The organism is Bacteroides sp. AR20, from assembly GCF_964250605.1.
Lineage (GTDB): Bacteria > Bacteroidota > Bacteroidia > Bacteroidales > Bacteroidaceae > Bacteroides > Bacteroides uniformis.
This window is the reverse complement of sequence record NZ_CAXUGK010000008.1, coordinates 57,672-115,342: the sequence shown is the minus strand read 5'-3', so window position 1 is coordinate 115,342 and position 57,671 is coordinate 57,672. Positions and strand designations below refer to the sequence as shown.

The following is a 57,671-nucleotide window of genomic DNA, read 5'->3' as shown; positions in this document are numbered from 1 at the left end:
TTCAACAAGGCAAGTCCGTGGACAATGGCAAGGAACTCGCCGATATTGTTGGTTCCGTACATCGGCCCGAAGTGGAAGATTTCCTGACGGCTGGCGACGTGTACTCCCCGGTACTCCATGGCACCGGGGTTTCCGCTGCAAGCCGCGTCTACGGCAAGGCTGTTTTCCGCGACGGCGGTGGGGAGGGGAGCGCCGGTGCCGGGAGTAGTCTTGGCAGGAGAGGGAGCCGACCGTTTGATGTACGCGTACGGCGAAGAGGCAAAGGCTTTTTCCGCTTCCTCGCGTGATTCGAACGACTTGTATTTCGCTCCTTCGTAACCTTTGGTCTGTAGTTGGCAGTCTGTCCAGGAAGTGTAGATACCCGGGCTGACTCCCGCCCATACGACGTAATATTTTTCTTTCTTCATAACTGCGGACAAAGGTAAAAAAGAAAATCCGAACAACTTAACTCTTTTATTTGTTTCTTTGTATGGCGGATATAAAATAAATAAGAGAAAACTCAATAAAAAAAGAAAGGACAAAAAATGAAGAGAACATTTGCAGAAGCCATGGCGCATCGCCGTAGTTATTACTCTATCGGCAGCGATTCGTCGGTGCTGGATGAAGAAATAGTACACATTATTCGTGAAGCCGTAAAGAATGTGCCGTCAGCTTTCAATTCACAGTCTACAAGAATTGTATTGCTGCTGGGCGACGAACATAAGAAATTGTGGAACATTGTGAAGGAAACCCTGAAAGCACGCATCTCTGCCGAGGCTTTTGCCAAGACGGAAGCCAAGATTGACGGCTGTTTTGCTAGCGGACACGGTACTGTGCTCTATTTTGAAGACACTTCTGTAGTCAAGAAGCTGCAGGAAGCATTCCCTTCCTATAAGGATAATTTCCCCACTTGGTCACAGCATACCTCCGCTATGCACCAGTTTGCCATCTGGACTATGCTGGAAGATATGGGGTTGGGCGCCTCCCTGCAACATTATAACCCCTTGATTGACGACGAGGTACGTCGCACCTGGAACCTGCCCGACGACTGGATGATGATTGCACAGATGCCCTTCGGTACACCCACCGGTGAACCGGGAGAAAAGGAATTCGAAGATTTAAGCAAGCGTATCAAAATTTTTCTCTGATACAGAGGCGTTTTCAGCTTGGAATTGCTACCTTTGCAGGAAACCTGTAACTCGTAGCAGATATGATACGTATTTTCTTGACCGGCTACATGGGAGCCGGTAAAACTACTTTAGGAAAGGCTTTTGCCCGCGAAATGAATGTGCCGTTCATTGATTTGGACTGGTACATCGAAGAACGTTTTCACAAATCAATCCGTGAATTGTTCACCGAGCGGGGAGAAGCCTCTTTTCGTGAATTGGAGCGGAACATGCTGCATGAAGTAGGGGAATTTGAGGATGTCGTGGTCTCTACCGGCGGTGGTACTCCTTGTTTTTTTGACAATATGGAGTACATGAACGGTTGCGGGCAGACGGTGTTCCTGGATGTACACCCCGATATTCTGTTCCGCCGGCTCCGGGTGGCGAAGCAGCAGCGCCCCATCCTGCAAGGCAAGACGGACGAGGATTTGCGCACCTTCATTGTGGAGGCGCTGGCCAAGCGTGCGCCTTTCTACTCGCAGGCCCGTTATCGTTTTGATGCCGGTTATCTGGAAAGCCGTAGCCAGATTAGCGAATCCGTGCAACGGTTACGCCAACTTTTAGGACTTTAATCCCTTGTAAATGTGTATTTTTCAGTCCGAGGAGCTGGATATATTAGATTTATGTGTATTTTTGTCGCCCCCTTTAATAAGACACACTATAGTGGGAAAATAGTAAATTGTAAATAGTCTAATAGTAAATGTACTGATGAGAAAATGGCGTATTGAAGATTCAGAAGAGCTGTACAACGTAACTGGTTGGGGCACTTCGTACTTTGGTATCAATGACAAAGGTCATGTTGTGGTGACACCGCGTAAGGATGGGGTTGCCGTCGATTTAAAAGAGTTGGTGGACGAGTTGCAGTTGCGCGATGTAGCGGCTCCGGTATTGGTGCGTTTTCCCGATATTCTGGACAACCGCATCGAGAAGGTGTCCTGCTGCTTCAGACAGGCAGCCGACGAGTACGGGTATAAAGGAGAGAACTTTATTATCTATCCCATTAAAGTGAATCAGATGCGTCCCGTGGTAGAAGAGATGATTAACCATGGGAAGAAGTTCAATCTGGGGCTGGAAGCGGGTTCAAAGCCGGAGTTGCATGCTGTGATAGGGGTCAATACAGACCCGGGTTCCCTCGTGGTTTGTAACGGATATAAGGACGAGAGCTTCATTGAACTGGCACTGTTGGCACAGAAAATGGGCAAACGCATTTTTCTTGTTGTAGAGAAACTTAATGAGTTGAATCTTATTGCCAAGATGGCGAAGCAATTGAAGGTGAAACCTAATATCGGCATTCGCATTAAATTGGCTTCCAGTGGAAGTGGCAAATGGGAAGAAAGCGGAGGAGATGCCAGCAAGTTCGGACTGACATCCAGTGAACTGCTCGAAGCGCTGGACTTCTTGGAGAAAAAAGATATGAAGGACTGTCTGAAGCTGATACATTTCCATATCGGCAGTCAGATAACCAAGATACGCCGCATCAAGAATGCTTTGCGTGAAGCTTCGCAATTCTTTGTGCAGCTGAACAAGATGGGCTTCAACATCGAATTCGTGGATACTGGTGGCGGTATGGGAGTTGATTATGACGGTACACGCTCTTCAAGTAGCGAAAGCTCCGTCAACTATTCCATCCAGGAATATGTCAACGATGTGGTGTCGACTTTCGTTGATGTTGCCGACAAACACGGGTTCCCTCATCCCAATATCATTACCGAGACGGGACGCAGCCTGACTGCCCATCACTCCGTGCTTATCTTCGAAGTGCTGGAAACGGCTTCCCTGCCCGAAATGGACGACGACTGGGAACCGGGAGAGGATGCTCACGAACTGGTGAAGGAACTGTATGACATCTGGGATAATCTGAGCCAGCGCAGTATGCTGGAACCTTGGCACGATGCGCAGCAGATACGCGAAGAGGCACTCGACCTTTTCAGCCATGGCATCGTCGACCTGAATACGCGTGCACAAATAGAGAAACTCTACTGGAGTATCTGCCGCGAAATCAACTCCATTGCCAGCGGCATGAAGCACTGCCCCGAGGAATTCCGCAAGTTGAGCAAGCTGCTTGCCGACAAGTATTTCTGTAACTTCTCGCTGTTCCAGTCATTGCCCGATTCCTGGGCTATCGACCAGATGTTCCCCATCATGCCCATACAACGGCTGGATGAAAGACCCGACCGCGAGGCTACCTTGCAGGATATGACTTGCGACTCGGACGGCAAAATTGCCAATTTCGTCAGCTCGCGTGCCGATACGACCACCCTGCCGCTGCACTCGTTGCGCGACAAGGAACACTACTATCTGGCGGTTTTTCTGGTCGGAGCTTATCAAGAGATTCTGGGAGATATGCACAATCTGTTTGGTGATACGAATGCCGTGCATGTGTCTGTCAATTCCAAAGGCTACACCATCGACCAACTGATTGACGGCGAGACGGTGGCTGAGGTGTTGGACTACGTGCAATATAATCCTAAAAAACTGGTACGTACGCTGGAAACTTGGGTGACGCAGTCCGTCAAGGAAGGGCGTATCTCTGTGGAAGAAGGGAAGGAATTCTTGTCTAATTACCGTTCCGGACTGTACGGATATACTTATTTGGAATAAAATGGAGAAACTGACTGTAATAAAGGTGGGTGGCAAGATTGTAGAAGAGGAAGCCACCCTCTATAAGTTATTGGATGACTTTGCAGCCATCGAAGGCTACAAGGTCTTGGTACACGGAGGCGGACGCTCGGCCACGAAGCTCGCTGCCCAACTGGGTATTGAAAGTAAAATGGTGAATGGCCGCCGCATCACTGATGCCGAAACGCTGAAGGTGGTGACCATGGTGTATGGCGGACTGGTGAATAAGAATATCGTTGCCGGCTTGCAGGCGCGTGGTGTCAATGCACTGGGCTTGACGGGAGCCGATATGGATGTAATCCGTTCGGTAAAGCGTCCCGTGAAGGAGGTGGATTATGGGTTTGTGGGCGATGTGAAGCAGGTGAATGATGCTTTCTTGGCAGACCTCATTCATAAGGGTGTGGTTCCCGTGATGGCTCCGTTGACACACGATGGAGACGGGCACATGCTGAATACGAATGCCGACACTATTGCCGGAGAGACCGCCAAGGCTTTGGCAGGTTTGTTCGATGTAACTTTGGTGTTCTGCTTTGAAAAGAAGGGTGTGCTGCGCAGCGAAGACGATGATGACAGCGTGATTCCACAGATAACGCCGGAGGAATTCAAGCAATATGTAGCCGATGGAGTGATTCAAGGTGGCATGATTCCAAAATTGGAGAACTCTTTCGAGGCGTTGAATGCGGGTGTGTCCGAAGTCGTAATCACTTTAGCATCAGCCATCAACGGGAACAGTGGAACCCGTATCCGAAAATAATTCAAAAAAAAACGGCAGTAGACTGTAACTTTCTGAATACTTAACCGTCAATTTATTAGAGATGCAAGAACTCAGCTTTCGCAATGACATTCTCCCGCTGAAGGACAAGCTCTTTCGGTTAGCCCTGAGAATTACGTTCGATAGGGCAGAGGCAGAGGATGTCGTGCAGGAAACGCTGATAAGGGTCTGGAACAAGCGTGACGAGTGGTCGCAATTCGGCTCTATCGAAGCCTATTGCCTGACAGTGGCAAGAAATCTGGCGATAGACCGTAGCGAGCGAAAAGACTCCCGTACCGTGGAGCTGACCCCCGAAATGGAGCAGGCCTCCGATGCATCGGGCCCTTACGAGAAGCTGGTGAACAAGGAACGGATGGCGTTGATACACCGGCTGATGAACAGACTTCCCGAAAAGCAGCGGCTGATTATGCAGCTTAGGGATGTGGAAGGTAAAAGCTATAAAGAAATAGCAGCAGTCCTGAACTTGACCGAGGAGCAGGTAAAAGTGAACCTCTTCAGGGCGCGGCAAAAAGTGAAACAAACGTTTATTGATATAGAAGGTTATGGACTCTAAATATATAGAACAACTCTTGGAGCGCTACTGGCAGTGCGAAACTTCTTTGGAAGATGAGGCTGAATTGCGTGCTTTCTTTAGCGGAAGCGATGTGCCCAAGCACTTGCTTCGCTACAAGGACTTGTTCGTATATCAGCAGCTTCAGCAGGAAGTGCATTTGGGTGAGGATTTTGATGCCCGGGTGCTTGCCGAAGTGGAAGTTCCGGTGGTCAAGGCAAAGCGCATGACATTGACCGCACGTTTCATGCCGTTGTTCAAAGCCGCTGCAGTAGTGGCAGTGGTCCTTTCTATGGGGAATGTGATGCAACATTCATTTTTCTCGGATGTAGAGGAGGTGGCCGCAGCCGATACTATCGGTAAACAGATTTCCGCACCGTCGGTAGCTCTTTCGGGAGATGTGCCCGTGTCTCATGAAAAGCAGGTAATGGATAGCCTGCGTCGGGTGGACAAGGGTCTGGAAATCAGTGAATAGATATTTTCATTTGCTTTTAAAATAACATTTTCATTTGCTTTAAACATAATAGTTAGTGTGCTTTATTAAAACAACTTGAGGCTGTGAAGTTTCAATTCTCTCAAAATCTTATAAAAACTAACTAAAATAGAAGGGACGCCGCGTGATGCAGTGTCCCTTTATTGTTCTTATGCGTTTGATAGGATGGAGATGGAAGGACATCCGTTCAATAAAAGGACGAAGAGCTTCCTCTCGGAAGCCCTTCACCATTTCGTTAATATATATTTCAGAGAGAATTCGGTTTAGGCTCAATTAATCTTAAAACCTATATTTCCTATTTAATCTATGTTTTCTATGTTAGAGTTTATACAGTCCTTTCTTGGGATAGTCCAGTTCCGGATTACCCTTGTAGCCTACACTGCCGCTTCCGCTGGTGCGTACTTTCAGGAAATCTGTGGCATGGCACTTGATGTCGCCTGAACCGGCAACACTGGCAGATGCTTTCTTGGCAACGAAATCGGAAGCAAGCAAATCACCCGAACCTGCCACGCTGTATTCAGCTTCTTGGGTACTGCCGCTCAGGATGGCGGTACCCGAACCGGCAACGGATGCTCTGGTGAAGTTGGCGGTTACGTTATTCAGCTTCATGTCACCTGAACCTGCAACGGATACTTGGAGGTCATTGCAAGTGATGTCGCTGCTATTGATGTCTCCCGAGCCTGCGATGGAAATATCGAGGTCTGTGCAGGAGATGTTGTTTCCACTGATGTCACCCGAACCAGCCACAGAGATTTTGAGGTCATCCGTCTTCAGTCCGTTTTTCAGTTCCACGTCTCCCGAACCTGCCACGGTAATGCCGTTCAGCTTTTCTGCGGACACACGTACTTCCAGTTTATTATAGGATACGCTGACGTTCTTCTTGAAGCCGATGTAGAGGGTATTGTCCTTGACACGGATATCCAGTAAGTCTACAATGTTGTCCGAGGTGTATACTTCCACTGTCGGTTTGCCGGACTTCTGCGTGTAGGTCACGTCGGGGCTGCCGGCTACACTCAGCTTGGTGAAGTTGTCCACTTTTATGTCTTTGGTTACATAATTCTTGCTTGCCTTGACCGTCTTGCTGCCGAAGCCTCCGGAACGGTATGTGTGTTGTTGTGAACAAGCGGTTGTACTGAATGCCAATAAGGCGATTGCGATAAATGTTGTTAGAGCTTTCATATTCTTTTGTTTTTTGTGATTCAGTATTTATTAGTTAGACGTGATCTACCTTGAAAAAGTTGCATATAAAAATGCTTTTTTCAAAGGACGCTCGGTCATCATACTTTAATCAATTATTGTGCCATAAGTGTAAAATGTTGATTATTAAAGGATAGTCGCTTTTGTGTAGTGTTCATTATCGGACACTCCGTCCGCTTTTGTCAGGTATTTGCTTGCGTTTTTGGACGATTCTTTGTTCATTTGCAAAGCCTCTTCCCGCCCCTTTCCTATGGGAGAGGCTTTGATTTATGACAGTAAACCGCATTATAGAAGATAAAGAGCTTGGTCCTTTGTTTGTCCGGGTCAATGCCCGGGCACGGCGTCTTACTTTCCGTACAAAGGAAGATGGAATTTACGTGACTGTGCCTCCCCGGACTTCTCTTGCCGAGGTAGAGAGTGCCATCGAGCAGCTTCGTCCGCGTCTGAAAGCTGCCAGACAGAAGCTGGTCAGAAAGCTGATTGATTTGGATTACCGCATTGATACGGAGTTCTTTAAACTGACGTTGGTCAGCGGACAACGGGAACGGTTCTTGTCCCGTTCGGAATTGGGGGAAATGCAGATAATCTGTCCTCCTGATGCCGATTTCTCGGATGAGAAGTTGCAGGCTTGGCTGCGCAAGGTAATTGAGGAAGCTTTACGGCGAAATGCGAAGATTATTCTTCCGCCCCGTCTGTATATGCTTTCCATGCAGCACAACCTTCCTTACAAGAGTGTGAAGATAAATTCCAGCAGCGGGCGTTGGGGAAGCTGTTCGGCACAAGGCAATATCAACCTTTCCTATTATCTGGTACTTCTTCCCAAGCATCTGATAGACTACGTGCTACTGCACGAACTGGCACATACCCGCGAGATGAATCACGGGGAGCGTTTCTGGGATTTGCTCGACCGGATGACTGATGGAAAGGCACAAGCATTGAGAGCGGAGCTTCGGAAATATCAAACGAAAATAAATGGTTAGAGATTAGTATGGGTGTATCACGGTAAGTAGTTCCTTGTTTTACAGACAGTGATACTGCAAAACTACTGCATACCTCTTGCACTGTCACTGCACTCCTTTTGCAGTGCTGCTGCAATACCTTTGCAGTGACACTGCAACTGTTTTGCAGTAACGCTGCAAAAGGTATGCAGTATCGCTGCAGTGTCACTGCAGGAGTTGTGTAATGTCTTTGCAGTAGCACTGCAAAAGTTATGTGATGTCTTTGTAGTGGCTGTTGGTAAGCCAGGAAAAAGCTTGTTGACTCCGAAATATGAGAGCAAAATGCTTCACAACTTTTTATCCCTAATTTTTTGCCAGCTGCTTCACCTCTTCCCCTTCCTTCTCGAACCGGTATTCGCCCCCTTTTTCGCTTAGCTCAAATAAGGAAAGCTTTTCAGTTGCATTGTTTACAATCATGAGTGCGTTTTGCTCGGCAAAACGTTTCACTTCAATGGTGAAAGGTTCTTCTGCAATGGTGCGGTTCACCAGCAGGCTGTCGTTGATGAATATGGAAGTGGAATCTCCGGCAAATCCTTTCGTCAGTGTGATGGTGTATGTCTCGATGAAGTTGCGTTCTCCTTCTTTCCGTTGTTGCAGCCTCATGCTCATGTAGACAAAGATGACAACTACAAAAATCACGGCGAAAGCAAGGATGCCGTTGCCTATCATAAACTGCTTGTTGGTATTCAGTCGGTGTGCCATGGATAAAAAGGTTTTTTAAGAATGGTACAAATGTAATGAATAAATTTGAACCGACCGGCTTTTTACTTGCTGTATTCGCTCGGCGTCGTCCCGAATTGTTTCTTGAAGCTGGTCGAGAAATGGGACAGTGTACTGAATCCCGTCATGTCCGCTATCTCTGAGATGGTATATTTCCCTTCCTTTATCAATTTGGCGGCACGGTTCAGCTTGTAGGTCTTGAAGAATACGCTGGGGTTCTCACCCGTCAGCCCCTTTACCTTGTAATAGAATTTGGTGCGGGAGATTTTCAGCAGCTCGGTCATGCGCGCCACGTCCAGTTCCGGATTGGAGAGTTCGTTTTCCATCAGGTGGTAAAGTTCGGTCATGAAGGTGTTGTCTTGCGGGGAGAGCACGTTCTCCTCAATCTCATCCGTTTGGGTGGAACGGCTCAGGAGACTGCGCACTTTCTCACGGTTCTTCAACTGGGATTTGATAAGCGCCAGCAGGTAGTTGGGCTCGAAAGGTTTCGTTACGTAGGCATCTGCACCGGTATTCAGACCTTCCACCTGGTTCTCTACAGTAGCTTTGGCTGTTACCAGTATCACGGGGATGTGGCATAGTTGCAAGTCTTCCTTTATCTGTCGGCAGAGGTCGTAACCGTTTCTTCCGGGCATCACTACATCGCTCAGTACGAGGTCGGGAGCTTCTTCGCTCATGGCTTTGAAGGCGCTGTCGGCATCGAAGCGGCAGACAACTTTGTAGACGGGAGAAAGCAGGGCCTTCAGGTAGTGGGCCACTTCCGTATCATCGTCTACCACCAGCAGGGTTTGCTTTTGTTGCCGGATGCTCTCTGTGTTTTCCAGTTGATACTGTTCTTCCGTTTGTATCGGAAACGCCTTGTTCTGTTCTTCTTCGGGGAGGGTACATTCTTCGGGGGTATAGGAGAGGTCATTCACCGGCAGCAGCAGGGTGAAGACGGCTCCGCTTCCTTCGGTACGGTTACCGGCTTTCAGATAGCCGTGATGCAGCAGCGCCAGGCTGCGGGCATAGTACAAGCCGATGCCGGTTCCCCAGTTATAGGTGCCTTTGGATTGATTGTCCAGTTGGTAGTAGCGTTCGAATACCTTCTCCAACTGTTCCTCGGGGATTCCGTTCCCGCTGTCGGCCACGGCAACTTTGACGTATTGCGTGTCGATGTCTTTGTCGGTCAGCGTAAAGAGACGCGCAGCCTCTTCGCGGGTAATGACGTCGAAGCACAGTTCCACTTTCCCACCGTTCGGAGTGAACTTCAAGGCGTTTGAAAGCAGGTTTCCTACAATCTTGTCCAGCTTGTCCACGTCCAGCCACATGAGGAAAGTATCCTCCAGGCCATAAGTGTTCAGTGCGATGCCTTTCTCGTTGGCGTTGATGCGGAAAATATCTACAAAGCGTTGCAGTTGCGAGATGATGTCAGTCCGTTTCACTCGCAGCTTCAGGGTGTCATTCTCCAGTTTGTTGAAGTCCATCAGCTGGTTCACCAGACGGAGCATGCGCCCCACACTGCGTTGTACGATGTAAAGCAGTTGTTTGTTTTCTCCCTCTATTTTGGGACTTTCGCAAAGTTGTGTTACCGGACCCGAAATCATGGTGAGTGGGGTGCGGAACTCGTGCGAGATGTTGGCAAAGAAACTCATGTTCATGCGGTTCACCCGTTGTTCCTGCTCCTTCTCCTGTTTGGCGCGTCGGGCGGTTTCTTTTTCCTGCTTAATGCGTAGCCAGGCACGGATGAAGATACCGATGATGGCGGCGGCAATAAGCAGATAGATACACCATGCCCACCACGTTTGCCAAGGGGCGGGCTTTACGATGACGCGTATGGAATTCTCCCTTTCTACAATGCTCTTGTCGTTATTGGTTATTTTAACTTTGAAGGTGTAGGTACCGGCAGGCAGATTGGCATAGTAGGCCTCGCGGTTGTTGCGGGCATCAATCCAATATTTGTCGAAACCGTCCATCTTGTAATAATAATGTACGCGTTCATATTCGCAGTAGTCCAGTGCGGCAAAGGAGATGCTGAAACCATTCTGATTGTGGTCCAGGCAGATGTCCGGTCGGTAGGAGAGGTGCTTGTCTATACTTTCGCTGTCTTGTGGGCGTGCCAACCGGTTGTGTATCTTCAAATCCTCGAAGAGCAGTGGAATTTCCCGTTTGGTACTTACGTCCATAGGGTTGAAGAAAGTCAGCCCGTGCGTACCGCCAAAAACAAGTGTCCCGTCGGGCAGGCGGCATGAAGAACGGTCGTAAAACTGATTGCCGCCTATGCCGTCGGCGGCATAGTAGTTGGTAAATTTCCCTACGGTGCGGTCATATTTGCCCAGCCCGTATTGTGTGCCTGCCCATATATTGCCTTGTGCATCTTCCTCAATGCAAGAGATGTCCCGGCAGGGTGTACCCTCTATGGTCTCGATTTTTCCGGTGGCGGCAGAATAGTGCAGCAGTCCGTTGCTGACGGTCCCAATCCATACATCTCCACGACTGTCTTCGAAGATGTCGGTAGGGATGAATACTGAACGTTGGATACAAGCTTGCCAGTCGGTGTTCTCGAATGGTACTTCAGCGCTTTCCCAATTGTCGGGATTGATTTGCATGACTGGGTTCATGAAGGCAGTGGTCCACATCTTTCCGTTGTTGCGTGGAAGGAGTCCGGGTATGAAGGTTCCCGTCCAGGAAAATACTTTTGTTTGGACAAATTCTTTTTCTTTACGCTTTTTGGCATAAAGTTTAGGGCTGTATGTACCCACCCAAATTGTTCCACAACGATCTTGTGCAAACGACAGTGGTAGGAAGATGTCATGAATAGACTCTGTCTTCAGTATGCCGTTTTTATAGCTGCATTTCATCACCTTGCTCGCATAGAGGGCCGCCAGCCAGATGTAGCCCTCATCATCTACGAATACGCGTGTGATGTCCGGTTTGTCGGTAGCGCTTTTTCCCGGAAGTCCAGCCGAGTCCACTTCTTTCACTTCGTGGCTGTCCATGTTGTAAACGTACAGCCCGTCTATCATGGTGGCCATCCAGAGATTTCGCTCCTTGTCCACTGCCACGGACAGCACTGACTTTCGGTTCAGGTATGAGCTGAGATGATTATTGGTGTTGAAACGTTCTTTATAGTTGTAACGCACGACATAGCCTTGGTCTACAGAGCCTATCCACAGGTTTTTCTGTGAGTCGGTAAACATGGTGCTTATCTTGAAGTGAGGCACTTCGAAGGGAAAACCGTTTTCGCTCTGATGTATCACGTATCCTTCCACGTAGTTGTAGAGAAACATTCCTTGTTGGTCGGTATTCAGCAGCAGGCTGTTGCTGCCGTAAGGGTGGATGTAGTTGACGTTGGCATGCAGCAGCAACGGATGGCTCCGAAGGGCTTGGGGTGTTTCCTTGAATTTGTGCGTATGTGTGTCGAACAATGTTATCTGGCGGTTTCCCGCCAGCCATAGGATTCCGTTGGTGTGCATGAAGAAGTGGGTGGGAAAAATGCCTTGCATTGGAATGGAGTCTTCCAGCGCTAGTGTGGAGGAGTTGTAGCGGCGCAGAGACAGTGGGGTCACTGCCCACAGTTTGTTGCTCTGGTCTATGAAGCAGCGGTTGTTGAAGGTATAGTTTGGGTCAAATATCTTGATGGGTACGTCAAATTTGTGTGTTTGTGGATTATATACGGCAAGGTTGTGCATCATGTTCAGAAAAATCTTTCCGTCTTTGTTCTCGAGTATTTGGATGCCGTTTTTATTGGGGAAGTCCAGTGGGATATTTTGGAAATTATCTTTGTCTGTGTATAGGCTGGTTCCATTTACGGTGACTACCCACAACCGGCCTTGTGAATCACGGAAGAGGTCGTTGATTTGATTGTCGGGTATATCCAGCGAGTCATCCGTACAGTAATACTGATGATATTCGTGTACATTATATTTGTTTACCCCTCGTGAAGTTCCTATCCAAATGTGTCCTTGTGCATCTTCGGCAAAGGCGGTGACCTTCTGATTGGAGAGGTCATTGGTGATGACGGGGCTTTCGATGCTGCCTTCCGGTGCGGGCTTTGTGTCCGACGGGTTGCATGCGGTGATTAAACACAATAGAAGTAAGTATTTAATGTATTTCATAATATATAGTGTAGACTAAAAGCATTGGCATGTCATCCATTTGTTTTGTTCAACGAATCTCTGCATTACGATGCGAAAATACTCATAAAAATTGAGAGAGAGACTGCCGGAGAGCATGTTTTGAACAAATCTGCAAACATTTGAACATTGGAGAAAGCTGTTTTGAACATCGGGGAAAGCCGTTTGGATAACGTAGAAAATCCTTCTGGGGAGAATGTGCTAATATTGCAATCATAAAAACATAAAACTAATACATAATATGAAAAAGCAATTCTTGTCAGTGTTAGCATTCTCCGCCATCCTACTTTCCTCGTGCGGAGGGACAGCTAAAATAGAGAAAGCATCTGCTTGTGGGCAGGAGGGGGAGATTACGGCTTCTTCGGCAACCGCCATTGCCGAGACTGAATCAGGAAAAGTAGCCGGATATGTGGAAAATGGTATCTATATATATAAAGGTATCCCATATGCCAAAGCCGAACGTTTTATGCCGCCCGTGGCCGCTGATAAATGGGAAGGCGTCCGCAGCAGCCGTGCCTACGGCCCTACTTGTCCGCAAGGCAAGCGCATGGGATGGTACAGCGACGAGCAGGCGTTTGCCTTCAACTGGGATGACGGTTATCCTGACGAGAATTGTCTGCGGGTGAATATCTGGACACCGGGACTGAAAGACGGGAAGAAACGCCCCGTCATGGTGTGGCTGCATGGTGGAGGTTATTCCGCCGGCAGTGGTCAGGAGCTTCCCTCGTATGACGGAACAAATCTGGCAAAGAAAGGGGATGCAGTGGTTGTGACGCTGAATCATCGTCTCAACGTCCTGGGTTTTCTCGACCTTTCCGCCTATGGCGATAAATATGCAAAATCGGGCAATGCCGGACTGCTTGATCTGGTGGCGGCACTGCAATGGGTGAATAAGAATATAGAATCCTTCGGTGGAGATGCTCGGAATGTTACCATTTTCGGTCAATCCGGTGGAGGAGGCAAGGTCTCTACGCTACTTGCCACGCCATCGGCGAGAGGCTTGTTCCATAAAGCCATTGTACAAAGCGGATCTATGCTTCGCACGATGGAGCAAAAGTATTCTCGTCGCATTGGCAGTGCCGTGATGGAAGAACTTGGTCTGAAGGCTTCGCAGATAGACGAACTCTGCAAGATGCCGTATGACAAGGTGCTTGCCGCCGGTGACAAGGCGATAGCCAAAGTGCGTGCAGAGGCAGAGAAGGAGGGGGTGTCTTCCTTCATTTTTGGCTGGGCGCCTACGGTGGACGGCGATGTACTGCCCGTACAGCCTTTCGACCCTCAAGCTCCAGCACAAAGCAAGGGCATTCCGGTGATGATTGGCACTACTCTGCACGAATTTACCATGAGTACTTATGTCCCCGCTTTTCGTACCATTACCAAAGAAAAAGCGGTGGAATTCCTGCAAAAGAAATACGGCGAACGTACGGACGAGTTCCTTACCGCTTTCGAGAAAGCCTACCCCGGCTATCAGCCTAAAGATTTGGTGGATGTGGACTTCGTGTTCCGTCCCGGTGCTGTGGAGCAGGCTAAACTGAAAGCTGCGCAGCAGGGTGCTCCGGTCTATATGTACATGTTCGCGTGGGAATCGCCCGTACTTGACGGCATGTTTCGCAGCACGCACTGCATGGACATTCCCTTTGCCTTCAACAATGTAGTGCGCCACGCTTCCATGACCGGGGGTGGCGCTGAAGCACAAGCTTTGGGCGAAAAGATGAGCAGCGCGTGGTTGAACTTTGCCCGTACGGGCAATCCCAATGCCGAAGGGTTACCCGAGTGGGAACCTTATACCGCAGAAAAGGGAGCAACGATGATTTTCAATAACGATTGCCAAGTGAAGTATAACCATGACAAGGAACTGCTGGAGGTAGTGATGGCATTTCCTACACGTGGGTTCTGACACTTTCTTAAGAAACCTTTTATTATTAACATAAATCTAATTTAATCAAATGAAACAAAATCTGAAGCAAACAGCTCGGAAGAGACTTGCAGCTATGGCACTCTTCCTATTGATCTGTCTTCCTTTCAGTCTGGCACAAGCCCAGACTATAAAGGTGAACGGTAGGGTTACTGACGACCTGAATGAACCGATGATTGGCGTGAGTATCTTTGAGAAAGGCACTACCAACGGTGTCATTACGGATATGGACGGCAACTACTCTTTGTCTGTGAAAGAAGGAGCGACGATTGTCTATTCCTACATCGGCTACCTGACACAAGAAAAGAAAGCAGTGGCAGGAGTAATGAATGTGATATTGAAAGAAGACACTAAAACGCTGGATGAAGTGGTGGTGGTAGGTTACGGCGTGCAGAAGAAAAGTTCACTGACCGGTGCCGTATCTTCGGTAAAATCAGAAGATATGGAAGCACGTACCATTACCCGTGCTGAGCAGGCATTGCAGGGTAAGACTGCCGGTGTGCAGGTGCTCAGTGCATCGGCCAAACCGGGTGCTTCTCCGCAGGTACGTATCCGTGGAATAAGCTCTAACGGTTCTTGTGACCCGTTGTATGTAGTGGATGGACGTATTGCCAGCGATATTGGTGGTATCGACCCTAATGACATTGAGTCTATGGAAGTTTTGAAGGATGGTGCTTCTGCAGCTATCTATGGCGCTGCTGCCGGTAACGGTGTAGTATTGATTACTACGAAGAAAGGAAAAGGAAACGGTAAAATCACATACGATTTTCAATATACTTCACAGAGTTTGGGTAAAGTACCCGAAGTAATGAATGCTGCGCAGTACAAGGAATTCTTCTTGGAAAACAAGAAGCTTACCCAGAGTGCTTTTGATACCTATTGGGATGGAAAAACCGATACGGATTGGGTCGATGAGGCTTTTGAAAACAGTTCGATGGTACGTCATAATGTGACTTTCCAAGGTGGTAGCGACAGAGGTTCTTTCTATCTGTCATTGTCCCACCTTGATAACGACGGTATGATTGTCGGCAATGCCGATACTTATGAACGACTCACGGGAATGGTAAATGCCAGCTGGAAAATCAAACCTTGGCTGGAGGTAGGTACCAATAATCAGATTGAGCACTACAAAACTCAGTCCGTAGCCGAGGGCAATGAGTATGGTAGCATGATGCTTTCTGTATTACAATTAGACCCTCTGACCAAGCCTCTTTATCCTATTGATGACTTGCCGTTGAATATGGCTACCATCTATAAGGATCATAAGAATATGTTGGGCGATGGAAACGGCAACCTTTATGGTGTATCAGCTTTCACTGGCAATGCCGAAGCTATCAATCCTTTTGCCATGCGTGACAACTCTTATACCAAGAACAGAGGCTTTAATATCAATGGTTCTACTTATTTGAATTTTATGCCTATCAAGGGGCTTACCGTTACTTCTCGTCTTTCTTATCGTTTGGCTTCAACTTCCTCTTATGGCGTGGGGCAATCTTATTACTATACTGACAAGGCTAAACGTGATTGGGTGGAGGTTTCGGCTTCGGATTATAGCCCAACCTATTATCAGTGGGAGAACTTTTTGAACTACACCCGTTCTTTTGGCAAACACAACGCAACATTGATGTTGGGAACTTCTTATAGTCAGAGCCGTTCTTATGGCGTTAGCGGAAGTAAGAAGGGATATAATGAAGATACTACAGATATGTGGGGAAATGTGATTAACAGAGTTTCGCATTTGGGTTTCTTGCAGAATGATCCTAATTTCTTCTACTTTGCCTATGCTACATCTGATGCTGTAAAGGATGTAAGTGGTGGTGAGCCTACCTATACTCGTAAATTATCTTACTTCGGACGTTTGAATTATGACTATGCCGGAAAGTACATGGCTCAGTTCTCACTGCGTGCCGATGCTGCTGACCTCTCTGTGTTGCCAAAGAACAAACGTTGGGGCTATTTCCCGGCAGTTTCTTTGGGTTGGGTTCTTTCGGAGGAAAATTTTATGAAAGGAACTGAAGACTGGCTGTCACAATTAAAGCTCCGTGCCAGTTGGGGACAGAATGGTTCTACTGCATCATTGGGCGGTTATAAATGGAATGTATCAATTGGTGCTACCGGGCATTTGGCTGTAGGTGATAATAATAATTTCTCTTACATCAATGGTTATGCTCCCTCTGCTACCGGTAATGACGGACTTAAATGGGAAACTTCTGAACAAACCAATATAGGTATTGATGCCCGTTTCTTGAATAGCCGTTTGACTGTTACAGCCGATTATTTCCATAAAAAGACAAAAGACCTGATTGTTTCGGGCATTAAGGCTTCAACTGTAGTAGGTAACAGTTTCTCGCCAGTTAATGCCGGTAATATTACGAACAAGGGGTTTGAATTGGAACTGGGATGGCAAGATCGTATTGGTGACTTTGCTTATGGTGTCCGTGCCAACGTTGCTACATTGAAGAATAAAGTGACCAAGATGCATGAGTCTTTATCAAGTATTGATGGGGCTACTTATGTGACTTATGGAGCCATTACTCGTTTTGAGGTAGGTAAGCCCGCGTGGTATTTTTATGGTTATGATTTCATGGGTGTGGATTCAAAAACCGGTGAGCCAATCTTTAGAGATATTGATGGTGTAGAAGGTATTACGGATAATGATAAGACAGAAATTGGTAAGGGAATTGCCGACTATACTTATGGTATTACCTTGAATGCAGCTTGGAAGGGATTTGATTTTATCTTGTTTGGTACGGGTTCTCAAGGTAACGATGTGTTCTGTGGCTTGAACCGTGTGGATTACAATTTGAATCAGCTGACTTATTTTACAAAAAACCGCTGGACAGAAAGCAATCGCAATGGGAAGACTCCTGCATCAGGCGCTACAGATTATACCAAGTATCTGACTTCTTCCGGTTGTGTATTTGACGGTTCTTATTTTAAAATTAAACAGATTCAGTTAGGTTATTCTTTCCCGAAGCAACTGATTAAGAAGGTAGCAATTGAAAATCTACGTATATATGGCTCACTTGAGGACTTCTTTACTTTTACAGACTATCCTGGTTTTGACCCTGAAGTTACCGGTGTCGGAAATTCATTAGGTGTGGATAAAGGTAGTTATCCTAATTCAAAGAAGGTTGTTCTTGGTTTGAGTGTGACATTCTGATTTTTATGAACTTATTAAAATGAAAAACATATGAAATTAAGATATTCTTTAATGCTCGGAGCGCTCCTTATATTGGCTGGCACTTCGTGTGAAGACAAATTGGATATACCTCAAAAAGGTGTATTGGACTTTTCCACTTATTATAAAACTGACGAACAAGCTCAAGCAGCGGCTGATGCGCTTTATATACAACTCAAGGGTACATACTATAACTATACGATGATGAAGAATGCCCTTTCGGACGATGTTTGGGCAGGTGGTGGTGGTCGTAATGACAATGCAGAGCTGGAAGGCTGTAATGAATATTCATTTGGCTCAGACCAAAGTTTTATCGGAGGCGTATGGGAAAGCTACTATCAGCTTATTTATAAGGCGAATGTGATTCTGGGACGTGTTGAGCCTGATACTGATTTGAAGAAGAAGGCTTGTGCTGAAGCCAAGTTCTTCCGTGCTTTTGCTTATTTTGATTTAGTTTCTATGTGGGGTGATGTACCATTGGTAGACCATGAACTTGATAAATCCGAATATCAGTTGGCTCGTTCGCCTAAGGCTGATATTTGGGCGTTGATAGAGCGGGACCTGACTGAAGCTATCAATTCAGGACTCTTGGAGGAAAAGAAGAGTGTAGATGATAAAACGACATGGCGTGTTACCAAGCAGTTGGCACAAGCTATATTGGGTAAAGCTTATTTATGGCAAGAAAAATTCCATGAAGCTGCTGTTGTCTTGAATGAAGTTAGAGCTAGTGGTAAGTATAAACTTTATGATGGAAATTATGAGGATATCTTGACCTACAAGGCTGAGTATAATTGTGAAAGTATGCTCGAAAGTAACCGTATTTTTGATGCAAGTAATTCCATGGATGAGTTCAGTTTCTTTGAGGTGATGAATCATTGGCGCACTGATAAGTTGGATATGTCTGGCTCTAACAATCAGTTTAATGGTACCGGATGGGGATTTATGGTTCCTCAGAAAAAGTTGTATGATGCATTTGTTCAGGAAGAGGGTGTAGATGGTTATCGGTTGAATCAGACAATGAAAACCTATGACCAAATTTCTCAATTGGGTGTCAAGGTTGCCAAAGGGCAGAGTTTGATTAATGAAGGTTATTTCATGTGGAAGCGTCGCTTCTCGAATGTAGAATCTCCTGCTGGGTTCTGGTGTTCATATAATAACTATCGTTGGATGCGTTATGCTGAAGTCTTGTTACTGGCGGCTGAAGCAAACCTGAAGGATGGCAATCAATCCGAAGCTGATGCTTGCTTGAATGAGGTGCGTCAGCGTGCAAGATTGGATGCAAAGACGGCTACCTTGGATGCCATTAAATTGGAAAAGAGACTGGAACTCTGTTCTGAATATACCCGTTATCAGGATATTATCCGTTGGAAAGATGCGGAGGCTTTGCTTAAGGATCAGGGTGAAAGAACACCTATCTTGTCAAATAAGGCAGGAAAAGATGAGCCGGATAATGTAGCGGTAGAATACATTCAGTATAACAAGGATAAAACGCGTTATGGTTTCAAGGAAAGACATTATTTGTTGCCTATTCCGGCAAAGGAGATCCGTTTGAATCCGAATATGGAACAAAATGCAGGTTGGTAAAGCGTATAAAGAATCAAAATCTAACTTTGTCATCTGATGCAGATAGACAAAATTAGATTTTTCTAACTGATTAATTGTTTGTAGAAGAAGTCCCCCGTGGGAATCAGCTAATTGTACGGGGGCTTCTTTTGTAGCTTTTTAAATATAATATATATGAGAAGATTGTCAATTACTTTATTTTCACTCTGTCTGGCATCTGCTTTGACTGCACAGGTGACCGGTTCGAATCAGTCAGTCAGACTGCGTGCCGACAATATCGACGAAGTGGTCAGTGCCATGACCCTCGAAGAGAAGGTACACCTCGTCATCGGTTGTGGAATGTCGATGGGAAGTGATACCAAGTTTCCAGGAACAGCGGGACGTACTTACGACATTCCCCGACTGGGTATCCCTTCCGCCTATCTTGCCGACGGACCGCACCGGTTGGCGATGGCTGCCAAGCGGGAATTCGACAGCCGTACTTATCATGCTACGGAATTCCCTTCCAGCACCACGGTGGCAGCTACTTTCAATCCGGATGCAGCCCATAAGGTGGGACGTACTTTGGGTATGGAAGTGAAGGATTATGGTTTGGATGTGTTGCTGGCACCGGGTGTCAACCTGATGCGAAATGTGCTTTGTGGACGTAACCATGAATATTATTCGGAAGATCCGGTGTTGGCTGGTAAAATGGCTGCTGCCTATATCAACGGAGTCCAGAGCCGGGGGACAGGTACCTGCCTGAAACACTTTGCCGTGAACAACCAGGAGACCAACCGCAATAACAACGATTCTCATCTGACACAGCGCCCCTTGCGCGAGCTGTATTTGAAGTGCTTCGAGATTGCTGTCAAAGAGTCTCAGCCCTGGAGCGTGATGACCGCCTACAATAAGGTGAACGGCAAATATACCTGCGAGGACCGCGAACTGACAGAGGACATCCTCCGCGACGAATGGGGATTCAAGGGACTGGTGATGTCCGACTGGAATGCCGGAAAAGATGCCGTGACCTCCATCGTAGCAGGAAACGACATGCTGCAACCGGGGCAAGACCGCCAGTATAAAGCTATTTTGGAAGCCGTAGAGAACGGTACACTGGATTTGGCACTCCTCGACCGCAGCGTGAAGCGTGTGCTGGAGTTTGTGGTCAAGAGCCATACCTTTGCCGGCTACGAGTATCCCAATAAAACCGATTTGGAGGCTCATGCGCAAGTAGACCGTGAGATAGGTGCGGAAGGTATCGTGCTGCTGGATAACAAGCAGGCGCTACCCATGGCTGCCGGCATCAAAAAAGTGGCCCTTTATGGAACTACTTCCTATGACATGGTTCCTGCCGGCATGGGCTTTGGCAGTACGGGCATCGGCTATTACACGGTTTCTATGGTAGAAGGTTTGCGCAATGCGGGTTACATCGTGGACAAAGAATTGCTGAATCGCTACAAGAAGCATATGGCCGACGAGCAGAAACGGCTTTTTCCTCACGGAAAACCGCCTTTCGCCTTTACTCCGCTGCCCCGTGCCGAGGAGTTCCTGCCCACTGCCGAGGAACTGGCTGCACAAGTGAAGGCCAACGACATTGCCGTGCTTACGCTGGGGCGTGTCAGTGGCGAGGGCTGTGACCGCCGTGTGGAAGATTTCCTCCTGAAGGAGAACGAATTGGCTCTGATTAAGCAAGTGTCTGCCGCTTATCATGCTGCAGGCAAGAAACTGGTGGTGGTTCTCAACATCTGCAGCCCGGTGGAGACTGCTTCTTGGAAGGGACTGGCAGATGCAGTGGTTTGTGCCTTCCAGCCGGGACAAGAGGTGGGTAATTGTATCATGGACATCCTGACCGGAAAGGTGAATCCTTCGGGCAAGTTACCCATGACGTTTGCCGTGAAATATGGCGATGCGCCGTCGGATGCTAACTTCCCTTTTGATTACGAGTTCAAGATGCCGTCGTTTGCTATGGGTACCGGCATGAACTTCAAGTCCGAAAAGAAAGAGGAGAAACCGAAGGAACCGGAGAAAAATGTGGATTTCACCAACTATGAAGAGGGAATCTATGTGGGTTATCGCTATTTCGACACTTTCGGTAAAGAGGTTTCCTATCCGTTCGGTCATGGTTTGAGCTATACTGCTTTTGACTATGCGGTAGAGAACGCCAAAATGGATGCCGACCGCTGTGAGTTGAAAGTGAGCGTGAAGAACATCGGCAAGGTGGCAGGGCGTGAAGCTGTACAACTCTATGTGAAAGCTCCGAATGGGGGACTTGACAAGCCTGCCAAGGAGTTGAAGGCCTTCGGCAAAACTGCCTTGCTCCAGCCGGGCGAGAGCCAGACACTGATTCTGACTTGGAACGTGATGGACATGGCTTCCTTTAATGAGAAAAACAGCTCTTGGGAGTTGGCTAAGGGTGAATATCAGTGGATGGTTGCCGCATCTTCGGCCGATGTGCGTTGCACAGCGGTACAGAGGGTGACAAAGGCACGCAAGCAGAAAGTGCATGATGCCATGCGGGCGCAAGTGCCTGTGGCTGTGTATCCGATGGTGAAGAGATGAGGGGGATATGCGTGAAAAAACTGATATATATCAATTAGTTTTAGAGTGGAAAACGCTTATTTTGTAGTACATTTTTAAATCGATACCATGAAAAGATTGATACTCTCTCTTTTAGCCGTCTGCTTGCTGTGGATGGCAAATGCACAAAATCCTGCATGGGGACCGCAAAGCAAGGTAGTGACCGACAGCATCTACAGCCAGGTATTGAAAGCACACCGTGCCTACACCATCTATCTGCCGCAAAGCTATAGCAATGAAACGGATAGGAAATATCCTATCCTCTATTTGCTGCACGGCATGTCGGGGGTGAATACCAGTTGGTTTACAGACCAACGTGTGAAGGACGTGATGGACCAGTTGGTGGCATCGGGCGAGGCTTGCGAGATGATTATCGTCAGCCCCAATGCAGGAGGCAATCCGGCCACTTGCTGGAACGGCTACTTCAACATGCCGGGATGGGCTTACGAAGATTTCTTCTATAAGGAGTTCCTTCCTTATATAGAGAAGACCTACCGGGTGAAAGGTGATAAGCAGCATCGTGCCATTGCCGGACTTTCTATGGGCGGAGGTGGAACGACGAGCTATGCACAACGCTATCCGGATATGTATTGTGCTGCCTATGCCATGAGTGCTTTGATGAACATCCCCGTCAGTGGTGAGGAGGTGGGAAAAGATCCCGACCCCACAAACAAGATGGCTGTGCTGACGCGTTCTGTGCAGGAACATAGTTGCATCAGGTATGTGGTTGAGGCAGATGATGCGCGTAAGGCACAGCTTCGTACAGTACAGTGGTTTGTGGATTGCGGAGACGATGACTTTCTGCTGGACCGTAATATAGAGTTTTTCCAGGCGATGCGTAATGCCGGTATCCCTTGCCAGTTCCGTGTGCGGGATGGCGGACATACCAGCGAATATTGGCATTCGGCACTTTATATGTGCCTGCCTTTTGTAAGTCGCAGCTTTGCTAAATAACAAGAAGCTAATTCATTTAATATAAGAAATTATGAAAAGATTATTAAGTTTGGCAGCGATGCTGCTGGTCTGCTGTGTCACCCTTTTTGCACAGCAAGCTCTTTGGGGAGGTGCGGCAGTTGTCTCTCCTGATATTCATGACGACAACACGGTTACTTTTCGCTTGAAAGCTCCTAAGGCTGTAAGGGTGCAGATTACCGGTGATTTTCTGCCTCCACAAACTATTAAGACTCCTCGTGGCGATTATGATGCACCGGGCATTGCCGATTTGACAGAGGGGAAGGATGGCGTTTGGGAATTTACTACTCCCGAACCATTGAAGCCGGAACTTTATGGATACTCCTTTATTGTGGATGGATTGAGAATGATGGACCCGAGCAATGTTTACATGATTCGGGATGTGGCTACCGTGACCAATGTATTTATCATCGGTGGTGACCGTGCCGATTTGTATAAAGTGAATAAGGTACCCCATGGAACGGTAAGTCGCATGTGGTACAATAGTCCTTCGCTGGGAATGGACCGCCGTCTGACGATTTACACTCCGGCTGGTTATGAAACCAGCGGCAAGCGTTATCCGGTATTTTATCTGCTTCATGGTGCAGGTGGTGATGAGGAAGCTTGGATTGCTCTTGGCCGTACTTCGCAGATATTGGATAATCTCATTGCACAAGGCAAGGCTAAACCTATGATTGTGGTGATGACTAACGGCAATGCTTGGCAAGATGCTGCTGCAGGTGAATCTCCCAAGGGTTTTGTTGCCCCCTCCATGCGTCCCGACGAAAGAGCGAAGGTGGCGGAAGGTGCTTTTGAACTCTCGTTTCCCGAAATTGTGAAGTTCGTGGAGAAGAATTTCCGCACTCTTGCCAATAAGAAGAACCGTGCTATTGCCGGGCTTTCTATGGGTAGTTTCCACTCTTGCAATATTTCCAAGTATTGCCCGGACATGTTCGACTATGTAGGTCTTTTCTCCGGTGCAAGTACCGGAAACGATAAATCGACGTGTCCGGTCTATACCGACTTCGAAGGTAAGCTGAAGACTCAGTTTGCCAAGAAACCGGCTCTTTACTTCATCGCATGCGGCAAGACGGACTTTGTTTATAAAGGTGTGGCCGATTTTCGCAAGTTGCTTGACGACAATGGTTATAAGTACGAGTATCTTGAAACGGGCGAGGGACATATCTGGAGGAACTGGCGAATCTATCTGACGGAGTTCGCGCCGAAGTTGTTCAAATAAGAGGATTTGGTATAACTAATTTAATAACAAAATAACATACGTATCATGAAAAGAATTTCTATTTTGTCAGCTCTGTTGCTGATGTGTGCGATGACTTTCGCGCAACAAGCTCTCTGGGGAGGCGCTCCCGTGGTCTCACCTGAGATACACGACAACAATACAGTAACTTTCCGCTTGAAGGCGCCGAAAGCCGTAAAGGTGCAAGTAACCGGCGACTTCCTGCCTACGCAGAAAATCAAGACTCCTTTTGGTGAGTTTGATGGTCCGGGTGTGGCAGATTTGAAAGAGAACAAGGACGGTGTGTGGGAATTCACTACTCCCGAACCGCTGAAACCAGAACTCTACAGCTACACTTTCCTGGTAGACGGACTGAAGATTAATGACCCTGCCAACGTCTATATGATTCGAGACGTGGCAAGCGTGACGAATGTATTCATCATCGGTGGTGACGAGCGCATCGACCTCTACAAAGTGAATAAGGTTCCTCATGGAACGGTATCTAAGGTATGGTACAACAGCCCTACGCTGGGTATGGACCGCCGCCTGACTGTCTATATGCCTGCCGGATATGAGACAAGCGGCAAGCGCTACCCCGTCTTCTACCTGCTACACGGCATGGGTGGCGACGAGAACGCATGGAGCGAACTGGGACGTACGGCACAGATTCTGGATAACCTCATCGCCCAAGGCAAGGCCAAGCCGATGATTGTAGTAATGACCAACGGTAACGCTGCGTTGGAGGCTGCTCCGGGTGAATCGTCACTGGGTTTTGCCGCTCCCAGCATGAATCTGCCCAAGACGATGGAAGGCTCTTTCGAAACGGCTTTCCCCGACGTGGTGAAATTCATTGATAAGACTTACCGTACACAGGCCAACAAGAAGGGGCGTGCCATTGCTGGTCTCTCTATGGGAGGTTTCCACTCCATGCACATCTCCAAGCAATATCCGGACATGTTCGACTATGTAGGGCTGTTCTCGGCTGCCATCATGCCCAACAAAGATGTGAAGTCTCCGATTTATGACAACCTTGAAGCCAAACTGAAAACCCAGTTTGCCAAGAAACCGTCACTCTATTACATCGCTATCGGTAATAAAGACTTCTTGTTCCAGGCCAATAACGACTACCGCAAGATGTTGGACGAGAAGGGTTACAAATATGAATATTATGAAACCGGAGAAGGTCATATCTGGAAGAACTGGCGTATTTACCTGACAGAATTCGCACCGAAGATATTTAAATAAGATTATGAAGAAGAATATCATATCCATGGCAGCAGCAATGGCTGTTTTGTCAGCTTGCGGACCGGGTGTGCCGCAGCTTGGAAAGTCCTCTCTGGATGAGGTGATTGGCGCCATGACCTTGGAAGAAAAGGCGCATCTGGTAGTGGGTACCGGTATGGCAGGTTTCTCGGGTGACAGTGCCGTAATCGGTGCAACGAGAAAGCTGGTGCCGGGTGCGGCAGGAACCACATACCCGATTGAACGCCTCGGCATTCCCGCTGTGGTGCTGGCTGATGGTCCCGCCGGACTGCGTATCGACCCCAAGCGTGAGGGGGATTCGGCTACGTACTATTGTACTCATTTCCCTATCGGAACTTTGCTCGCCTCTACCTGGGACCAGGAACTGGTGGAAAGTGTAGGTCAGTCCATCGGTAACGAAGTGCTGGAATACGGTGCGGACGTGCTGTTGGCTCCGGCGCTGAACATTCACCGTAACCCGCTTTGCGGACGTAACTTCGAGTATTATTCTGAAGACCCGTTGGTGTCGGGTAAGATTGCCGCCGCCTACGTACGTGGTGTGCAGAGCAACGGTGTGGGTACCAGTATCAAGCACTTTGCTGTGAACAACCAGGAAACCAACCGTATGGCTACGGATGCGCATGTATCTCCACGCGCCTTGCGCGAAATCTACTTGAAAGGATTCGAGATTGCCGTGAAGGAATCCGCTCCTTGGACCGTGATGTCCTCATACAACTACCTGAACGGTGTCTACACTTCGGAAAACAAGGAGTTGCAGACAACCATGTTGCGCGACGAATGGGGCTTCAAGGGCATGGTGATGACCGACTGGTTTGGCGGCAAGGATGCCGTGGCACAGATGGTGGCAGGCAATGACATGTTGCAGCCCGGTCTGCCCAAGCAGTACGAAGCCATCGTGAAGGGTGTGCAGGACGGAGCGTTAGATGAAGCCATCCTCAATCAGAATGTGAAGCGTATTCTGGAGATGATTCTCCAGACTCCCCACTTCAAGGGATATAAATACTCCAACAAGCCTGATTTGAAGGCGCATGCTGCCGTTACTCGCCAGTCGGCAACGGAAGGTATGGTATTGCTGAAGAACGATAACGGTGCTCTGCCGCTGGCTGCCGACGTGAAGAACGTGGCACTCTTCGGTTGCACTTCCTACGATTTCATTGCAGGCGGTACAGGTTCGGGCAACGTGAACCGCGCTTATACCGTTTCGCTATTGGACGGCTTGAAGAATGCCGGCTATGTGGTGGATGAAGCGCTGAAGAATAGCTATGAAGCTTACCTGAAAACCGAGAAAGAACGTCTGTCCAAAGATAAGAAAGAGTGGTTCATGCCCGATACCCGTCCGGCTGAGATGGCTGTTTCCGCACAAGTCATCCGCGAGCAGGCTGCCAAGGCCGATGTGGCACTGGTGACGCTGGGACGTACCTCCGGTGAGTTCCTTGACCGTATGGTAGCCGACTTCAACCTCACCAAAGAGGAACAGAACATGTTGAAAGCTGTGTCCGATGCTTTCCACGCTGCCGGAAAGAAGGTAGTGGTAGTGCTCAATATTGGTGGTGTGATTGAAACCGCTTCTTGGAAATCTGCTCCCGATGCCATTCTTTGTGCATGGCAGGCAGGCCAGGAGGGAGGAAACAGTGTGGCTGACGTGCTGAGTGGCAAGGCTTCTCCTTCGGGCAAGCTGACAATGACTTTCCCGGTGAAGTTTGAAGATGCCGCTTCTTCCGACAACTTCCCGATAGACATGCGTGTGAGCACCGACCTCATGAACAAAGGCGGGAAGAAGAACGACGTGAAGAACGTGGACTATACCAATTACGAAGAGGACATTTACGTGGGTTACCGTTACTTCGACACCTTTGGCAAGCAGGTTTCCTATCCTTTCGGTTACGGTCTTTCCTATACCACTTTTGCTTACGACAAGGCTGCTGTCAAGGCAGACAACGGTGTCTATACCGTATCTGTAGAAGTGAAGAATACCGGTAAGGTAGCAGGTAAGGAAGTGGTTCAGCTTTATGTATCCGCTCCTGATGCTGCTGTCAACAAACCCGAAAAGGAACTGAAGGCCTTTGCCAAGACCAAGGAGCTGAAACCGGGTGAATCGGTTGTGGTGACGCTGAAAGTGAATGCTGACGGCCTGGCTTCTTATGATGAGGCTGCATCGGCATGGGTGGTAACTCCCGGAAACTACAAGTTCCTCGTCGGAGCTTCCTCACGCGACATCAAGGCTACGCTGGAGGCTGAAGTAGCTGCCGCAACGCAGAAGACGAACGACATCCTGAAACTTCAGGAACCGATGAGTCTCTTGAAGAGATGAGAGTAGGATTGTCTGAAAAAATAACAAATCATACCCTAAAAAACATCCTGTTGTACCCTTTGGTATGGCAGGATGTTCTTATCTTTGTACCTCGTATAAACAGATAGTGCAACTATTATAAACCAATATCACAACCATGAGTAAAAAGTTAATCTTATCTTTAGCCCTATCAGGGTTAGTACTTGCTTCTACGGCGCAGACCACTGTTGCGCCTGCCATTCCAAGAGACGAGAAAATAGAACAGCAGATTGAGACTTTGCTGAAGAAGATGACGCTTGACGAGAAAGTCGGTCAGATGTGCGAACTCACCATAGACCTCCTGCAGAAACGCGCCAATCCTTTTGCCGGTCTCGACCCGAAGAACATCACGGTGAACGACCTGAAGAAAATCATTAGGAGATACAAGCTTGAAAAGGAATTCAAGCTGGGCAAGGAGATGCCTTCGCAGGATGTGATGATGAAGCTCTATATGCGTATCCAAGGCATTGAGAATGCCCAGGGCTTCCAGTTGGACGAGGCGATGCTCGACTCTGTCATCGGAAAATACAAAGTAGGCTCCATCTTGAACGTGCCTAACGGTGTGGCACAAAGCGTGGAGAAGTGGCAGGAAATCATCAAACGCATTCAGGAGAAATCCATGGAGGTGATGGGTATTCCTTGTGTGTACGGTGTAGACCAGATACACGGAACTACCTATACGCTGGGTGGTACTTTCTTCCCGCAAGGCGTCAATATGGGAGCTACCTTCAACCGTGAACTGACACGTGAAGGTGCACGCATCTCCGCTTATGAAACAAAGGCGGGAAGCATTCCCTGGACGTATGCCCCGGTGACCGACCTCGGACGTGACCCGCGCTGGCCTCGTATGTGGGAAAATTATGGTGAAGACGCCTACGTCAATGCCGAAATGGGACGTGAAGCAGTTATCGGTTTCCAGGGCGAGAACCCCAACCTGATTGGCGAGAACAACGTTGCCGCTTGTATGAAGCACTATATGGGTTATGGTGTTCCCGTTTCCGGTAAGGACCGTACGCCGTCTTCCATCACCGAGCAGGATATGCGTGAGAAGCATTTCGCTCCTTATCTGGAAATGGTGAAAGCAGGTGCCCTCTCCGTGATGGTGAACTCCGCCATGAACAACGGTCTGCCTTTCCATGCCAACTATGAGCTGCTGACCAAGTGGCTGAAAGAAGACCTCAACTGGGACGGTATGATTGTGACTGACTGGGCGGACATCAACAACCTTTATAGCCGCGACCACATAGCCAAGGATAAGAAGGAAGCCATCAAGCTTGCCATCAATGCCGGTATCGACATGTCTATGGACCCGTACGACTGGAAGTTCTGTACACTCTTGAAGGAGCTGGTGGAAGAAGGAGAAGTCCCCATGAGCCGCATTGACGATGCTGTTCGCCGTGTACTGCGCCTGAAGTACCGTCTCAATCTGTTTGAAAAGCCCTATTATGACTTGAAAGACTTCCCCTTGTTCGGTGGTGCAGAACATGCCGCCGCCGCCCTCCAGGCTGCCGAAGAATCTTTGGTACTCCTGAAGAATACAGACGGTATATTGCCGCTGGCAAAAGGCAAGAAGTTGCTGGTTACCGGTCCGAATGCCAACTCCATGCGTTGCCTCAACGGCGGCTGGTCCTACTCTTGGCAGGGTGACAAGGCCGATGAGCATGCAGGCCAATATAATACCATCCTCGAGGCCTTCACCAATAAATTCGGTGCGGAGAATATCATCTACGAAGCTGGCGTCACTTATAAGCAAGGTGGCAACTGGTGGGAAGAAAACACTCCGGAGATAGAGAAAGCTGTAGCTGCCGCTGCGGCTGCCGACTACATCGTGGCTTGCATCGGTGAGAACTCTTACTGCGAGACTCCGGGTAATTTGACAAACCTTACCCTCTCCCAGAATCAGCTTGACTTGGTGAAAGCTCTTGCCAAGACCGGCAAACCCATCGTCCTGATACTGAACGAAGGCCGTCCCCGTCTGATTGCCGACATCGAGCCACTGGTTAAAGCGGTTGTCAATACTATGCTTCCGGGTAACTATGGTGGCGATGCGTTGGCAAACCTCATTGCCGGCGACGCCAACTTCAGCGGAAAGATGCCTTTCACTTATCCGAAAGAAATCAACTCACTGATTACGTACGACTACAAACCGTGCGAACACATCGGCAAGCAGATGGAAGGTGCTTATAACTACGATGCGCAAGTGTCTGTACAGTGGGCGTTCGGTTATGGATTGAGCTATACCACCTTTGCATACAGCAACCTCAAGGTGGATAAGTCGGACTTTACCGCTGATGATGTGCTTACTTTCACCGTTGATGTGAAGAATACTGGCAACCGCATTGGTAAGGAAAGCGTGCTGCTCTTCAGCAGCGACCTCGTTGCCTCTCTTACTCCCGATACCCGCCGTCTTCGCGCTTTCGAAAAGGTGGAACTGAAACCGGGCGAGACAAAGACCGTGACACTGAAACTGAAAGGCTCCGACCTTGCTTTTGTAGGCTATGACGGCAAGTGGATTTTGGAGAAAGGTGACTTCCGCATCCAGACGGGTGACCAAACGGTGAACGTGGTTTGTACGGATACCAAGAAGTGGGAGACTCCGAATAAGTGATACGACAAGGTTTTTTAGACCTTTAGAACCATAGTAAAAGGGCCGATAGCATGAAACAAGCTATCGGCCTTTTATTTTTCCGCGTTGTCTTTCAACAGTATCTTCTTTCCGTTTGTATCTCCTTACTTCTTTTCCTGAAACAATAGAGATTGTATGCTTGAGATGTACATCTCATGTTGTCCGAGATGCATATCTCGTTGTGTTTGACATGTGCATCTCATGCAGTATGGAACGTGATAATTCATTTCATAAAGTATAAGCTTCTGTCTCATAAGATTATATGTTTTACCCCTTATCTTGAAGTGTTGAAAGGGTGTGTTTGTAATATAATTCCCGTTTGAACCGTTAAATCAATCTTTTTTTCTCTAATATTTTGTAGTCGAACAGATTATTTATATCTTTGCAACCGAAAACGGATGAAAGGTGGAGGGGCGATTAAGCTCCTCTTTTTTGTTCCTAATGGTTAATCTATGATAGAAAAGAAAACTGTTTGTCAGATTGTTGACGAGTGGCTGGCAGGAAAGGACTACTTCCTTGTGGAGGTGACAATCAGCCCGGATGACAAGATTTTGGTGGAAATAGACCACAAAGAAGGTGTTTGGATTGAGGACTGCGTAGAGCTGAGCCGCTACATCGAGTCCAAGTTGAACCGTGAGGATGAGGATTATGAGTTGGAAGTCGGTTCGGCCGGCATCGGACAGCCCTTCAAGGTACTGCAGCAGTACATTAACCACATCGGCAAGGAAGTGGAAGTGCTGGCAAAGGACGGCCGCAAGCTCAGCGGCGTGTTGAAGGAAGCCGACGAACAGCATTTCGTCGTGACCATTCAGAAGAAAGTGAAAGAGGAAGGTGCCAAGCGTCCCAAGCTGGTGGACGAGGACTTGACCTTTACGTATGAAGAGATAAAATACACTAAATACTTAATCAGTTTTAAATAAGACTATGGCCAAAAAAGTAGAAACTGTCAGCTTGATAGATACATTTTCGGAATTTAAGGAACTGAAGAATATCGACAGAACCACGATGGTAAGCGTACTCGAGGAGTCGTTCCGTAGTGTGATTGCGAAAATGTTCGGTACCGATGAGAATTACGACGTAATTGTAAACCCGGACAAGGGTGACTTCGAAATATGGCGTAACCGTGAGGTAGTGGCAGACGAGGATTTGGAAAACCCGAACCTGCAGATTGCATTGTCCGAAGCACAAAAGATTGATGCTTCTTATGAAGTGGGCGAGGAAGTGACGGATGAAGTTATCTTCGCGAACTTCGGTCGCCGTGCCATCTTGAACTTGCGCCAGACACTGGCCTCCAAGATATTGGAACTGGAGAAAGATAGTATTTACAACAAATACATTGATAAAGTGGGTACCATCATCAATGCGGAAGTCTACCAGATTTGGAAGAAAGAGATGCTGCTGCTCGATGATGAAGGCAACGAACTGTTGCTGCCCAAGACCGAACAGATACCGAGTGACTTCTACCGCAAGGGCGAGACCGCCCGCGCCGTAGTGGCACGTGTGGACAACAAGAATAATAATCCGAAGATTATCCTGAGCCGTACGTCGCCCGTCTTCCTGCAACGTCTGTTCGAAATGGAAGTACCCGAAATCAATGACGGACTGATTACCATCAAGAAGATTGCCCGCATCCCCGGCGAGCGTGCCAAGATTGCCGTTGAGAGCTACGATGACCGTATCGACCCGGTAGGTGCCTGCGTGGGTGTGAAGGGTAGCCGTATTCATGGTATTGTCCGCGAGCTTCGCAACGAGAATATCGACGTTATCAACTATACGTCCAATATCCAGTTGTTTATACAGCGTGCCTTGAGCCCTGCCAAAATTTCTTCCATCCGCTTGAACGAGGAAGAACGCAAGGCTGAAGTGTTCTTGAAACCCGAAGAGGTGTCGCTGGCTATCGGTAAAGGAGGTTTGAATATCAAGCTTGCCAGTATGTTGACTGAGTACACCATCGACGTGTTCCGCGAGTTGGATGAGGCCATAGAGGATGAAGACATCTACTTGGACGAATTCCGTGATGAAATAGACGGTTGGGTTATCGATGCCATCAAGGCTATCGGTATCGATACGGCTAAGGCTGTGTTGAACGCTCCCCGTGAGATGTTGATTGAGAAGACGGACCTCGAAGAAGAGACGGTGGACGAGGTATTGCGCATTTTGAAACAGGAGTTTGAAGAGGAGAATGAATGATTTACGATTTTACGATTTACGATTTACGATTAGAGTTTGATTGTAAATGTAAGTCGTTCCGCTCCGAGTATTATCAATCGTAAATCGTAAATGGTTAAATCGTAAATAGAAAAAATTGATGACGATAAGGTTAAACAAAGTAACAAGAGATTTAAATGTAGGGATTACGACGGCTGTCGAGTTCCTGCAAAAGAAGGGATTTACCGTTGAGGCAAATCCGAACACAAAAATTACGGATGAACAGTTCGAACTGCTCAAAAAGGAGTTTAGTACAGATAAGGACCTTAAGATAAAGTCGGAGCGTTTCAGCCAGGAACGTCAGAGCAAGGACCGCAACAAGGCGTCCGTGTCTATTGACGGCTATAGGGAAACGCAGGAGAAAGCGAAGCCCGAGGAGATTAAGACGGTTGTTCCGGAAGACGCACGTCCGAAGTTCAAGCCGGTAGGCAAGATTGATTTGGACAAACTGAACCGTAGACCTGCTCCTGCTCAGGAAAAAGAGAAAGAAGCGGAAAAAGCGGTAGAGGAGAAGAAGGTGGAGGAACCGGCAGTTGTAGAAACGCCGAAACCGGAACCTGCTCCTGCTCCCCAACCGGAACCACAGCCGCAACCGGAGGTACAGCCGGCATCTGAGTCCGAGCCGCAGCCCGTTTCGGAACCGCAGCCACAACCCGTTGTCAAGGAAGAGCCTGCTCCGGTTGTAGAGGCTCAACAAGAATCTAAAAAGGAAGAAATGATAGAAGCGCCTGCTCCCGTACCGGTGGCTGAAGAAGCACCGGTTGAAAAAGAGGGGAAAGAAGAAGGAGAAGAAATCTTCAAGATACATCAGCCTGAGTTTGTTTCGAAGATTAATGTCATCGGACAGATAGACTTGGCGGCTCTGAACCAATCCACACGCCCGAAGAAGAAATCGAAAGAGGAGAAACGCAAGGAGCGTGAAGAGAAGGAAAAGATTCGCCAGGATCAGAAGAAGCAGATGAAGGAAGCTATCATCAAGGAAATCCGCCGTGATGACAGCAAGTTGAAGGATACCGCTGCCGGCGATGCCAACGGCAAGAAGAAACGTGTCCGTATCAATAAGGAGAAAGTGGACATCAACAATGCTTCCAACTTCCAGCGTGGTGGCAACGACCGTGGACACGCAGGTGCCCAGCAAGGTCAGGGGGCCCGCCCGCAAGGTGGAAACCAGCCTGGTGGAAACAATGCCAATAATAACCGCAACCGCAATAAGGACCGCTTCAAGAAGCCGGTCATCAAGCAGGAGGTTAGCGAGGAAGATGTAGCAAAGCAGGTAAAGGAAACTTTGGCACGCCTCACTTCCAAAGGAAAGAACAAAGGTGCCAAGTATCGTAAGGAAAAACGTGACATGGCTTCCAGCCGTATGCAGGAATTGGAAGACATGGAAATGGCAGAAAGCAAGGTACTGAAGATTACGGAATTCGTGACGGCCAACGAGTTGGCAAGCATGATGGATGTTTCTGTTACTCAGGTCATCGCCACTTGTATGAGCATTGGTATGATGGTATCCATCAACCAGCGTCTGGATGCCGAGACCATCAACTTGGTGGCTGAGGAATTCGGCTTCAAGACAGAATATGTAAGCGCAGAAGTGGCGCAGGCCATCGTAGAGGAAGAGGATGATGAGGAAGATTTGGAACCTCGCGCTCCGATTGTAACGGTGATGGGTCACGTAGACCACGGTAAGACTTCATTGCTCGACTATATCCGTAAGGCGAATGTGATTGCCGGTGAAGCGGGTGGTATCACACAGCACATCGGTGCCTACCACGTGTCGCTGGACGACGGACGTAAGATTACATTCCTCGATACTCCGGGCCACGAGGCGTTTACCGCCATGCGTGCCCGTGGTGCCAAAGCTACGGATATTGCCATCATCATTGTGGCTGCTGACGACAACGTGATGCCGCAGACAAAGGAAGCCATCAACCATGCCATGGCTGCGGGTGTTCCTATTGTATTTGCAATCAATAAGATTGATAAACCGACTGCCAACCCCGACAAGATTAAGGAAGAGCTGGCTGCCATGAACTTCTTGGTGGAAGAGTGGGGCGGTAAGTATCAGTCGCAAGATATCTCTGCCAAAAAGGGTATCGGTGTACCCGAGTTGATGGAGAAAGTGCTGCTCGAAGCAGAAATGCTGGAGTTGAAAGCAAACCCGAACCGCCGTGCTACCGGTTCCATTATCGAGTCCTCATTGGATAAGGGTCGTGGCTATGTGGCTACGGTACTCGTTTCCAACGGTACCTTGAAAATGGGCGACATCGTGCTGGCGGGTACCAGCTACGGTAAGGTGAAGGCTATGTTCAATGAGCGTAACCAACGCATGCAGGAGGCTGGTCCTTCTACACCTGCCCTGATATTGGGCTTGAACGGTGCACCTGCTGCTGGCGACACGTTCCACGTAATCGAAACGGAGCAGGAAGCACGCGAGATTGCCAACAAACGCGAACAGTTGCAGCGTGAACAAGGTTTGCGTACGCAGAAGATGCTGACGCTCGACGAAGTGGGCCGCCGTCTGGCGCTGGGTGACTTCCATGAGCTGAACGTGATTGTGAAGGGTGACGTGGACGGTTCTGTGGAAGCGTTGAGCGACTCTTTAATCAAGCTGTCTACGGAGCAGGTGCAGGTAAACGTAATCCACAAGGGTGTCGGTCAGATTTCCGAATCGGATGTCTCGCTGGCTGCCGCTTCGGATGCGATTATCGTCGGTTTCCAGGTACGTCCTTCGGGTGCTGCCGCCAAGATGGCAGAGCAGGAGGGTGTGGATATCCGCAAGTACTCCGTCATCTACGATGCCATCGAAGAGGTGAAGGCTGCCATGGAAGGTATGCTGGCACCGACATTGAAGGAGCAGATAACGGCAACCATCGAGGTGCGCGAAGTGTTCAACATCACGAAGGTGGGACTGGTGGCAGGTGCCATGGTCAAGACCGGAAAGGTGAAACGCAGCGACAAGGCCCGTTTGATACGCGACGGTATCGTAATCTTTACGGGTGCCATCAATGCCCTGAAGCGCTTCAAGGACGACGTGAAGGAGGTAGGTACCAATTTCGAGTGCGGTATCAGCCTGACAAACTGCAACGACATCAAGGTGGGCGATATTATCGAATCTTACGAAGAAATAGAAGTGAAGCAAACATTATAATTGAATAATGTACAAATATGCTAATGTGCCAATTGGCTGCGCGTACAGAAAATGCCGCAGGGCAATTGGCACATTTTGCATATTAGTTATTTGCTCATTGACCCATTAGCATATTGGCACATTAGCATATTGTCACATTGGTACATTAATTTTATGGCAATTATAGATATCATCATATTGGCTGCTTTCGGCTTGGGCGCAATCATCGGCTTCATGAAAGGTTTTGTGAAGCAATTGGCCTCTCTGCTGGGGCTGATTGTCGGTCTGCTGGCGGCAAAGGCTTTGTATGCCTCGTTGGCAGTGAAGCTGTGCCCCATGTTGACAGACTCTATGACAGTGGCGCAAGTACTGGCATTTGTCCTCATCTGGCTGGCTGTTCCCTTGCTCTTCTCCCTGGTGGCTTCTCTGCTGACCCGGGCAATGGAGGCCGTCTCGCTGGGCTGGCTCAATCATTGGTTGGGGGCTGGTCTAGGGGCTTTGAAGTACCTCCTGCTGACGAGCCTGCTGATTGGTGTCATCGAATTTATAGACGGAGACAATACGCTGATTAGCAAAACAAAAAAGAAAGAATCAGTGTTATATTATCCTATGGAAGAGTTTGCCGGGATATTCTTTCCCGCGGCAAAGGCGGTTACGGAGCAGATTGTAAACGGAGACTTTGACTGATACCGTGAACCGTGATTTTGTAATTCATAATTTGTAATTATAGAAGTGATGCAACAAGAAGAACCCAATAAATATGTAAAGGAACTCACTCAGGAGAAGTATAAGTACGGTTTCACGACCGACGTGCATACAGACATCATTGAGCGCGGGCTGAATGAAGATGTAGTGCGGCTTATCTCTGAGAAGAAGGGAGAACCGGAATGGTTGCTGGAGTTCCGCCTGAAGGCATATCGCCACTGGCTGACATTGGAGATGCCTACATGGGCACATCTCCGCATTCCCGAAATAGATTATCAGGCCATATCCTACTATGCCGACCCTACGAAGAAGAAGGAAGGACCGAAAAGCATGGATGAGGTGGACCCTGAGTTGATAAAGACTTTCAATAAGCTGGGCATTCCGCTGGAAGAACAGATGGCGTTAAGCGGTATGGCTGTGGATGCCGTTATGGACTCGGTGTCTGTAAAGACTACCTTCAAGGAGACGCTGATGGAGAAAGGAATCATCTTCTGCTCGTTCAGCGAGGCTGTACGCGAGCATCCCGACTTGGTACAGAAATATCTCGGTTCGGTGGTGCCTTATCGTGACAACTTCTTTGCGGCACTGAACTCGGCGGTGTTCTCCGACGGTTCTTTTGTCTATATCCCGAAGGGGGTACGTTGTCCGATGGAGTTGTCCACCTATTTCCGCATCAATGCCCGCAATACGGGGCAGTTCGAAAGAACCTTGATTGTGGCGGATGATGATTCGTACGTTTCTTATCTGGAAGGGTGTACGGCTCCGATGCGTGACGAGAACCAGTTGCACGCGGCCATTGTGGAAATTGTGGTGCACGACCGTGCAGAAGTGAAATACAGCACCGTGCAGAACTGGTATCCCGGTGATGCCGAGGGCCGGGGTGGTGTCTATAACTTTGTGACGAAGCGTGGCCATTGTAAAGGGGTGGACAGTAAACTGTCTTGGACGCAAGTGGAAACAGGTTCGGCCATTACCTGGAAGTATCCGTCTTGCATCCTTTCCGGCGACAATTCGACAGCGGAGTTCTATAGTGTGGCAGTAACCAATAACCATCAGCAGGCAGACACGGGAACAAAGATGATTCATCTGGGCAAGAATACCCGGAGCACCATTGTGAGCAAAGGCATTTCTGCCGGAAAGAGCGAAAACTCTTACCGCGGCTTGGTGCGCGTGGCACAGAAAGCGGACAATGCTCGTAATTACAGCCAGTGCGACTCCTTGCTACTTGGTGACAAATGCGGCGCGCATACTTTCCCCTACATGGATATTCACAATGAAACGGCCATCGTGGAGCATGAGGCCACTACCAGCAAAATCAGTGAGGACCAGATATTCTACTGCAATCAGCGCGGTATTTCTACGGAAGATGCCGTGGGGCTGATTGTGAACGGTTATGCCAAAGAAGTTTTGAATAAACTTCCGATGGAGTTTGCCGTAGAAGCGCAGAAATTGCTTGCCATTTCGCTGGAAGGAAGCGTGGGGTGATTTATAAATAGTAAATTGTAAATAGTCAAATAGTAAATATAAAGATGTTAGAGATAAAAGACCTGCATGCCAGCATCAATGGCAAAGAAATATTGAAAGGCATCAACTTGACCATACGTGATGGAGAAGTACATGCACTGATGGGACAGAACGGTGCTGGTAAAAGTACGTTGAGTAATGTGTTGGTTGGCCATCCTGCTTACGAAGTGACGCGCGGCTCAATTACCTTTAATGGCAAGGACTTGCTTGCCATGAGTCCTGAGGACCGTGCACATGAAGGAATCTTTCTTTCTTTCCAGGCTCCGGTAGAGATTCCGGGCGTGTCGATGGTGAACTTCATGCGTGCGGCTGTGAATGAGCAACGCAAGTACCGCCATCTGCCTGCTTTGTCGGCCAGTGAGTTCCTGAAGCTGATGCGCGAGAAGCGTGCCATTGTGGAGTTGGACAACAAGCTGGCCAACCGTAGCGTGAACGAAGGTTTCAGCGGCGGTGAAAAGAAGCGTAACGAGATATTCCAGATGGCGATGTTGGAACCGACTTTTGCTATTTTGGACGAGACGGATTCCGGATTGGATGTGGATGCTTTGCGTATTGTGGCCGACGGTTTCAACAAACTCAAGACTGCGGAAACCAGTGCTATGGTCATTACCCACTACCAGCGGTTGTTGGACTATATCAAACCCGATACGGTACATGTACTGCTGGGTGGACGTATCGTAAAGACCGGTGGACCGGAATTGGCGAAGGAGATTGAAACACGTGGCTTCGATTGGATAAGGAAAGAAGCAGGTGAATTATAAACTCATAATCTGAAAACATGAGTGTAGAGCAACAATACATAGACCTTTTCTCCCAAACGGAGGCGATGATATGCCGGCATAGTGCCGAGGTGCTGAATGCTCCGCGTGCCGCTGCTTTTGCTGACTTTGAGCGCTTGGGCTTTCCCACCCGTAAGGAGGAGAAATACAAATATACGGATATCAGCAAGTTCTTTGAGCCGGATTATGGCTTGAACTTGAACCGGTTGGAAATTCCGGTGAATCCTTATGAAGTGTTCAAGTGCGATGTTCCCAATATGAGCACTGCTCTTTATTTTGTGGTGAACGATGCTTTTTATGGCAGGGCTTTGCCCAAGTCCCATCTGCCTGAAGGGGTTATCTTCGGCAGCCTGAAGGAGGTGGCCGAGAAACATCCCGATTTGGTGAAGAAATATTATGGCAAGTTGGCTGATACGGCAGAGGATGGGGTGACGGCGTTCAACACCGCTTTTGCACAAGACGGCGTTCTGTTTTATGTTCCTAAGAACGTGGTGGTAGAGAAACCTATTCAGCTGGTGAATATCCTGCGTGGTGACGTCAATTTTATGGTGAACCGCCGTGTGCTGATTATTCTGGAGGAGGGTGCACAAGCCCGCTTGTTGGTGTGTGACCATGCGATGGACGGCGTGAACTTCCTGGCAACGCAGGTGATAGAAATCTTTGCCGGTGAGAATGCCATTTTCGATTTTTATGAACTCGAAGAGACACACACCAGTACGGTACGTATCAGCAATATGTATGTAAGGCAGGAAGCCAATAGTAATGTATTGCTGAATGGTATGACCTTGCACAACGGAACTACACGGAATACAACCCGTGTGACGCTTGCTGGTGAACATGCGGAGCTGAATCTGTGCGGTATGGCCATTGCAGACAAGAATCAGCATGTGGACAATCATACGACAATCGACCATGCCGTGCCCAACTGTACCAGCAATGAGCTTTATAAGTATGTCCTTGACGAGCAGGCTGTAGGTGCCTTTGCCGGTCTGGTTTTAGTGCGCCCTGACGCACAGCACACCAGTTCGCAACAGACCAACCGCAATCTTTGTGCCACCCGAGATGCACATATGTACACCCAGCCTCAGCTGGAGATTTATGCAGATGACGTGAAGTGCAGTCACGGCGCTACGGTGGGGCAGCTCGATGAAAGCGCTCTCTTCTATATGCGGCAGCGTGGTATTCCGGTGCGCGAGGCGCGCCTGCTGCTGATGTTCGCTTTTGTCAACGAAGTTATCGACACCATCCGTTTGGATGCTTTGAAAGACCGTCTGCATCTGCTGGTAGAGAAGCGTTTCCGGGGGGAACTGAACAAATGCCAGGGGTGCGCCATCTGCAAGTGATAGCTTATAATTTCGATTCATTATGAACAACGATATAAATAAGAGTAGTATCTTGGCTCCCCTCCCTATGGGAGAGGGGCTGGGGGAGAGGCTTCGAGCTGATTTCCCTATCCTTTCCCGTGAGGTATATGGCAAGCCGTTGGTCTATCTGGACAACGGCGCGACTACGCAGAAACCTCGCCAGGTAGTAAATGCCATTACGGACGAATATTATTCGGTGAATGCCAATGTGCATCGCGGAGTGCACTTCCTGTCGCAGCAGGCTACAGAGCTGCACGAGGCCTCGCGTGAGACGGTGAGACGTTTCATCAATGCTCGCAGCACGAATGAGATTGTCTTCACCCGTGGTACGACGGAGAGTATCAACCTGCTTGTCTCCAGCTTTGGTGAGGAATTTATGCAGGAGGGGGATGAGGTGATTCTTTCTGTGATGGAACACCATAGCAACATTGTTCCCTGGCAGCTGCTTGCCGCCAAGCGTGGAATTACCATCAAGGTGATTCCGATGAATGACAAGGGCGAACTCTTATTGGACGAATATAGGCAGTTGTTCTCCGAACGTACCAGGATTGTCAGTGTGGCGCATGTTTCCAATGTGCTGGGTACGGTCAATCCCGTCAAGGAGATGATTGCTTTTGCCCATGAGCAGGGTGTTCCGGTGCTTGTGGACGGTGCCCAGTCCATTCCCCACATGCCGGTAGATGTGCAGGATCTGGATGCCGATTTCTTCGTTTTCTCCGCGCACAAGGTGTATGGTCCTACGGGGGTAGGGGTGCTTTATGGTAAAGAGGGGTGGCTGGATAGGATACCTCCCTATCAGGGCGGTGGAGAGATGATTCAGCATGTATCTTTTGAAAAGACTACCTTCAATGAATTGCCCTTCAAGTTTGAAGCCGGTACGCCGGATTATATCGGTACTACCGGACTTGCCAAAGCTTTGGACTACGTTTCGCTGGTTGGGATGGACAAGATTGCCGCCTATGAACACGAATTGACCCAGTATGCCATGCAACGGCTGAAAGAGATTCCCGGTATGCGTATCTTCGGCGAGGCAGAAGACAAGGGTAGTGTCATATCGTTTCTGGTAGGTGATATCCATCATTTTGATATGGGTACATTGCTCGACCGTCTTGGCATTGCCGTACGCACGGGACATCACTGTGCCCAACCATTGATGCAGCGTCTTGGCATCGAAGGAACAGTGCGTGCATCTTTCGGGCTTTACAATACCCGGGAGGAGATAGATGTGCTGGTGGCAGGTATAGTTCGTGTCAGCCGGATGTTCTGACCAAAGCAAAGCTTTGCAACCTTTCTTTCATTCCTTGCGTCTAATATGTCAACAACTAAAAAAATGAATTATGTTAGTAACAACAACCCCGACTATTGAGGGTGGACGTATCACCCGCTATTATGGCATCGTTTCCGGTGAAACGATTATCGGTGCCAATGTATTCCGCGATTTCTTTGCCAGCATCCGCGACGTGGTGGGTGGGCGAAGTGGCTCTTATGAAGAAGTGCTGCGCGAAGCTAAAGATATAGCCTTGCGCGAGATGCAAGAACATGCCCGTGCTATGGGTGCCAATGCCGTGATTGGTGTAGACTTGGACTATGAAACGGTAGGAGGCAGTGGCAGCATGTTGATGGTTACGGCATGCGGTACGGCTGTAACGGTGGAATAAGTTCGCTCTACTATATTACAACATAGGAAGATATAAGAAATGGCAACCCTGTGAATGGTTGCCATTTTCTTTATAAGGAGTATCTTTTATCGGTTATTTGTACCAATCCTTATAATCTGTTCCATTGGAATTGACCCAATCCATAAAATGTTCAAAGCTCTTGTCTATCGGCTGGGTTTCAGGAGTATTGAAGTTTGTGGCTCCACTTAGATGAATGGCAAAAGGATAGTTGCCATTGGCTACATAATAGCTTGTCGGTACAGAGGACAAATCCTCTTCGGTATGGAATAGAGCCATGTCTGCCTTTTCAGTAGGAGGATAGTTGACCAAATGCACTTCGATGCGTGATTCTTTCAATTCGTCATGTACCATGATGAATGGATTATAAGGGGGAATTCCAAGCGTTTCGTGTGATAGTGGAGTCTTGAAGGTGTTCTTTATCTTATATGTAGCGGTTTTTGTATTTCTCTCTGTTACATCGAGCGCACTTAGAAATACATTGACGGTAGCTTTGGAAAGGTCTGTATCCAGTCCTTGTCCGTTGAAACTTGTGGGGGCTTCCAATATTTCAGTTGACATATTGCTGCGTTCTGTATTCAGTTGGTAAGCGAAACCATTTTTGAAAGTGGCACCGGACCAAAGCAACTCATAGGTGTCTTCTGTAGAAAGGACCTGATTGGCATCATTGAAGTTCAATACGGACTGGTATTTTACAATAACATCATTCAAGTCATAGTCACCCTTTCTGGGCCAATTATCTTCGAAAGCGATGATTCCTTTGTATTCCAGACTGTATTTCTTATCCTCGTTGCCACCGTCAGGTTTGATATCAGGAATATCCGGATTGATGATGGCTTCGATGGGGTTGGACCATACGTTGAATTGTATATCATTATAGTCTTGGTCTGTCCAATCTTCAAAGGACAATACGACAAAATCATCGATGCGGAATGCAGCTGTATGTGTACGGCCGTCCCCATTCAGCTTTGTAGTAGAGTAGAAAGGCTTATTGTTTCCGCCATAGAAGCTGTCATTCAATAGGAACCATCCGATTTTTACTCCATTGGGAAATACGGTGCCTTGGTCCACTCCGTCGGGGTCTATGTAATGAAGCTTTACACTTTCACCGCCTTGTAGTCCGGAAGCCTTTTTATTATAATAATTATCCATCAGAGTGTTTGGAAAAACAATGCATTTGGGGGCTTTTTTAATTTCACTTAAAGATGCGTCTGCCCTATAGCAATAATAGCCAAAGGCGCTCGCTGCACCGCTGGTTCCTCCAATTATCCGGATGGATACTTCCGCATTGCGCCCTTCCGGATCATTGATTTCAAAATCTATGGCTTGTCGGTATTGCTTAGGGCATGTGCCTCCTTCCTTCAAGGTCGTATTGATGATTGTCAATACATCACCGGGAATTGTGATTTTGTTGTCTGTGTCTAAATAATGAGGATATCCTTTGGAGCTCCATGTTCCTAATACATGGTATCCTTTGGGTGCCTGCCATCCCTCCGCCCGTGTTTGCGGATTATCATCGGTGGAATCCCATTTGATGTCGGCAGTAATGGCATCTCCTGCAATAACTGTTTTGAAGAGGGTGGGGACCCCTATATAAGAAGTATAGATATATGCTTCGTCCCCATGGTCCGAATTGATGATTTCCTTGCCGCTATATGCACCGTTACCGTCTGTCATGCGTCTGATGACCGGTTCCAGGTCTGTGCGTTTTATAATCTGGCCATCTTTGTCAATCGTGAACGGGTCTTCAAGATAGATTTCAAAAAGTACTTTATAGCCTTCGGGGACATCATACTTTACGTTTACTTGGATGGAAGATGTCGTAGAAAAATCAAAAGAGTTGGGAGTCTTCTCATCGTCTTTTCCATTATTGGGATTGTAGACGTCATGTTCGCATCCTATGGATAGGAATGCCAGCATAATGCTGCATAATGTCAAAGCCAGCATCTTGCATGTTAGGTTAGAATAGATTGGTTTCATAATGCCTTTGTTTTTAGCTTGTTTACTTGTTGCAAAGGTACTATAAAAGTTGTAATATATATCTATATGTGCTCTATTCTTCTCATTAAATACAAAAAATAGGTAAAAAAGGGTACTGCTTGTTGTTTTATTCGCCAGTATAAATACATGCTTGCTTGGATTTCTTTTCTTTTTCATTTGCTTATTTCGTTTCAAATCAATATTTTTAGGCTTTCGTTCAACCTTTTAATACGAATAAATGCTATGGACCAAATCCTATTCTGGCTGGTTCCAGCCGCTTCTATTATGGCACTTTGTTTTGCCTGGTATTTCCATCGTCAGATGATGAAAGAGAGTGAGGGTACGCCTCAGATGATTAAGATTGCCGCTGCTGTGCGCAAAGGTGCTATGTCTTACCTTCGCCAACAATACAAGATTGTGGGCTGGGTATTTCTGGGGCTGGTTATCCTTTTCTCCATTATGGCATACGGTTTCGGAGTGCAGAACTCCTGGGTGCCGATTGCTTTCCTTACCGGAGGATTCTTTTCCGGACTTTCCGGCTTTTTGGGTATGAAGACGGCCACCTACGCATCGGCTCGCACTGCCAATGCGGCACGCACATCGCTGAATGCCGGACTACGCGTGGCTTTCCGTAGCGGTGCGGTGATGGGACTGGTAGTGGTTGGCCTTGGCTTGCTTGATATATCTTTCTGGTATCTGTTGCTGAATGCTGTAATTCCGGAAGATGTAATGACTCCCACCCATAAACTCTGCATCATTACCACTACCATGCTGACTTTCGGTATGGGCGCTTCCACGCAGGCATTGTTTGCACGCGTAGGTGGCGGTATCTATACAAAAGCTGCCGATGTAGGTGCCGACCTTGTGGGAAAGGTGGAAGCCGGTATCCCCGAAGACGACCCGCGTAATCCTGCCACGATTGCGGATAATGTAGGCGACAATGTAGGCGACGTGGCAGGTATGGGGGCTGATTTGTACGAAAGTTATTGCGGTTCTATCCTTGCTACGGCTGCCCTCGGTGCTGCGGCTTTTATCCACTCGGGTGATACGCTGATGCAGTTCAAGGCCGTAATCGTTCCGATGCTGATTGCAGCCGTCGGAATATTGCTTTCCATTATCGGTATCTTCTCCGTGCGTACCAAAGAGAATGCGAAGATGAAGGACTTGCTGAACTCACTGGCTTTCGGTACTAATCTCAGCTCTATTTTGATAGTTGTCGCCACTTTCTTTATCCTGTGGTTGCTGAAGTTGGACAACTGGCTGTGGATTTCCTGCTCCGTGATAGTGGGTTTGATAGTAGGTATCATCATCGGGCGGTCTACGGAGTACTATACTTCCCAATCCTACCGTCCTACCCAAAAGCTGAGTGAAAGCGGAAAGACCGGTCCGGCGACAGTCATAATTTCCGGTATAGGCTTGGGAATGCTTTCTACGGCTATTCCGGTGATTGCCGTGGTGATAGGTATCATTGCTTCTTATCTCTTTGCTTCGGGCTTCGACTTCTCTAATGTGGGTCTGGGGCTCTATGGTATTGGCATTGCCGCAGTAGGTATGCTTTCTACATTGGGCATCACGCTTGCTACAGATGCTTACGGACCGATAGCTGACAACGCGGGTGGCAATGCGGAAATGTCCGGTCTGGGTGAAGAGGTGCGTAAGCGTACCGATGCGCTTGACTCCTTGGGCAATACTACAGCCGCTACGGGCAAAGGCTTTGCCATCGGTTCCGCCGCTTTGACGGGATTGGCTTTGCTGGCCTCTTATGTCGAGGAAATCCGTATCGGGCTGACCCGCCTCGGGACTACCGAACTGTCGCTTCCTCATGGCGATGCCGTGGCTCTTCAAGATGCCACTTTCTTCGACTTTATGCATCACTACGATGTGACGCTGATGAATCCGAAAGTTCTTTCCGGTATGTTTCTGGGCTCGATGATGGCATTTCTTTTCTGTGGATTGACGATGAATGCGGTAGGGCGTGCAGCGGCCCATATGGTAGACGAAGTGCGCCGCCAGTTCCGCGAAATCAAGGGAATCCTTACGGGAGAAACGGAGCCTGATTATGAGCGTTGTGTGGCAATCTCGACGAAAGGGGCGCAACGCGAGATGGTGATTCCGTCACTGATAGCTATCATTGCTCCGATTGCGACGGGACTTATTTTCGGTGTTCCCGGTGTGCTCGGCCTGCTGATTGGCGGATTGAGCAGTGGTTTCGTGCTTGCCATCTTCATGGCAAATGCCGGTGGTGCATGGGATAATGCCAAAAAGTATGTGGAAGAAGGCAACTTTGGCGGCAAAGGCAGTGAAGTCCACAAGGCTACAGTCGTGGGTGACACCGTAGGAGACCCGTTCAAGGACACATCCGGTCCGAGCTTGAATATCCTAATCAAGCTGATGAGCATGGTAGCCATTGTGATGGCAGGGCTTACGGTTGCGTGGAGTCTGTTCTAGAAAGAGTTTTTCCCCGTATCCCACCAAAGGCGGGTGGCGCCGTTATCTGCGCCACCCAGTTTTTCCGTGAGGGTGGCGTATTGTGCCGGGTCGGCAGTGGCGGCGTCCGTCGAGAACGGAAGGCGGCGGATCATGATATCCGTATCAATCACTTTTCCGGTGTTGTTTTGGACCTTGAAAAGTTTGGGGTATCCGGTACGGCGTTGCTCAGCCCATGCCTCATAACTTTCGGGCCAGCATGCCAGCCACTTCTGGGTAATAATCTTTTCGAGTTTCGTCTCTATGTCTGCATCTTCTTCCCATTTGGGGGATATGGTAATCAAGGCTTTCATGTCCTTGCCTACCTTACCGCCCGAGACTACATCTTTATAATCGGCAGGGGTTTTGTCGCTTTCCAGATATTCGGAGGCACCAGCACAGTCCCACTGTGTAAATGAAGTACTTACCCCGTATTCATAGCATGTGCGGGGATTCTCTTTGGTATAGCCGCGGAGGGCTGCTTCGGCCCTGAGCAGCCAGACTTCCGCCGCACTCATCAATACGGCTCCGGTCTTTTCGCCGATGGTACTTGTGTTGAGGGAAGAGCAAAAACTGTAAATGTTGGCGTCACCGTCTTTCATGGGTAAGCCGATGGGAATGCCTAACAACTGTTTTTGATAACCTTCGAGAAGGGCGGTGTTATACCATTTCTTGCCACGCGGGTCCTCATAACCGTTGACAATGGATTCCATCGAGGCATTCATGTAGACTTCACCCCAACCGGCAACGGCACACAAAGGATTGATATAGTTCTTGCCCATTACAGCGATGGTTTCCCTTGCACCTTCCAGTACACCTTGATTGTCATTCAGTGCTTTGGTTGCTTGGTCTTTGGCAAGTGTTGCATCTACATTGGAGATGCGCATGGCAAGGCGCAAACGTAGTGAGTTGGCAAACTTTAACCACTCCTTCAAGGTCTTGCCGTTGGTCAGCATATCATACTCTTTGAATTTGTTGTTGTCACCGCCCTCGTCCAGGTATTCCCTTATCAATTGCTGCCCTTCGTCCAGGTCTGCAAAGAAGCGTGTATAGGCTTCTTGCTGTCCGTAAACCCGGGGTGTCTCACCCAGTTGATGGTAGACCAGCGGACCGTATGTATCGGCAATGCGGTGCATCAGTTCCACTTTCAAAATTTCGGTAATGCCGAGGTAGCCTTTCAAGTTGTCATTGCCATAAAAGTTCTTTTCTGCCTTCTGCACCTCCGTGTAGACATATCCGTAAGTACATTGCCATGCGGCATTGGTCCAGCCTGAGTTCAGGTTGTAGCAGGCGTTGGATTTCATGAATTTAGGAATAGGGTCCATGAAGTAGCCGGAGAACATGTCATGGTTCAGGGATTGTGTCATCTGCCATACCCAATTTAAGCCTACAGAACCTATATTGAAGTAGATGCCCGACTGTATGGGTTCGAATGGAGCAGTCAGGTTCTGGAAATCTATTTCCTTTTTGTCGTCCGAGAAACCTCCCTTGATTTCGTTGTCGTTCTCAAAACCGCCGGTGCAAGCTGCAAGCAGCAATATGCTATGGCAGAAAAGGAATATGATGCACTTGTTTTTCATAAGGTATTCATTTTAAAAGGTTAATCTTAGGTTAAAGCCGATATTCCGGGTAGTAGGCATGCCAAACACGTCTACTCCTTGATTGTTGTTGCCTACGGACATTACTGCATCGGGGTCGAACGGTGCTTCCTTCTTTAAGAAACACAAGTTGCGCGCTGCCAATGATACGTCGATTCCCTTTATGAATCTACTGTTTTCCAGTATCGTTTTCGGGAAAGAATAGCTCAGTGATACTTCACGGAGTCTGATGCAGGTTGCGTCGTACATATAATATTCGGAGATGGCATTTCTGCCGCCTACTGCGCTGTAAAATGCTCTCGGGTCGTTGAACTTCTGTCCCTGGTATTCTACATATCCCCGGGTGCGGGCATCTTCGGTGACTTTGGTCACGCCGTTGGCATCCAACTCAGACTGTGTCAGTGACATGACTTCGCCGCCAAAGCGGAAATCTATCAGGAAATAGAGCTCCAGGTTCTTGTAGGTAAGTGTGTTGCTCCATCCCATGGTGAAGTCAGGATTGGCATTCCCAAGCAAATCCTTGTTTCCGGTATTTCCTAAAGGCCTTTTGCTGGTTTCATCAACCATGATGCTGCCATCCTCGTTACGGCGGAAAGCATTTCCATAAATATCCCCCAGGCTGCCTCCTTCTTTGACGCGCATCTGATAGCCTGCGTTGAAACCTTCTTCGTAGTAGGAAAATTCTGGATAGTCAGGATGCAGGGTCACTACTTTGTTCTTGTTGGCGGACATGTTGATGAGACTCTTCCACGAAAAGTTTCTGTATAGTAGCGGAGTGGCGTCTACCGTCAGTTCAAAACCCTGGTTACGTATTTTTCCGGCATTGACATACCGGTATTTATAGGTGGAGCCCGTAGGATTGTCCATTCTCAACAACTGGTTCTTGGTATTGGTCTGATACCAAGTGAAGTCTATTCCGAAGCGGTGATGGAAGAAGCGCCATTCTGTACCGAATTCGATGGAGCTGCTGATTTCCGGTTTCAGGTCACCGCGCTGTTCTACGGTATTTACATTGATACTGCCGCCTACCATGATGATGTCTACCGGATTGGTGATTCCTATCGGGAGGTCATTACCGACTTCCGCCCATGAAGCGCGCACTTTTGCAAAACTTATCCATTTGGGCAGGGAGCAGGTTTTGTTAAGAATCCAGGTAGCTCCTATGGAGGGATAGAAGAATCCGGTATTCTTGCTGTCTGTGTGGGCTAATGTGGATGACCAGTCGTTACGTGCGGTAATGTCCAAGTATAGTAGTCCTTTCCAGCCCCACTGCATGGTGGCAAATACTGATTGGAGCGTGCGTTTGCTGTCGATGCTCTGATTTACGGCTGCTTTGGAGTCCATCACTACATTGGGGACGGTAAATACATTCGGTTTGTAGAGGGAAGCAAGCCTTGAGTCTATCGTCAGTGAATTGACTTTACTCATGTTGATGCTGGCTCCCAGTGCCGTATTGAGGGAAAAGTCATCAAATTCCTTGTTGAACAAGACCATTGCGTCACCGTAGACTTGGATTTCCTGGCTGTCCGACCAGATGTAACGTCCGTTTTCCTTGTCCTCGTATTTGCCGGCGATGTTGGGAGCTGTAGTGGCATACATCTTATTGTCGAATTTATCACTGATATAATCCACATTACCCCGTACCTGCAGGCTGAAGTAGTCCGTAATGTGCAGATTGGCTCTGGCCGATGCCACAGCGCGATAACGCTTGTAGCCACTGAGCACGCGGTTTTTCAGCCAGTAGGGATTCTGTCCCCATTCACTGACGGTACCATCTCCATTCTTTTCAATCCAGTTTTGTGTCATCATATTGCGGTCGGCATTCCACGTTTCAAAGTTTTCTCTGTAAGTGCTCATGTCTACGCCACGTGGGAAACTGTACAAGCTGACCAGCGGATTCAGATAATAGCCGCCGGTAGCAGGGGAGTTCTTGACGGTTTGGGTCATTAGTGTTGCAATGCCGTCCAGTTTCAGCTTGTTGTTGAAGAGGCTGGCCGTTTCGTGTAGGTTCAGGTTATTCTTCTGTAGTTTGTTATTGTCCACAATTCCTTTAGCCGTGGTGTTGGCGTATGAGAAATAAGTTTGTACCTTTTCATTTCCGGTAGTGATAGCCAGCGAATTGAAAGTGGTGATGCCATTGCTGAAGAACTCGCCTATGTTGTCATAGTCCGTTACATTGCCTTTTGTACCCCAGCTTGCCGTACCGCCATCTTCGTTCCGGCCGTATGTATTTTGGAATTCGGGGGTACTGATGGCGTGACTTACGGTCAGGTTGGAGGAGAATGTAACGCGCTGCAGTCCGGCCTTTCCCTTTTTAGTGGTGATCAGAATGACGCCATTAGCTGCCTGCGAACCATAAAGCGCGGCGGCAGAAGAACCTTTCAGGATGTTGATGCTTTCTATGTCGTCCGGATTCAAGTTGGAAATCCCGTCACCGGCATCACGGTTCAATCCATCGTAGTTACCGCCGATTACGGTGGAGGTGGATTCTGTTGAGCTGTTCAGCATAGGAACACCGTCAATTACGTACAAGGGCTGGTTGTTGCCGCTGGCAAATGCAGAGCGTGCACCGCGAATGACGACTTTGGCAGAACCTCCTAAATTGGCGGTTTTATTGATTTGTACTCCGGCCGTCTTTCCTGCCAGTGTATTAATCATGTTCGGCTCTTTGGCACGGGTCAGCTCATTGCTGCTTATCTGTTGGGTAGAATAGGTCAATGAGGACATTTTCTTCTGGATACCCATGGCGGTTACCACTACTTGCTCCAGGGCGAGGTTCTTTTCTTCCATCCGGATGTGGAGATTATTTCTACCGTTCAGGGCAATGGTTTGCGGCTCATAACTGATGTAGGATACGACAATAGTGGCATAAGGAGGGATATTCATACTAAATTCTCCTTCGGTATTGGTGATAACACCATTGGCGGTCCCTTTTTCAAGAATGTTGGCACCGATAATCGGTTCGCCTTTGGAGTCCGTCACCTTTCCTCTTACAATAGCCATTTCCTGCAGAGTGTTTGTCTTATCCTCAGCACTCCTGCTGTTTTTGGTTAAAACGATGTTTTTGCCTTCCATCACATACTTGATGTCTGTCCCTTTGAACATTTGGTCAAGTACTTCGGAAACAGTTTGGTTGCTTGCATTGATGTCGACGGTACGGCGTACATCGACGTTCTGTTTGTTATATACAAATAAGTATTCTGTTTGCGATTCAATTTGCTCGAGAACTTGCCCTACCCTCAGCCGGGCATTTTGAATGCTGACCCTGGCATTCTGAGAGTAGCAGTTCCCGCTGTACACCTGAAATATAACAAGCAGGAGAAGGAATAATGTGATTTTCATAGGTTTGCAATAATTGCTTAAAATCTAATTTTTTTAGATAAAAAAGCCTCATCAACAAAATTTTTCTCATATCTTTGTCACTGTGTTAAGTTAATAAATTGATTAAGGTCGATTTTTGACTGTTTCGGATCGGAAAGTATGGGGGTACTTTCCGATCTTTTTTTCTTACTCATATATAACAATTGAATCCTTTTCTTCGTTGATGCGGAACTTGAAAGGATGGTCTTTCGAGATGGTCCGCAGTATATGTTCGATGCCGTCCTGCTCTCTGAACTTGCCGGTAAAGCTGCCGTAGTTCAGCAGTTGAGGACTGGCAACGGTTATCTTTACATTATAGTATTTCTCCAGTCTACCGAGGATACCGCTGAATGGAGCGTCGTCAAAACAGTATAGTCCCTCTTTCCAGCGTAGATATTCATAGGAAGGAAGGACGGCCTTTCTACATTTTCCGTTTTCATTGAGAAATACCTCGTCTTTCTGCAACCTGGTGATTATCTGGCTGCTGTTGGCCGGATAGATATCGACGATACCTTCCACCAATGTGGTTCCGAACTCATGGCTCCCACTGTAGGCACAGACGTTGAAACTCGTTCCTACAACTTTTACCTTGTTCGTTTCTGTATGTACATAGAATGGGATATTCTTGTTTTTGGCTACTTCAAAGTAGGCCTCTCCGTCCAATTCCACATTTCGTTCGTTGCGTCCGAAGTTGGCGGCATATTTCATGGTGGACTTGGAGTTCAGCCATACGCGTGTTCCATCGGCGAGGATAATTTGGGCCCGTTGTCCGGCAGGCACAGTGACTGTTTGCAACTGCACCTCCTTGTTATATAAAAAGTCGGAGGTGATGAAATAACCGGCAATGGCGACAATGGTGACGGCGGCTATACGGGCCGCCCAGCGGAGCATCGGCATGATGTGCACCGTTTTCTTTTCATTGTTTCCCTGCTTGTCCGAGAACAAGGAAATGTCGTATATCATGCGCTCTTTCAGGAAGATGTCCCGGTTTTCATCCGAGGCGTCTATCCAGTCGAGTATCATCTTTTCTTCTTCAACGGAAGTAATACCTTTGAAATATTTATATAATAGCTCTTGGTTCATTGTCAATAATTTATTTCTTTTCTAAAACGTGCTCTTTTTACCTTTTGTATATATAACCGGAAAGTGGGCGGTAACCCTATTCCGTAGAAGCATTTTTTAGGATATTAATATTATGAGTATGGTAACAAGATAATCTTTCAGTCTCAGCCGGAGAATCCGCAGCACTTTGGTGATGTGTGCCTCTACGGTTTTAAGTGATATGTCCAGACTATCGGCAATCTGCTTGTTTGCCAGGTTCTGGTATCGGCTCAACATGAATATCTTCCGGCTTTGCTCGGGCATTTCCTGTAAGGTCTTATTTACGATATGCTGTATTTCCGTGTTGAATATCTGGTCCGGTTCGCAGGCTTTCAAGGTGGAGATGCGTAAGTCCAGTTCGCGCAGGTTGTGGCTGCTGATGGTTTCTTCCGCTCGCAGACGCACCTGCTTGTGCTCGAGTACGTGCAGGGCTTTGTTCTTTATGATGGTCAGCAGCAGGGCATGCAGGTTACTGTTTTCTTCCCAGCGGTCTCGGTTTTCCCATAAGGCAATCATGGATTCCATCACAACGTCTTCCGCTTCTGCTTTATCCCTGAGATAAGAATAAGCAAAAGCCAAAAACTTTTCTTGGTTTTCCTGGAAAAAGCGTGAGAAAAGATTCATAGTATGTAGGCTCCTTAAACCGGACATTAATTGAGGTTCTTTATGGAATATAAGGCTTTACATAGCAAAAAAACATAATCTTTTTGGAATATGCAAGCATTATGCCTTGTTTTTTCAGAGCCATTTCTGGCAGTATTGACAAAAAGAAAGCCTGATGGGGTTCCACCAGGCTTTATATACTTAAAGAATAAGAAATTTCTTATTTCTTTTCCGGTCTTTCTTGTCTTTCCGGTCTCGGAAGCAATACTTTGCGTGACAGCTTAAATTTTCCGGTCTTCGGGTCGATGTCGAGAAGTTTTACGTCAATTTCATCACCTTCCTTGATACCGGCTTCTTCTACTGTTTCCAGACGTTTCCAGTCGATTTCGGAGATATGGAGCAAGCCGTCCTTACCCGGCAGGAATTCAACGAATGCACCGTAAGGCATAATGGAGCGTACCTTGCCTTTGTAGACTTCGCCTACTTCGGGGACAGCTACAATCCCTTTGATGATACGCATAGCATCATCGATGCTCTTCTTGTTGGTACCGGCGATTTCGATTCTACCGATGTTGTCCACTTCTTCAATAGTAATGGTAGCACCGGTTTCTTCCTGCATACCTTGGATAATCTTTCCACCAGGGCCGATGACAGCACCGATGAATTCCTTGGGAATGGTCATTGTCTCGATACGCGGAGCGTGAGGTTTCAGGTCTTCGCGAGGCTCGGCAATGCACTCGGTGATTTTGCCCAAGATATATTCGCGGCCTTCTTTAGCCTGCAGCAATGCCTTTTCGAGGATTTCGTATGACAGACCGTCCACTTTGATGTCCATCTGAGTGGCGGTGATACCGTCTTTTGTTCCGGTCACCTTGAAGTCCATGTCGCCCAAGTGGTCCTCATCACCGAGGATATCGGACAATACGGCATATTTGTCTTCGCCTGCATTCTTAATCAATCCCATGGCGATACCTGATACCGGTTTCTTGATTTTCACACCTGCATCCATCAATGCCAGAGTTCCGGCACATACGGTAGCCATGGAAGAAGAACCGTTTGATTCGAGGATATCGGATACCACGCGTACTACATACGGATAGTTTGCAGGAATCTGACCCTTCAATGCACGCCATGCCAGATGGCCGTGGCCGATTTCACGACGGCCTACACCGCGCTGTGCCTTGGCTTCGCCCGTAGAGAACGGAGGGAAGTTGTAGTGCAGAAGGAAACGTTCTTTTCCGTGTTCCAATACGTCGTCGATAATCTTCTCGTCCAACTTGGTGCCTAAAGTCACAGTAGACAAAGACTGTGTTTCGCCACGTGTAAAGATAGCGGAACCGTGAGGGCCGGGCAGGTAGCTGGTCTCACACCAGATAGGACGGATTTCGGTCGTCTTACGTCCGTCAAGGCGCTTGCCTTCGTCCAGAATGGAACGGCGCATCGCCTCTTTTTCCACATCGTGATAGTAACGGTCGATGAGGGCTGCCTTTTCTTCCAGTTCTTCTTCGGAGAACTGTGCCTTGAATTCTTCGCGGATGGCATCGAAAGCATCCATGCGTTCGTGCTTGTTCTTGTTTCCGGAAGCGGCAATGGCATAAGCCTTGTCGTAGCAAGCGTCGTGAACGGCCTTACGGAGTTCTTCGTCGTTCACTTCGTGGCAATATTCGCGTTTCACGGTAGAGCCTACTTCTTCTGCCAGTTCCATCTGTGCCTTGCACTGAATCTTAATGGCTTCGTGTGCGGCCTTCATCGCTTCCAGCAAGTCCTGCTCGGAAACCTCGTCCATTTCGCCTTCCACCATCATGATGTTTTCATAAGTGGCGCCCACCATCAAGTCCATATCGGCTTGTTCTAGTTGTTCGAAGGTAGGGTTGATGACGAATTGTCCGTTGATGCGTGCTACGCGTACTTCGGAAATAGGTCCGTTGAAGGGGATATCTGAAACTGCAAGTGCGGCAGAAGCTGCGAGTCCGGCCAGAGCGTCGGGCATATCTACGCCGTCTGCTGAGAAAAGAATGATGTTTACGTATACCTCTGCATGGAAATTATCAGGGAATAAGGGGCGGAGAGCACGGTCAACGAGGCGGCAAGTGAGGATTTCGTAGTCAGAAGCGCGTCCTTCGCGCTTTGTGAAACCGCCGGGGAAACGTCCGAATGCGGAGAATTTTTCTTTGTACTCTACCTGTAATGGCATGAAATCTGTTCCGGGAACTGCGTCCTTGGCGGCACAAACAGTAGCTAAAAGCATGGTGTTGCCCATACGAAGCATTACAGAACCGTCTGCCTGTTTTGCCAGCTTTCCCGTTTCGAGCGTGATGGTTCTGCCATCAGGAAGCTCGATCGTCTTAACAATTGGGTTAATCATAAAAAATGTTTTATATCTAATTTTCTTTCAAAATTCGTGCAAAGATACATAATTTATTCATGTAAAATGGTGGGAATGAGATAAAAAGTTTGTATTTAGTTGTTTTTTGCAGTTTTCTATATGGAAGAACGAGGGAAAATGCTTTGACTGAACTTGAAAAGAAGTATATTTGCAGGCACGTTTGCAAAACAAAACTGAAGATACGATATGAAGAAAATCTTTTTTATGGCACTTGCTGCAATAGCATTGGGTGCATGTAATTCCGAACCGAAATTCAAAGTAGAGGGTGAAGTGTCTGGTGCCGACGGCAAGATGCTTTATTTGGAAGCCTCGGCATTGGAAGGTATTGTTCCTTTGGATTCTGTAAAACTGGAAGGGGATGGCTCTTTCCACTTCAAGCAGGTACGTCCGGTGTCTCCGGAATTTTACCGTCTGCGGGTAGACGACAAGGTTATTAATTTCTCGGTAGATTCGACGGAAACGGTTTTGGTAAAGGCACCTTATACCGATTTCGCCACTGCCTATACAGTGGAAGGTTCTCCGAATAGCTCGAAGATAAAGGACTTGACGCTGAAGCTGATGAAGCTTCAGGATAATGTGAATGCATTGCTGCAGTCGGTGCAGGCACATAAGATAGGTGCCGATGTTTTTGCGGACAGTCTTGCCTCTTTATTGAAGAACTATAAGGATGAAGTGAAAATCAGCTATATTTTTGCCGCTCCCAATACGGCTGCTGCCTATTTCGCCTTGTTCCAGAAGTTGAATAATTATTTGATTTTCGACCCTCTGAACAATAAGGAAGACATTAAGTGTTTTGCAGCCGTGGCAACCAGCCTGAACAATTATTATCCGGATGCCGACCGCTCCAAGAACCTCTACAATATTGTGATAAAGGGAATGAAGAATACCCGTACTCCGCAGCAGAAGGTGGTGGAAATCCCCGAAGAGGCAATTTCCGAAACCGGCATCATCGACATTAACCTGCGTGACATGAAGGGCAATACACGTAAGTTGAGCGAACTGAAGGGCAAGGCTGTTATTGTGGACTTCACTGTTTATCAGAGTGCCGTTTCTGCTACACATAATTATATGTTGCGCGACTTGTACGACAAGTATGCCGCCCAGGGATTGGAAATCTATCAGGTTTCTCTGGATGCAGACGAGCACTATTGGAAAACAACTGCCGACAATCTGCCTTGGATTTGTGTGCGCGACGGCAATGGAATTTATTCGTCTATAGCGGCTTCTTATAATGTGAAGAATGTGCCTTCTGTGTTCCTGGTCAACAAGAACAATGAGTTGAGTGCCCGTGGAGAGAGCATTAAAGACCTGGAGGCGGCAGTGAAAGCATTGCTGTAACATGTTATAAATAAGAAGTTTTCGTTTAAATATGTTACAAAGCAGCCTTTTATGCTTGACACGCATTGTATAAAAGGCTATCTTTGCAAAGGAAAATCGGAAAGAGGGTTCCAGCATGCTGACCATGTTGGAATTCTTTTTTGTTTATAGTACCATTAAAAACTAACATAACATTTAAGGAGGAAAAAGTATGGCTTATATGTCAGAAGACGGCTACAAGAAATTGATGGCCGAATTGAAACACCTGGAGACGGTGGAACGTCCCAAAATATCGGCTGCCATTGCCGAAGCGCGTGACAAAGGTGATTTGTCGGAAAATGCAGAGTATGACGCTGCCAAGGAAGCTCAAGGTATGCTTGAGATGAAAATTAACAACTTGAAGCTGACCATTGCCGACGCTAAGATTATTGATGAGTCGAAGTTGAAAACCGATTCTGTACAGATTCTCAATAAGGTAGAGCTTAAGAACGTGAAGAATGGCATGAAGATGGTTTATACTATCGTTTCCGAAAGTGAAGCCAATCTGAAGGAAGGAAAGATTTCCGTCAATACTCCGATTGCACAAGGTCTGCTTGGCAAGAAAGTAGGTGACATCGCAGAAATTAAAGTTCCGCAGGGCATGATTAACCTGGAAGTAGTGAACATATCCTTTTAAAGGAAGGCAGGTCCGCATACGGGCTTGCCTTATTTTATAATTTATAGCTATGGCAACAATATTCAGTAGAATTATCGCAGGTGAAATACCTTGCTACAAGGTGGCGGAGGATGACAGATTCTTTGCGTTCCTTGACATCAATCCGTTGGTAAAAGGTCATACATTGGTCATTCCCAAGCAGGAAGTGGATTATATCTTCGATTTGAACGATGAGGATTTGGCGGCGATGCATGTTTTCGCCAAGAGAGTGGCGCTTGCCATCGGCAAGGCCTTTCCGTGTAGAAAGGTAGGAGAAGCGGTATTGGGGCTGGAAGTGCCTCATGCGCACATACATTTGATTCCTATGCAGAACGAAAAAGATATGCTTTTCTCCAATCCCAAACTGAAACTGACGGACGAAGAATTCAAGGCTGTGGCAGAAGCTATCCGTGCAGTGCTTTAATCGGTTTATTTTCCTCCCCTAAATAAACGGAAGCGGGAGTTGGACTTCATCCAGCTCCCGCTATTTTTTTGCCTTCGGCACCTATCCTTTAATTTTTAATTTAAATGTATTCCTCTCCCAGTTTTA

The 57,671-nt window shown here is 47.8% G+C and carries 40 protein-coding genes (2 of these 40 cut by a window edge); 29 read left to right on the top strand and 11 right to left on the bottom strand.

Features of this window, described 5'->3' with window-relative positions; translation table 11 throughout:
• Nucleotides 1-407 carry the 5' portion of a viroplasmin family protein gene (locus ACESTD_RS06440; protein WP_373158781.1) on the bottom strand. The gene continues 229 nt to the left of window position 1, outside the view, so only the first 407 of its 636 coding nucleotides appear in the window; it begins with the start codon at nucleotides 405-407; its stop codon lies off the left edge, out of view.
• 117 nt (nucleotides 408-524) lie between these two features.
• Here ACESTD_RS06440 and ACESTD_RS06435 point away from each other — a divergent pair, with 117 nt between their 5' ends.
• The 6 genes from ACESTD_RS06435 to ACESTD_RS06410 all read left to right on the top strand — a co-directional run bounded on the left by ACESTD_RS06435 (nucleotide 525) and on the right by ACESTD_RS06410 (nucleotide 5,561).
• Nucleotides 525-1,127 (top strand): nitroreductase family protein, encoded by a 603-nt coding sequence (locus ACESTD_RS06435; protein WP_009037386.1) that lies wholly within the window; start codon nucleotides 525-527, stop codon nucleotides 1,125-1,127.
• Between the two features lie 62 nt (nucleotides 1,128-1,189).
• Nucleotides 1,190-1,717 carry a shikimate kinase gene (locus tag ACESTD_RS06430; protein ID WP_016272059.1) on the top strand — a complete coding sequence of 176 codons (528 nt, stop codon included), beginning with the start codon at nucleotides 1,190-1,192 and terminating at the stop codon, nucleotides 1,715-1,717.
• 136 nt (nucleotides 1,718-1,853) lie between these two features.
• Nucleotides 1,854-3,746 (top strand): biosynthetic arginine decarboxylase, encoded by a 1,893-nt coding sequence (speA, locus tag ACESTD_RS06425; protein ID WP_005825878.1) that lies wholly within the window; start codon nucleotides 1,854-1,856, stop codon nucleotides 3,744-3,746.
• 1 nt (nucleotide 3,747) lies between these two features.
• Nucleotides 3,748-4,518: an acetylglutamate kinase gene (gene argB, locus ACESTD_RS06420; RefSeq protein WP_022401843.1), complete on the top strand. Its 771-nt coding sequence runs from the start codon at nucleotides 3,748-3,750 to the stop codon at nucleotides 4,516-4,518.
• Nucleotides 4,519-4,579: 61 nt separating this feature from the next.
• Nucleotides 4,580-5,089 (top strand): RNA polymerase sigma factor, encoded by a 510-nt coding sequence (locus ACESTD_RS06415; protein WP_009037385.1) that lies wholly within the window; start codon nucleotides 4,580-4,582, stop codon nucleotides 5,087-5,089.
• Entirely contained in the window at nucleotides 5,079-5,561 is a 483-nt protein-coding gene (locus tag ACESTD_RS06410; protein ID WP_373158782.1) for a hypothetical protein, read from the top strand. The genes ACESTD_RS06415 and ACESTD_RS06410 overlap by 11 nt, the downstream gene beginning before the upstream one ends.
• A gap of 336 nt (nucleotides 5,562-5,897) precedes the next feature.
• Here the strand turns inward: ACESTD_RS06410 and ACESTD_RS06405 are convergent, their stop codons facing one another.
• Nucleotides 5,898-6,758, bottom strand: a complete 861-nt coding sequence (locus tag ACESTD_RS06405) for a head GIN domain-containing protein (protein WP_117990533.1) — start codon at nucleotides 6,756-6,758, stop codon at nucleotides 5,898-5,900.
• A 287-nt stretch (nucleotides 6,759-7,045) separates the two neighbouring features.
• Between ACESTD_RS06405 and ACESTD_RS06400 the strand changes: the two genes are divergently transcribed.
• Complete coding sequence (locus tag ACESTD_RS06400; RefSeq protein ID WP_005825865.1) at nucleotides 7,046-7,756, top strand: SprT family zinc-dependent metalloprotease; 711 nt, start codon at nucleotides 7,046-7,048, stop codon at nucleotides 7,754-7,756.
• A gap of 321 nt (nucleotides 7,757-8,077) precedes the next feature.
• On the opposite strand, the gene ACESTD_RS06395 is transcribed toward ACESTD_RS06400, so the two are convergent.
• Nucleotides 8,078-8,476: a hypothetical protein gene (locus ACESTD_RS06395; protein ID WP_005825862.1), complete on the bottom strand. Its 399-nt coding sequence runs from the start codon at nucleotides 8,474-8,476 to the stop codon at nucleotides 8,078-8,080.
• Nucleotides 8,477-8,538: 62 nt separating this feature from the next.
• Nucleotides 8,539-12,591: a two-component regulator propeller domain-containing protein gene (locus ACESTD_RS06390; RefSeq protein ID WP_373158783.1), complete on the bottom strand. Its 4,053-nt coding sequence runs from the start codon at nucleotides 12,589-12,591 to the stop codon at nucleotides 8,539-8,541.
• 259 nt (nucleotides 12,592-12,850) lie between these two features.
• On the opposite strand from ACESTD_RS06390, the gene ACESTD_RS06385 reads away from it, so the two are divergent.
• The 18 genes from ACESTD_RS06385 (at nucleotide 12,851) to ACESTD_RS06300 (ending at nucleotide 41,598) form a co-directional block, all read left to right on the top strand.
• A complete protein-coding gene (locus tag ACESTD_RS06385) occupies nucleotides 12,851-14,506 on the top strand; it encodes a carboxylesterase/lipase family protein (protein WP_005825859.1) in 1,656 nt (551 codons plus the stop codon).
• Between the two features lie 49 nt (nucleotides 14,507-14,555).
• Nucleotides 14,556-17,687, top strand: a complete 3,132-nt coding sequence (locus ACESTD_RS06380) for a TonB-dependent receptor (protein ID WP_005825858.1) — start codon at nucleotides 14,556-14,558, stop codon at nucleotides 17,685-17,687.
• Between the two features lie 30 nt (nucleotides 17,688-17,717).
• The gene (locus tag ACESTD_RS06375) at nucleotides 17,718-19,289 is read left to right on the top strand and encodes a RagB/SusD family nutrient uptake outer membrane protein (RefSeq protein ID WP_005833710.1); all 1,572 of its coding nucleotides are present in this window, start codon (nucleotides 17,718-17,720) and stop codon (nucleotides 19,287-19,289) included.
• 153 nt (nucleotides 19,290-19,442) lie between these two features.
• On the top strand, nucleotides 19,443-21,809 hold the full coding sequence (locus ACESTD_RS06370; protein WP_373158784.1) for a glycoside hydrolase family 3 C-terminal domain-containing protein: 2,367 nt from the start codon (nucleotides 19,443-19,445) through the stop codon (nucleotides 21,807-21,809).
• A gap of 87 nt (nucleotides 21,810-21,896) precedes the next feature.
• Entirely contained in the window at nucleotides 21,897-22,781 is an 885-nt protein-coding gene (locus tag ACESTD_RS06365) for an esterase family protein (protein WP_057097462.1), read from the top strand.
• A gap of 31 nt (nucleotides 22,782-22,812) precedes the next feature.
• Complete coding sequence (locus ACESTD_RS06360) at nucleotides 22,813-24,018, top strand: alpha/beta hydrolase-fold protein (RefSeq protein ID WP_373158785.1); 1,206 nt, start codon at nucleotides 22,813-22,815, stop codon at nucleotides 24,016-24,018.
• 45 nt (nucleotides 24,019-24,063) lie between these two features.
• Nucleotides 24,064-25,260 carry an alpha/beta hydrolase-fold protein gene (locus ACESTD_RS06355; protein WP_373158786.1) on the top strand — a complete coding sequence of 399 codons (1,197 nt, stop codon included), beginning with the start codon at nucleotides 24,064-24,066 and terminating at the stop codon, nucleotides 25,258-25,260.
• Between the two features lie 4 nt (nucleotides 25,261-25,264).
• On the top strand, nucleotides 25,265-27,589 hold the full coding sequence (locus ACESTD_RS06350; RefSeq protein ID WP_373158787.1) for a glycoside hydrolase family 3 C-terminal domain-containing protein: 2,325 nt from the start codon (nucleotides 25,265-25,267) through the stop codon (nucleotides 27,587-27,589).
• Between the two features lie 136 nt (nucleotides 27,590-27,725).
• Nucleotides 27,726-30,215, top strand: coding sequence for a glycoside hydrolase family 3 N-terminal domain-containing protein (locus tag ACESTD_RS06345; RefSeq protein WP_373158788.1), 2,490 nt, complete (start codon nucleotides 27,726-27,728; stop codon nucleotides 30,213-30,215).
• Nucleotides 30,216-30,685: 470 nt separating this feature from the next.
• Nucleotides 30,686-31,153, top strand: a complete 468-nt coding sequence (rimP, locus tag ACESTD_RS06340; RefSeq protein WP_005824352.1) for a ribosome assembly cofactor RimP — start codon at nucleotides 30,686-30,688, stop codon at nucleotides 31,151-31,153.
• A 4-nt stretch (nucleotides 31,154-31,157) separates the two neighbouring features.
• Nucleotides 31,158-32,423 carry a transcription termination factor NusA gene (nusA, locus tag ACESTD_RS06335; protein WP_005833693.1) on the top strand — a complete coding sequence of 422 codons (1,266 nt, stop codon included), beginning with the start codon at nucleotides 31,158-31,160 and terminating at the stop codon, nucleotides 32,421-32,423.
• A 118-nt stretch (nucleotides 32,424-32,541) separates the two neighbouring features.
• Entirely contained in the window at nucleotides 32,542-35,589 is a 3,048-nt protein-coding gene (gene infB, locus ACESTD_RS06330) for a translation initiation factor IF-2 (protein WP_005824356.1), read from the top strand.
• A gap of 153 nt (nucleotides 35,590-35,742) precedes the next feature.
• The gene (locus tag ACESTD_RS06325) at nucleotides 35,743-36,255 is read left to right on the top strand and encodes a CvpA family protein (RefSeq protein WP_151852307.1); all 513 of its coding nucleotides are present in this window, start codon (nucleotides 35,743-35,745) and stop codon (nucleotides 36,253-36,255) included.
• 48 nt (nucleotides 36,256-36,303) lie between these two features.
• Complete coding sequence (sufB, locus tag ACESTD_RS06320; protein ID WP_005824359.1) at nucleotides 36,304-37,758, top strand: Fe-S cluster assembly protein SufB; 1,455 nt, start codon at nucleotides 36,304-36,306, stop codon at nucleotides 37,756-37,758.
• 44 nt (nucleotides 37,759-37,802) lie between these two features.
• Entirely contained in the window at nucleotides 37,803-38,558 is a 756-nt protein-coding gene (gene sufC, locus ACESTD_RS06315) for a Fe-S cluster assembly ATPase SufC (RefSeq protein WP_005824362.1), read from the top strand.
• Between the two features lie 17 nt (nucleotides 38,559-38,575).
• Nucleotides 38,576-39,919, top strand: a complete 1,344-nt coding sequence (gene sufD / locus ACESTD_RS06310) for a Fe-S cluster assembly protein SufD (RefSeq protein WP_022401832.1) — start codon at nucleotides 38,576-38,578, stop codon at nucleotides 39,917-39,919.
• A 67-nt stretch (nucleotides 39,920-39,986) separates the two neighbouring features.
• Nucleotides 39,987-41,207, top strand: coding sequence for a cysteine desulfurase (locus ACESTD_RS06305; protein WP_008661986.1), 1,221 nt, complete (start codon nucleotides 39,987-39,989; stop codon nucleotides 41,205-41,207).
• A gap of 70 nt (nucleotides 41,208-41,277) precedes the next feature.
• Nucleotides 41,278-41,598: a heavy metal-binding domain-containing protein gene (locus tag ACESTD_RS06300; RefSeq protein ID WP_005824368.1), complete on the top strand. Its 321-nt coding sequence runs from the start codon at nucleotides 41,278-41,280 to the stop codon at nucleotides 41,596-41,598.
• Between the two features lie 93 nt (nucleotides 41,599-41,691).
• Here the strand turns inward: ACESTD_RS06300 and ACESTD_RS06295 are convergent, their stop codons facing one another.
• Nucleotides 41,692-43,773, bottom strand: coding sequence for an LruC domain-containing protein (locus ACESTD_RS06295; protein WP_118274163.1), 2,082 nt, complete (start codon nucleotides 43,771-43,773; stop codon nucleotides 41,692-41,694).
• Between the two features lie 66 nt (nucleotides 43,774-43,839).
• Here ACESTD_RS06295 and ACESTD_RS06290 point away from each other — a divergent pair, with 66 nt between their 5' ends.
• The gene (locus ACESTD_RS06290) at nucleotides 43,840-46,044 is read left to right on the top strand and encodes a sodium-translocating pyrophosphatase (RefSeq protein ID WP_005833687.1); all 2,205 of its coding nucleotides are present in this window, start codon (nucleotides 43,840-43,842) and stop codon (nucleotides 46,042-46,044) included.
• Here the strand turns inward: ACESTD_RS06290 and ACESTD_RS06285 are convergent.
• The 5 genes from ACESTD_RS06285 to pnp form a co-directional block, all read right to left on the bottom strand.
• Entirely contained in the window at nucleotides 46,041-47,642 is a 1,602-nt protein-coding gene (locus ACESTD_RS06285) for a SusD/RagB family nutrient-binding outer membrane lipoprotein (protein ID WP_005824376.1), read from the bottom strand. The genes ACESTD_RS06290 and ACESTD_RS06285 overlap by 4 nt on opposite strands.
• 12 nt (nucleotides 47,643-47,654) lie before the next feature.
• Complete coding sequence (locus ACESTD_RS06280) at nucleotides 47,655-51,002, bottom strand: SusC/RagA family TonB-linked outer membrane protein (RefSeq protein WP_057087456.1); 3,348 nt, start codon at nucleotides 51,000-51,002, stop codon at nucleotides 47,655-47,657.
• 165 nt (nucleotides 51,003-51,167) lie between these two features.
• A complete protein-coding gene (locus ACESTD_RS06275) occupies nucleotides 51,168-52,103 on the bottom strand; it encodes a FecR family protein (protein ID WP_005824380.1) in 936 nt (311 codons plus the stop codon).
• Between the two features lie 96 nt (nucleotides 52,104-52,199).
• Nucleotides 52,200-52,772 carry an RNA polymerase sigma-70 factor gene (locus ACESTD_RS06270; RefSeq protein ID WP_005833682.1) on the bottom strand — a complete coding sequence of 191 codons (573 nt, stop codon included), beginning with the start codon at nucleotides 52,770-52,772 and terminating at the stop codon, nucleotides 52,200-52,202.
• Nucleotides 52,773-52,944: 172 nt separating this feature from the next.
• Nucleotides 52,945-55,089: a polyribonucleotide nucleotidyltransferase gene (gene pnp, locus ACESTD_RS06265; protein ID WP_005824386.1), complete on the bottom strand. Its 2,145-nt coding sequence runs from the start codon at nucleotides 55,087-55,089 to the stop codon at nucleotides 52,945-52,947.
• A gap of 207 nt (nucleotides 55,090-55,296) precedes the next feature.
• Between pnp and ACESTD_RS06260 the strand changes: the two genes are divergently transcribed.
• From ACESTD_RS06260 to ACESTD_RS06250, 3 genes are all read left to right on the top strand, one after another.
• Nucleotides 55,297-56,448 carry a thioredoxin-like domain-containing protein gene (locus ACESTD_RS06260; protein WP_373158789.1) on the top strand — a complete coding sequence of 384 codons (1,152 nt, stop codon included), beginning with the start codon at nucleotides 55,297-55,299 and terminating at the stop codon, nucleotides 56,446-56,448.
• Between the two features lie 190 nt (nucleotides 56,449-56,638).
• Nucleotides 56,639-57,103, top strand: coding sequence for a transcription elongation factor GreA (greA, locus tag ACESTD_RS06255; RefSeq protein WP_005824394.1), 465 nt, complete (start codon nucleotides 56,639-56,641; stop codon nucleotides 57,101-57,103).
• Between the two features lie 49 nt (nucleotides 57,104-57,152).
• Complete coding sequence (locus ACESTD_RS06250; protein WP_005824396.1) at nucleotides 57,153-57,545, top strand: HIT family protein; 393 nt, start codon at nucleotides 57,153-57,155, stop codon at nucleotides 57,543-57,545.
• Between the two features lie 100 nt (nucleotides 57,546-57,645).
• Here ACESTD_RS06250 and ACESTD_RS06245 read toward each other — a convergent pair whose 3' ends face one another.
• Nucleotides 57,646-57,671, bottom strand: the 3' end of a protein-coding gene (locus ACESTD_RS06245) for a mannose-1-phosphate guanylyltransferase (protein WP_005824399.1). 1,060 nt of this gene lie beyond the right edge of the window; only the last 26 of its 1,086 coding nucleotides appear in the window; its start codon lies beyond the right edge, outside the window; its stop codon occupies nucleotides 57,646-57,648.

Coding starts and splice junctions, on each gene's coding strand:
- ACESTD_RS06305 (WP_008661986.1), top strand. CDS start 39,987: ATGGGAGAGGGGCTGGGGGAGAGGCTTCGAGCTGATTTCCCTATCCTT.
- speA (WP_005825878.1), top strand. CDS start 1,854: ATGAGAAAATGGCGTATTGAAGATTCAGAAGAGCTGTACAACGTAACT.
- ACESTD_RS06295 (WP_118274163.1), bottom strand. CDS start 43,773: ATGAAAAAGAAAAGAAATCCAAGCAAGCATGTATTTATACTGGCGAAT.
- infB (WP_005824356.1), top strand. CDS start 32,542: ATGACGATAAGGTTAAACAAAGTAACAAGAGATTTAAATGTAGGGATT.
- ACESTD_RS06280 (WP_057087456.1), bottom strand. CDS start 51,002: ATGAAAATCACATTATTCCTTCTCCTGCTTGTTATATTTCAGGTGTAC.
- ACESTD_RS06375 (WP_005833710.1), top strand. CDS start 17,718: ATGAAATTAAGATATTCTTTAATGCTCGGAGCGCTCCTTATATTGGCT.
- argB (WP_022401843.1), top strand. CDS start 3,748: ATGGAGAAACTGACTGTAATAAAGGTGGGTGGCAAGATTGTAGAAGAG.
- ACESTD_RS06345 (WP_373158788.1), top strand. CDS start 27,726: ATGAGTAAAAAGTTAATCTTATCTTTAGCCCTATCAGGGTTAGTACTT.
- ACESTD_RS06270 (WP_005833682.1), bottom strand. CDS start 52,772: ATGTCCGGTTTAAGGAGCCTACATACTATGAATCTTTTCTCACGCTTT.
- sufD (WP_022401832.1), top strand. CDS start 38,576: ATGAGTGTAGAGCAACAATACATAGACCTTTTCTCCCAAACGGAGGCG.
- ACESTD_RS06260 (WP_373158789.1), top strand. CDS start 55,297: ATGAAGAAAATCTTTTTTATGGCACTTGCTGCAATAGCATTGGGTGCA.
- ACESTD_RS06275 (WP_005824380.1), bottom strand. CDS start 52,103: ATGAACCAAGAGCTATTATATAAATATTTCAAAGGTATTACTTCCGTT.
- ACESTD_RS06355 (WP_373158786.1), top strand. CDS start 24,064: ATGAAAAGAATTTCTATTTTGTCAGCTCTGTTGCTGATGTGTGCGATG.
- ACESTD_RS06365 (WP_057097462.1), top strand. CDS start 21,897: ATGAAAAGATTGATACTCTCTCTTTTAGCCGTCTGCTTGCTGTGGATG.
- pnp (WP_005824386.1), bottom strand. CDS start 55,089: ATGATTAACCCAATTGTTAAGACGATCGAGCTTCCTGATGGCAGAACC.
- ACESTD_RS06300 (WP_005824368.1), top strand. CDS start 41,278: ATGTTAGTAACAACAACCCCGACTATTGAGGGTGGACGTATCACCCGC.
- ACESTD_RS06410 (WP_373158782.1), top strand. CDS start 5,079: ATGGACTCTAAATATATAGAACAACTCTTGGAGCGCTACTGGCAGTGC.
- ACESTD_RS06350 (WP_373158787.1), top strand. CDS start 25,265: ATGAAGAAGAATATCATATCCATGGCAGCAGCAATGGCTGTTTTGTCA.
- ACESTD_RS06285 (WP_005824376.1), bottom strand. CDS start 47,642: ATGAAAAACAAGTGCATCATATTCCTTTTCTGCCATAGCATATTGCTG.
- ACESTD_RS06370 (WP_373158784.1), top strand. CDS start 19,443: ATGAGAAGATTGTCAATTACTTTATTTTCACTCTGTCTGGCATCTGCT.
- ACESTD_RS06385 (WP_005825859.1), top strand. CDS start 12,851: ATGAAAAAGCAATTCTTGTCAGTGTTAGCATTCTCCGCCATCCTACTT.
- ACESTD_RS06435 (WP_009037386.1), top strand. CDS start 525: ATGAAGAGAACATTTGCAGAAGCCATGGCGCATCGCCGTAGTTATTAC.
- ACESTD_RS06430 (WP_016272059.1), top strand. CDS start 1,190: ATGATACGTATTTTCTTGACCGGCTACATGGGAGCCGGTAAAACTACT.
- nusA (WP_005833693.1), top strand. CDS start 31,158: ATGGCCAAAAAAGTAGAAACTGTCAGCTTGATAGATACATTTTCGGAA.
- ACESTD_RS06405 (WP_117990533.1), bottom strand. CDS start 6,758: ATGAAAGCTCTAACAACATTTATCGCAATCGCCTTATTGGCATTCAGT.
- sufB (WP_005824359.1), top strand. CDS start 36,304: ATGCAACAAGAAGAACCCAATAAATATGTAAAGGAACTCACTCAGGAG.
- ACESTD_RS06400 (WP_005825865.1), top strand. CDS start 7,046: ATGACAGTAAACCGCATTATAGAAGATAAAGAGCTTGGTCCTTTGTTT.
- ACESTD_RS06415 (WP_009037385.1), top strand. CDS start 4,580: ATGCAAGAACTCAGCTTTCGCAATGACATTCTCCCGCTGAAGGACAAG.
- ACESTD_RS06390 (WP_373158783.1), bottom strand. CDS start 12,591: ATGAAATACATTAAATACTTACTTCTATTGTGTTTAATCACCGCATGC.
- rimP (WP_005824352.1), top strand. CDS start 30,686: ATGATAGAAAAGAAAACTGTTTGTCAGATTGTTGACGAGTGGCTGGCA.
- ACESTD_RS06290 (WP_005833687.1), top strand. CDS start 43,840: ATGGACCAAATCCTATTCTGGCTGGTTCCAGCCGCTTCTATTATGGCA.
- sufC (WP_005824362.1), top strand. CDS start 37,803: ATGTTAGAGATAAAAGACCTGCATGCCAGCATCAATGGCAAAGAAATA.
- ACESTD_RS06325 (WP_151852307.1), top strand. CDS start 35,743: ATGGCAATTATAGATATCATCATATTGGCTGCTTTCGGCTTGGGCGCA.
- ACESTD_RS06250 (WP_005824396.1), top strand. CDS start 57,153: ATGGCAACAATATTCAGTAGAATTATCGCAGGTGAAATACCTTGCTAC.
- ACESTD_RS06360 (WP_373158785.1), top strand. CDS start 22,813: ATGAAAAGATTATTAAGTTTGGCAGCGATGCTGCTGGTCTGCTGTGTC.
- greA (WP_005824394.1), top strand. CDS start 56,639: ATGGCTTATATGTCAGAAGACGGCTACAAGAAATTGATGGCCGAATTG.
- ACESTD_RS06380 (WP_005825858.1), top strand. CDS start 14,556: ATGAAACAAAATCTGAAGCAAACAGCTCGGAAGAGACTTGCAGCTATG.
- ACESTD_RS06395 (WP_005825862.1), bottom strand. CDS start 8,476: ATGGCACACCGACTGAATACCAACAAGCAGTTTATGATAGGCAACGGC.